Source organism: Haladaptatus litoreus (assembly GCF_900156425.1).
Lineage (GTDB): Archaea > Halobacteriota > Halobacteria > Halobacteriales > Haladaptataceae > Haladaptatus > Haladaptatus litoreus.
The window spans coordinates 337385-393662 of record NZ_FTNO01000005.1 but is presented as its reverse complement, the minus strand read 5'-3'; the positions used below and the strand labels follow the sequence as shown (position 1 = coordinate 393662).

Annotated in this window: 56 protein-coding genes and 2 rRNA genes (2 of these 58 cut by a window edge); 35 read left to right on the top strand and 23 right to left on the bottom strand. The window is 59.4% G+C overall.

Features of this window, described 5'->3' with window-relative positions; translation table 11 throughout:
- The 4 genes from BW974_RS26250 to BW974_RS19920 all read left to right on the top strand — a co-directional run.
- A 23S ribosomal RNA gene (locus tag BW974_RS26250) occupies positions 1–1138 on the top strand (its annotated part extends 454 nt beyond the left edge of the window); the annotation flags it as partial.
- A 131-nt stretch (positions 1139–1269) separates the two neighbouring features.
- Positions 1270–1391: ribosomal RNA gene (rrf, locus tag BW974_RS19930) — 5S ribosomal RNA — on the top strand.
- A gap of 256 nt (positions 1392–1647) precedes the next feature.
- Complete coding sequence (locus BW974_RS19925; RefSeq protein WP_076432217.1) at positions 1648–3012, top strand: outer membrane protein assembly factor BamB family protein; 1365 nt, start codon at positions 1648–1650, stop codon at positions 3010–3012.
- A gap of 302 nt (positions 3013–3314) precedes the next feature.
- Entirely contained in the window at positions 3315–3941 is a 627-nt protein-coding gene (locus BW974_RS19920) for a right-handed parallel beta-helix repeat-containing protein (RefSeq protein WP_076432215.1), read from the top strand.
- Between the two features lie 33 nt (positions 3942–3974).
- Here BW974_RS19920 and BW974_RS19915 read toward each other — a convergent pair whose 3' ends face one another.
- On the bottom strand, positions 3975–5183 hold the full coding sequence (locus tag BW974_RS19915) for a glycoside hydrolase 5 family protein (protein ID WP_084186394.1): 1209 nt from the start codon (positions 5181–5183) through the stop codon (positions 3975–3977).
- A gap of 218 nt (positions 5184–5401) precedes the next feature.
- Here BW974_RS19915 and BW974_RS19910 point away from each other — a divergent pair, with 218 nt between their 5' ends.
- The 5 genes from BW974_RS19910 to BW974_RS19900 all read left to right on the top strand — a co-directional run bounded on the left by BW974_RS19910 (position 5402) and on the right by BW974_RS19900 (position 9887).
- A complete protein-coding gene (locus BW974_RS19910) occupies positions 5402–5962 on the top strand; it encodes a metal-dependent hydrolase (protein ID WP_076432213.1) in 561 nt (186 codons plus the stop codon).
- A 149-nt stretch (positions 5963–6111) separates the two neighbouring features.
- A complete protein-coding gene (locus BW974_RS24940) occupies positions 6112–6339 on the top strand; it encodes a hypothetical protein (RefSeq protein WP_139328947.1) in 228 nt (75 codons plus the stop codon).
- Between the two features lie 42 nt (positions 6340–6381).
- Entirely contained in the window at positions 6382–6546 is a 165-nt protein-coding gene (locus BW974_RS25875) for a hypothetical protein (RefSeq protein WP_175609748.1), read from the top strand.
- Between the two features lie 61 nt (positions 6547–6607).
- Complete coding sequence (locus BW974_RS19905; RefSeq protein ID WP_217694368.1) at positions 6608–8983, top strand: cation:proton antiporter domain-containing protein; 2376 nt, start codon at positions 6608–6610, stop codon at positions 8981–8983.
- Between the two features lie 139 nt (positions 8984–9122).
- A complete protein-coding gene (locus BW974_RS19900; RefSeq protein ID WP_076432209.1) occupies positions 9123–9887 on the top strand; it encodes a cytochrome b family protein in 765 nt (254 codons plus the stop codon).
- A 30-nt stretch (positions 9888–9917) separates the two neighbouring features.
- Here the strand turns inward: BW974_RS19900 and BW974_RS19895 are convergent, their stop codons facing one another.
- From BW974_RS19895 to BW974_RS19875, 5 genes are all read right to left on the bottom strand, one after another.
- On the bottom strand, positions 9918–10691 hold the full coding sequence (locus BW974_RS19895; protein WP_076432207.1) for a maleate cis-trans isomerase family protein: 774 nt from the start codon (positions 10689–10691) through the stop codon (positions 9918–9920).
- A gap of 37 nt (positions 10692–10728) precedes the next feature.
- A complete protein-coding gene (locus tag BW974_RS19890; RefSeq protein WP_076432205.1) occupies positions 10729–12357 on the bottom strand; it encodes a hydantoinase B/oxoprolinase family protein in 1629 nt (542 codons plus the stop codon).
- A complete protein-coding gene (locus BW974_RS19885) occupies positions 12354–14360 on the bottom strand; it encodes a hydantoinase/oxoprolinase family protein (protein WP_076432202.1) in 2007 nt (668 codons plus the stop codon). Before BW974_RS19885 ends, BW974_RS19890 begins: the two co-directional genes overlap by 4 nt.
- Positions 14361–15578, bottom strand: coding sequence for an Nramp family divalent metal transporter (locus BW974_RS19880; RefSeq protein ID WP_076432184.1), 1218 nt, complete (start codon positions 15576–15578; stop codon positions 14361–14363).
- 250 nt (positions 15579–15828) lie between these two features.
- A complete protein-coding gene (locus tag BW974_RS19875) occupies positions 15829–16377 on the bottom strand; it encodes a ribbon-helix-helix protein, CopG family (protein ID WP_076432183.1) in 549 nt (182 codons plus the stop codon).
- Positions 16378–16595: 218 nt separating this feature from the next.
- On the opposite strand from BW974_RS19875, the gene BW974_RS19870 reads away from it, so the two are divergent.
- The 5 genes from BW974_RS19870 (at position 16596) to BW974_RS19850 (ending at position 19795) form a co-directional block, all read left to right on the top strand.
- On the top strand, positions 16596–16859 hold the full coding sequence (locus tag BW974_RS19870; protein ID WP_076432181.1) for a hypothetical protein: 264 nt from the start codon (positions 16596–16598) through the stop codon (positions 16857–16859).
- Positions 16860–16931: 72 nt separating this feature from the next.
- The gene (locus BW974_RS19865; RefSeq protein WP_076432179.1) at positions 16932–17228 is read left to right on the top strand and encodes an AbrB/MazE/SpoVT family DNA-binding domain-containing protein; all 297 of its coding nucleotides are present in this window, start codon (positions 16932–16934) and stop codon (positions 17226–17228) included.
- Positions 17225–17665, top strand: a complete 441-nt coding sequence (locus BW974_RS19860; RefSeq protein WP_076432177.1) for a type II toxin-antitoxin system VapC family toxin — start codon at positions 17225–17227, stop codon at positions 17663–17665. The genes BW974_RS19865 and BW974_RS19860 overlap by 4 nt, the downstream gene beginning before the upstream one ends.
- 89 nt (positions 17666–17754) lie before the next feature.
- Positions 17755–19005 (top strand): DUF2238 domain-containing protein, encoded by a 1251-nt coding sequence (locus BW974_RS27290; RefSeq protein ID WP_076432176.1) that lies wholly within the window; start codon positions 17755–17757, stop codon positions 19003–19005.
- Positions 19006–19180: 175 nt separating this feature from the next.
- Positions 19181–19795, top strand: a complete 615-nt coding sequence (locus BW974_RS19850; RefSeq protein WP_245800206.1) for an HdeD family acid-resistance protein — start codon at positions 19181–19183, stop codon at positions 19793–19795.
- 23 nt (positions 19796–19818) lie between these two features.
- Here the strand turns inward: BW974_RS19850 and BW974_RS19845 are convergent, their stop codons facing one another.
- The 3 genes from BW974_RS19845 to BW974_RS19835 form a co-directional block, all read right to left on the bottom strand.
- Entirely contained in the window at positions 19819–21360 is a 1542-nt protein-coding gene (locus BW974_RS19845; protein WP_076432174.1) for an oligosaccharide flippase family protein, read from the bottom strand.
- A gap of 148 nt (positions 21361–21508) precedes the next feature.
- A complete protein-coding gene (locus BW974_RS19840) occupies positions 21509–22942 on the bottom strand; it encodes a sulfatase-like hydrolase/transferase (protein ID WP_076432173.1) in 1434 nt (477 codons plus the stop codon).
- Between the two features lie 124 nt (positions 22943–23066).
- On the bottom strand, positions 23067–24770 hold the full coding sequence (locus BW974_RS19835; RefSeq protein WP_076432171.1) for a SulP family inorganic anion transporter: 1704 nt from the start codon (positions 24768–24770) through the stop codon (positions 23067–23069).
- A gap of 321 nt (positions 24771–25091) precedes the next feature.
- Here BW974_RS19835 and BW974_RS19830 point away from each other — a divergent pair, with 321 nt between their 5' ends.
- The 3 genes from BW974_RS19830 to BW974_RS19820 all read left to right on the top strand — a co-directional run bounded on the left by BW974_RS19830 (position 25092) and on the right by BW974_RS19820 (position 28713).
- Entirely contained in the window at positions 25092–27044 is a 1953-nt protein-coding gene (locus BW974_RS19830) for a heavy metal translocating P-type ATPase (protein WP_076432169.1), read from the top strand.
- A gap of 74 nt (positions 27045–27118) precedes the next feature.
- On the top strand, positions 27119–28396 hold the full coding sequence (locus BW974_RS19825) for an MFS transporter (RefSeq protein ID WP_076432168.1): 1278 nt from the start codon (positions 27119–27121) through the stop codon (positions 28394–28396).
- A 107-nt stretch (positions 28397–28503) separates the two neighbouring features.
- Positions 28504–28713: a hypothetical protein gene (locus BW974_RS19820; protein ID WP_076432166.1), complete on the top strand. Its 210-nt coding sequence runs from the start codon at positions 28504–28506 to the stop codon at positions 28711–28713.
- A 67-nt stretch (positions 28714–28780) separates the two neighbouring features.
- Here BW974_RS19820 and BW974_RS19815 read toward each other — a convergent pair whose 3' ends face one another.
- Positions 28781–29011 (bottom strand): hypothetical protein, encoded by a 231-nt coding sequence (locus tag BW974_RS19815; RefSeq protein ID WP_076432165.1) that lies wholly within the window; start codon positions 29009–29011, stop codon positions 28781–28783.
- Positions 29012–29261: 250 nt separating this feature from the next.
- On the opposite strand from BW974_RS19815, the gene trpS reads away from it, so the two are divergent.
- The 5 genes from trpS (at position 29262) to BW974_RS19790 (ending at position 33978) form a co-directional block, all read left to right on the top strand.
- Complete coding sequence (gene trpS / locus BW974_RS19810; protein WP_076432163.1) at positions 29262–30368, top strand: tryptophan--tRNA ligase; 1107 nt, start codon at positions 29262–29264, stop codon at positions 30366–30368.
- Positions 30368–30838, top strand: a complete 471-nt coding sequence (locus BW974_RS19805; RefSeq protein WP_076432161.1) for a GNAT family N-acetyltransferase — start codon at positions 30368–30370, stop codon at positions 30836–30838. The genes trpS and BW974_RS19805 overlap by 1 nt, the downstream gene beginning before the upstream one ends.
- 83 nt (positions 30839–30921) lie before the next feature.
- Entirely contained in the window at positions 30922–31719 is a 798-nt protein-coding gene (locus BW974_RS19800) for a creatininase family protein (protein WP_076432160.1), read from the top strand.
- Positions 31720–31911: 192 nt separating this feature from the next.
- Entirely contained in the window at positions 31912–33192 is a 1281-nt protein-coding gene (locus BW974_RS19795) for an NRAMP family divalent metal transporter (RefSeq protein WP_076432158.1), read from the top strand.
- A 12-nt stretch (positions 33193–33204) separates the two neighbouring features.
- A complete protein-coding gene (locus BW974_RS19790; RefSeq protein WP_076432156.1) occupies positions 33205–33978 on the top strand; it encodes a sulfite exporter TauE/SafE family protein in 774 nt (257 codons plus the stop codon).
- 12 nt (positions 33979–33990) lie between these two features.
- Here BW974_RS19790 and BW974_RS19785 read toward each other — a convergent pair whose 3' ends face one another.
- The 3 genes from BW974_RS19785 to BW974_RS25870 all read right to left on the bottom strand — a co-directional run bounded on the left by BW974_RS19785 (position 33991) and on the right by BW974_RS25870 (position 36117).
- Positions 33991–35028, bottom strand: coding sequence for a DHH family phosphoesterase (locus BW974_RS19785; protein ID WP_076432154.1), 1038 nt, complete (start codon positions 35026–35028; stop codon positions 33991–33993).
- 198 nt (positions 35029–35226) lie between these two features.
- Complete coding sequence (locus BW974_RS19780) at positions 35227–35883, bottom strand: O-methyltransferase (RefSeq protein ID WP_076432152.1); 657 nt, start codon at positions 35881–35883, stop codon at positions 35227–35229.
- Positions 35884–35958: 75 nt separating this feature from the next.
- Positions 35959–36117: a hypothetical protein gene (locus BW974_RS25870; protein ID WP_175609739.1), complete on the bottom strand. Its 159-nt coding sequence runs from the start codon at positions 36115–36117 to the stop codon at positions 35959–35961.
- Positions 36118–36403: 286 nt separating this feature from the next.
- On the opposite strand from BW974_RS25870, the gene BW974_RS27055 reads away from it, so the two are divergent.
- Both BW974_RS27055 and BW974_RS19775 read left to right on the top strand, forming a co-directional pair.
- Positions 36404–36526 carry a hypothetical protein gene (locus tag BW974_RS27055; protein ID WP_281247721.1) on the top strand — a complete coding sequence of 41 codons (123 nt, stop codon included), beginning with the start codon at positions 36404–36406 and terminating at the stop codon, positions 36524–36526.
- Positions 36527–36675: 149 nt separating this feature from the next.
- Positions 36676–36966: a hypothetical protein gene (locus BW974_RS19775; protein WP_076432150.1), complete on the top strand. Its 291-nt coding sequence runs from the start codon at positions 36676–36678 to the stop codon at positions 36964–36966.
- A 42-nt stretch (positions 36967–37008) separates the two neighbouring features.
- Here BW974_RS19775 and BW974_RS19770 read toward each other — a convergent pair whose 3' ends face one another.
- Together BW974_RS19770 and BW974_RS19765 are read right to left on the bottom strand one after the other, a co-directional pair.
- Positions 37009–37380 carry a hypothetical protein gene (locus BW974_RS19770; protein WP_139328945.1) on the bottom strand — a complete coding sequence of 124 codons (372 nt, stop codon included), beginning with the start codon at positions 37378–37380 and terminating at the stop codon, positions 37009–37011.
- 218 nt (positions 37381–37598) lie between these two features.
- Positions 37599–37868: a hypothetical protein gene (locus BW974_RS19765; protein WP_076432297.1), complete on the bottom strand. Its 270-nt coding sequence runs from the start codon at positions 37866–37868 to the stop codon at positions 37599–37601.
- Positions 37869–38087: 219 nt separating this feature from the next.
- Here BW974_RS19765 and BW974_RS19760 point away from each other — a divergent pair, with 219 nt between their 5' ends.
- Both BW974_RS19760 and BW974_RS19755 read left to right on the top strand, forming a co-directional pair.
- A complete protein-coding gene (locus BW974_RS19760) occupies positions 38088–38462 on the top strand; it encodes a winged helix-turn-helix transcriptional regulator (RefSeq protein WP_076432146.1) in 375 nt (124 codons plus the stop codon).
- 61 nt (positions 38463–38523) lie between these two features.
- Complete coding sequence (locus BW974_RS19755; protein WP_076432144.1) at positions 38524–39723, top strand: AI-2E family transporter; 1200 nt, start codon at positions 38524–38526, stop codon at positions 39721–39723.
- Between the two features lie 65 nt (positions 39724–39788).
- Here the strand turns inward: BW974_RS19755 and BW974_RS19750 are convergent, their stop codons facing one another.
- Positions 39789–40457, bottom strand: a complete 669-nt coding sequence (locus BW974_RS19750) for a helix-turn-helix domain-containing protein (protein ID WP_076432143.1) — start codon at positions 40455–40457, stop codon at positions 39789–39791.
- 128 nt (positions 40458–40585) lie between these two features.
- On the opposite strand from BW974_RS19750, the gene BW974_RS19745 reads away from it, so the two are divergent.
- A complete protein-coding gene (locus tag BW974_RS19745) occupies positions 40586–41287 on the top strand; it encodes a DUF502 domain-containing protein (RefSeq protein WP_076432141.1) in 702 nt (233 codons plus the stop codon).
- A gap of 22 nt (positions 41288–41309) precedes the next feature.
- On the opposite strand, the gene BW974_RS19740 is transcribed toward BW974_RS19745, so the two are convergent.
- On the bottom strand, positions 41310–42539 hold the full coding sequence (locus BW974_RS19740) for a M20 family metallo-hydrolase (protein ID WP_076432140.1): 1230 nt from the start codon (positions 42537–42539) through the stop codon (positions 41310–41312).
- Positions 42540–42694: 155 nt separating this feature from the next.
- Between BW974_RS19740 and BW974_RS19735 the strand changes: the two genes are divergently transcribed.
- From BW974_RS19735 to hemG, 6 genes are all read left to right on the top strand, one after another.
- Positions 42695–43444, top strand: a complete 750-nt coding sequence (locus tag BW974_RS19735) for an ABC transporter ATP-binding protein (RefSeq protein ID WP_076432138.1) — start codon at positions 42695–42697, stop codon at positions 43442–43444.
- A 57-nt stretch (positions 43445–43501) separates the two neighbouring features.
- Positions 43502–44053, top strand: coding sequence for a DJ-1/PfpI family protein (locus tag BW974_RS19730; protein ID WP_076432136.1), 552 nt, complete (start codon positions 43502–43504; stop codon positions 44051–44053).
- 126 nt (positions 44054–44179) lie between these two features.
- Positions 44180–45517 (top strand): tryptophanase, encoded by a 1338-nt coding sequence (locus tag BW974_RS19725; protein WP_076432134.1) that lies wholly within the window; start codon positions 44180–44182, stop codon positions 45515–45517.
- A gap of 51 nt (positions 45518–45568) precedes the next feature.
- A complete protein-coding gene (locus tag BW974_RS19720) occupies positions 45569–45907 on the top strand; it encodes a hypothetical protein (RefSeq protein ID WP_076432132.1) in 339 nt (112 codons plus the stop codon).
- 130 nt (positions 45908–46037) lie between these two features.
- Entirely contained in the window at positions 46038–47450 is a 1413-nt protein-coding gene (locus tag BW974_RS19715) for a sulfatase family protein (protein WP_076432131.1), read from the top strand.
- Positions 47451–47625: 175 nt separating this feature from the next.
- Positions 47626–48168, top strand: a complete 543-nt coding sequence (gene hemG, locus BW974_RS19710) for a menaquinone-dependent protoporphyrinogen IX dehydrogenase (protein ID WP_076432129.1) — start codon at positions 47626–47628, stop codon at positions 48166–48168.
- Between the two features lie 81 nt (positions 48169–48249).
- Here hemG and BW974_RS19705 read toward each other — a convergent pair whose 3' ends face one another.
- Positions 48250–48729: a twin-arginine translocation signal domain-containing protein gene (locus BW974_RS19705; protein ID WP_076432128.1), complete on the bottom strand. Its 480-nt coding sequence runs from the start codon at positions 48727–48729 to the stop codon at positions 48250–48252.
- 124 nt (positions 48730–48853) lie between these two features.
- Entirely contained in the window at positions 48854–49249 is a 396-nt protein-coding gene (locus tag BW974_RS19700) for a DUF302 domain-containing protein (protein ID WP_076432126.1), read from the bottom strand.
- 248 nt (positions 49250–49497) lie between these two features.
- Between BW974_RS19700 and BW974_RS19695 the strand changes: the two genes are divergently transcribed.
- Positions 49498–51285: a S9 family peptidase gene (locus BW974_RS19695; protein WP_076432125.1), complete on the top strand. Its 1788-nt coding sequence runs from the start codon at positions 49498–49500 to the stop codon at positions 51283–51285.
- On the opposite strand, the gene BW974_RS19690 is transcribed toward BW974_RS19695, so the two are convergent.
- The 3 genes from BW974_RS19690 to BW974_RS19680 all read right to left on the bottom strand — a co-directional run bounded on the left by BW974_RS19690 (position 51282) and on the right by BW974_RS19680 (position 53746).
- On the bottom strand, positions 51282–51965 hold the full coding sequence (locus tag BW974_RS19690; RefSeq protein WP_076432123.1) for a haloacid dehalogenase type II: 684 nt from the start codon (positions 51963–51965) through the stop codon (positions 51282–51284). The two genes, BW974_RS19695 and BW974_RS19690, sit on opposite strands and share 4 nt — an antisense overlap.
- A 111-nt stretch (positions 51966–52076) precedes the next feature.
- A complete protein-coding gene (locus tag BW974_RS19685; RefSeq protein WP_139328944.1) occupies positions 52077–52706 on the bottom strand; it encodes a hypothetical protein in 630 nt (209 codons plus the stop codon).
- Between the two features lie 65 nt (positions 52707–52771).
- Complete coding sequence (locus BW974_RS19680; protein WP_076432119.1) at positions 52772–53746, bottom strand: aldo/keto reductase; 975 nt, start codon at positions 53744–53746, stop codon at positions 52772–52774.
- 224 nt (positions 53747–53970) lie between these two features.
- Between BW974_RS19680 and BW974_RS19675 the strand changes: the two genes are divergently transcribed.
- Positions 53971–56214, top strand: coding sequence for a PAS domain S-box protein (locus BW974_RS19675; protein WP_076432117.1), 2244 nt, complete (start codon positions 53971–53973; stop codon positions 56212–56214).
- Positions 56215–56221: 7 nt separating this feature from the next.
- Here BW974_RS19675 and BW974_RS19670 read toward each other — a convergent pair whose 3' ends face one another.
- Positions 56222–56278, bottom strand: the end of a protein-coding gene (locus BW974_RS19670; RefSeq protein WP_076432115.1) for an enolase. Its footprint extends 984 nt past the window's final position; only the last 57 of its 1041 coding nucleotides appear in the window; the start codon falls outside the window, past its right edge — the gene reads right to left on this strand; the stop codon is at positions 56222–56224.

The following is a 56278-nucleotide window of genomic DNA, read 5'->3' as shown; positions in this document are numbered from 1 at the left end:
GCCTTGTATAAAGGCAGGCCGCAGTGACTCGGACGCTCCAACTGTCTAGTAACAACATAGGTGACCGCAAATCCGTAAGGACTCGTACGGTCACTGAATCCTGCCCAGTGCGGGTATCTGAACACCCAGTACAATGGGACGAAGGACCCGTTAACGGCGGGGGTAACTATGACCCTCTTAAGGTAGCGTAGTACCTTGCCGCTTCAGTAGCGGCTTGCATGAATGGATCAATGAGAGCGTCACTGTCCCAACGTTGGGCCCGGTGAACTGTACGTTCCAGTGCGGAGTCTGGAGACCCCCAAGGGGAAGCGAAGACCCTATAGAGCTTTACTGCAGGCTGTCGCTGAGACACGGTCGCTACTGTGCAGCATAGGTAGGAGCCGCTACACAGGTACCCGCGCTAGCGGGCCACCGAGGCATTAGTGAAATACTACCCGGTAGTGACTGTGACTCTCACTCCTGGCGGAGGACACCGGTAGCCAGGCAGTTTGACTGGGGCGGTACGCGCTCGAAAAGATATCGAGCGCGCCCCAAGATTTCCTCACCCGAGTCGGAGACTCGGAGAAGAGCGCAAGAGCATAAGGAAGTCTGACAGTGTCCTACACAACGAGGGACGCTGACGCGAAAGCGTGGTCTAGCGAACCAATGAGCCTGCTTGATGCGGGCCATTGATGACAGAAAAGCTACCTTAGGGATAACAGAGTCGTCACCGGCAAGAGCACATATCGACCCGGTGGCTTGCTACCTCGATGTCGGTTCCCTCCATCCTGCCCGTGCAGAAGCGGGCAAGGGTGAGGTTGTTCGCCTATTAAAGGAGGTCGTGAGCTGGGTTTAGACCGTCGTGAGACAGGTCGGCTGCTATCTATTGGGGGTGTTACGGTATCTGACGGGAACGTTCGTATAGTACGAGAGGAACTACGAATGGGTGCCACTGGTGTACCAGTCGTTCGAAAGAGCGCGTGCTGGGCAGCCACGCACCACGGGGTAAGAGCTGAACGCATCTAAGCTCGAAACCCACCTGGAAAAGAGATACCACCGAGACCACTCGTAGAAGACGAGTTCGATAGACTCGGGATGTACGCGCCGAGGCAACGAGGCGTTCAGTCCGCGAGCACTAACAGGTCAATGCCACACAATCATACCGCATATTGGAATTCACACGCACACGCGTGTGAGTCCAGGCGCAAACTGGATTGCACATTACATACGGTTGTCCGAACCATCAACGATTGGTATCCGTAGTCACGGTTCGATTCCGTGAGTTGACGTTAAGGCGGCCAGAGCGACAGGGTCACACCCGTACCCATCCCGAACACGGTAGTTAAGCCTGTCTGCGTTTCGGTCAGTACTGGAGTGCGCGAGCCTCTGGGAAATCCGATTCGCCGCCTCCCATTCATACTTGCATTCATAACCCACCACGAGCGACAGCGCTCGCGGTGGGTTTTTGCTATTTATCGAGCGCCATTAGTGGTCACGCTCAGTCATTTTCATAGGTTGTCATACTGCTTCAATGAGTCATTACTATGCCTCTCGTGCATAAGTCCGGATTTTTGGAGGATTTTTGTGCCGAGACGGCAGGGACTGCGTTAGTACAATCGTTATTTCACTCTCCGTGATGTTTTTCACATAACACGTCTATCGTGAACTATGAGCGATGATAAAGTGTCGAGCGGCGGGTGGTCACGCCGTCGCGCAATTGCCGCGGCCGGGGGGATGATAGCGGTTGGAGGATGTCTCACCGAGTCGAAACCGGAGCAGTCTCCACCGGCGCAGGATACGACTCCCGAGCCAGAAGACGAGGAAGATTCTTCCGCGTCGGATTCGTGGCCGTGTTTCGGCTACGATGCGGGGAATCGAGGGTCGGCACCGACTGCGAGTGGGCCAGCCCAAAATCCGCGAATCGAATGGACGTTCGACGCGGGAACGCCGACGATGAACAGCTCGCCGGTCGTGGTTGATAACGTAGTTTACACGACGGGAACGGGTGACCCCGGCGGTATCCGTGCGGTCGATACGGAAAGCGGTGAACAGGTCTGGAAGTTCGACACCGATGGGTACGTCTCGTCGGCACCCGCAGTCGTCGATGGTGTTCTCTACGCTGGAACGTGGGGGAAGCAGTTCTATGCAGTGGACATCGAAAACGGAAACCAGCGGTGGACGGTCGATATCGGGCACCGATTTAATTCGTCTTCGCCGGTCGTCGCGGACGGACGAATCTTCGTCGGGACGATAGGTGACGGCCCGCTCCTCGTCTCTGGCCCGGAGGACGAGGAAAAATTCGAGGCCTGCGCCCTGCTCGCGCTCGATGCGGAAACCGGGGACGAACTGTGGCGCTACGACGATTTCGGCGAGCGCGACCACATCGAGTCCTCGCCTGCCGTTGCAGACGGCCGGGTTCACTTCAGTGGCGAGGAAACAGTCTATGCGCTCGATGTCGAAACGGGCGAAGTCGCTTGGTCGCGGAATATCATTGGAGGTTCGTACGCTTCTCCGGCAGTTGGGGATGGACTGGTGTACTACGCGACTCCCTACCGTGGTGACTCTCCGAGTCGGTTGTGGGCGCTCGACGCCGAAACCGGCGAAACGAGGTGGACGTACGGAATGGAGGATATGAGTCAGAAGATTTCTCCGGCAGTGGCGGACGGAACCGTCTACGTCCCTGCCTCATCGACTCGAATCTGTTCGCTAGCAGGTGGCTCGGACGACGACAACTGCTCCGGCGTGACGCGCGGGCGACTGTACGCGGTGGATGCGAAAACTGGAACGGAACGGTGGAAGGCAGAAATAAAGACGGACACGCGCTCATCACCCGCAGTTGCGGACGGCGTCGTCTACGTCGGATGCCGAAACGGCCTGTCGGCGGTGACAGTCGATGGTGAAAACGCGTGGCGGTTCGATTTCGAGGGCGAACGCGAGGACTCCCCATATGTAGAATCTTCTCCGGCAGTTGCCGCTGGTCGCGTCTTCATCGGTGCGTCAGATGGGCAACTCAGGTCGATTAGCGAGGAATAAACGACCGGTTAGCGACGCGTTACTGTCGGCAATGCTCTGTTATTGCCGCCGAGTGGTGTGTCGCTGGCCACGCTGTGGCTTTGGTTGCGTCGTTCGTGTTTCGAAAATGGCTGATTTCCTTCTACAAATTTGCCACTTGATTCGGCAAAACCGGGTTGGACGGCGTAGCTGTTGGGTCGGGCGTGCGCGCACGCCCGACCTTGCCAAATTCTCTTTTCGATTTTCGAGAGATGCGACGGCTTTCGGTGCCGGTCGTGGCCAACGATATTTAATACATAGAGCGAAGAATACTACCGGTAGGAATGGTCTCTATCGATGCGTCGTCTCCCGGGCGAAAGTTCCTCCTCATCATCGCCCCATTGGTTCTCCTCGTTGCACTGACTGTCGCGGTCGATTTCGTCGAACTGTCGCCGGGTGACGACCGACCCGGCGAGAAGTCGGTCGAACCGACCGCCCTCGACCACTGCCGAACGATTTCGAGTCCCGGTGAGTACGTTCTCACCGACGATTTCGGCGGCGCGACCGGATTGGCGAGCAGTTGCCTCGTTATCAATTCGAGCGACATTCGGATAAACGGCTCCGGACACACGCTGTTGGGAAGAGGCGTCACCGACTCCACGGGAATCGTGGTCGATAACGAATCCGGCGTCTCGAACGTGACGATTCATTCGGTACGAGTCGAGCGCTGGAATCGCGCGATTCACCTCAGAAACGCTTCGGACGTGACGATTCGAAACGCGAGTACGGTTCGGAGTGCGACTGGAATTACGGTGTGGAACGGCACTGACGTCACGGTCAAAAATACGTGGATTTCCCGTAATCTGTTCGGTGTCGTCGTGGACAACCGAAGCGAGCAGGTGAACCTCACAGCCGCTCGGTACGGCGACAACTCTGCGGCGAACAGCACGCGCGGGACGGGCGAAGTGTAGTAGTCAGCAGTCGGCACGTTCGTCGGCGGTGCCTTACTCGGGTTGCTCTTCCCCGGGTGCCTGCTCCGCTTTCTGTTCAATCTCGTTCGCCCAGTCCGGGTACTCCGTTCGCTCTTCGCCCTCGTACTCCGGGTCACCGGACATGGCCTTGATACTGCGTGCGTCGTCTACGTCCCAGACTGCGCCGTCCTCGTGGAATAATCCATTGAGAACGCCGTGTTCGCGGAGATAGAGCGAGAATGCGGGTTTTATCATCAGCGACCAGAAGAAGTTCCCCGTACCGAATTTCTGAATCGTCGGCGCGAGGGAGGCGTAATCCGGAACTGCGGCCTCGCCGGACACCTCCGCGAAGAACGAATCTCCGGGGCGGATTCTTTGCCACTCAGAAAGCCACACCGGAGCGCCGATTTTGTCCTGAATGTGGTTCGCCTGTCGAAGTACGCGCTCGTAGCGGTCGGTCGTCCGGGCGAAGTTGTAGTGGAACTGGAGGATGTCCATCCCCCAGTCAAGATAGTCGGCGTTGTTCGCCAGACTGGTCGAACCCATCGACAGCGGAAGTTCGCCCTGATACAGCGTGAAGGTTTTCGACATCTGGCGGAAAAACCGAATGTCCTTTTGATTCCAGCCGGGTTCGTTGGTCACCTCGATGGCCAACAGGCGCTCGTCGTTGCGGTACCGCTCCATGAATTCGACGATGAAATCGCGCGGGTCGTCCCACAGTGCCCGATTCGCCATCGTTCTCGTGGAGGGCGAAAACGCCTGTACTGCGGTCAGTGGGTCGTCGTTGATGAGATTTTCGTAGGTGGGTTCGCGCCCGACGCTGTCGAACAGGCCGAGGAGGACGCGCATGCCGTAGCTGTCGGCCGTGTCCAAGAAATGTTCGAGCGCTTCCCAATGTTCGTCGGGATGTTCGAGCCAGTATTCGTAGCTCATCCACGTCCGAATGGCGTTTAAGTTGACGCTGTCGGCGTAGCCCAAATCCCGTTCGATGATTTCGGGGTCGTAATCCCGCCACATCTGATACCGGTTGAACGCCCTCGCGGGGATGTAAATCGCGCCGCGAACGTCTACGGGTGCGTCGGTTTCCGGCGGGAGATTGACTTGCCTTTTACGATTTTTCGGGTTTCGGGTTCGATTCGAAGTGGAGGTTCCAAATAGCGTACTACCCGCGACTGCGGGAAGTCCGCCAGCACTCGCGCCGACACCTGCGAGGAACTGACGGCGACCAACTCGTCTGCTCATACCTTGCGTTCGCGCTCAAGGGTGAACAAACTATTCCCCGATGGCGGTTCCGTCTGGTTGAATCACGATGCTAGTGTTGATATATCTCACACACGTTCGACCGCCATCCACGACACTCCAATAAATACTTTTTTGTCACACAATTCGTATTGCACTGCTGAAAGAGATAGTCTAACCAGCCAGAACACGTATTACTGCGTGACGTATTCGGTTCTCGCATGGTTGACGTGAGTGGGCATTTCGGGATGGCACTGCTGTTCGCCGGGCCAGCGTGGTTCGTCTGGGGTCGACGGGGGGCGCTCGGATTCACGGCATTCACACTGATGACGGCGATGCTCCCGGACGTGGATTTGGCGCTTCGGCACGTTCTCCCGGTCACTCACCACGGTATCACGCACACCCTGTTGTTCGTCATAATCGTGAGTCTCCTCGGCGGAGCGGCCAGCGCGCGCTTTCTCACTACGTCATTGAACGCGAATCGGTGGATACGAAGTACCGACATTCCGCGCGAAACGGTGTTCGTTTTCGCAACTGGCGGCCTTCTCACGGGCGGAATCAGCCACATCTTCGCCGACTTGCTTTCGGCACCTGACATCGCCGCCCCGCTGTCGCCCCTCTGGCCGGTGCACAGCGACCCCATCATCATCGACGTTATCTACTACGATTCGCCGCTCTGGAACTTCGGCCTGCTCGCGGTGGCCATCGGAGTGCACCTCGTCCTCGCCAGAAATCGACGATACCCGCTCGACACTCGCTACCGTCTCGGCGAATTTCGATAACGGCGCGAATCCTCACGATCTTAGGACAGACGTAACCCATTTATTTCGTTCATCGACGGTTCGAGTCCGTCGCGGTCGGTATCGCGCTTTGCCCGTCGAATCGTCGATTTTCGACGCTTTAGCCGGTTTCTAACCCGTTCTGACCGTTCGTGAACCGAGAACGGTCGATGGTGCTGATAAGGCCTGCGGGTACATGGTCGAATGCGCGCCACCCCGGCGCGAGCGAAACGACACATGGCACGCGACACACCAACCCGGTCAAACGACACAATCCGATTACCCGACACGGCCAAACGACACGGAGAAACCAAATGACACGCGACGACCACGCGATTCGCCCGAGTCAGGAATCGAAGCCGCCCGACCTGCCGACCTGAACCGCCTCCGAAACCGCATTCTTCCCCCTTCGGCCTTCCATCATGAAAATCACGCCACAGTTGCTCAAGGAACTGCTCACGGTCGTTACCATGCTCACGACGTTCATCAACACGATGACGGAAATGGCACACATTACGAACACACGAATCGTCATCGTCGTGCTGCTGGCCTGCCTTCTGGGACTGACCCTACTGGTGAGAGACTGATTCACCCGCCTCTCGCACAAGAGTATTTCCGTTCGGTTGTCGAACAGGGAGCGGGGGAGAGATGTCAATGTTTCAAATCGATTCGAGTGGCGTCATTCCGCCGCTTGGACATCACGAGTTGTTATTTTTGTTCGGACAGTTGTTCGTCCTCCTGTTGACGGCCCGCGTTCTCGGCGAAGTTGCCAGATACTTCGATTTTCCGTCGGTGCTGGGCGAACTGCTCGCGGGAATCGTCCTCGGGCCGTCGATTCTCGGGGCGCTCTTTCCGGGCCTGTTCGTCGCGCTATTTCCCCCCGACCCGGCGCAGTATCACCTGCTCGAAGCGGTTTCGTGGCTCGGTCTGCTCATGCTGTTGGTCGTCACCGGATTCGAAACCGACCTCGACCTCATCGCCAGTCGCGCCCGCAGAGCAACCTCGATTGCGAGCGCGAGCATCGTCGTCCCGTTCGTCCTCGGATTCGGCATCGCGTGGGTGCTTCCGGCGACGTTCCTCGCGGCGGACGGAAACCGATTCGTGTTCAGCCTCTTTATCGCCACCGCGCTCTCCATCTCCGCGATTCCCGTCATCGCGAAAATCCTCCTCGACCTCGGCATCATCGACCGCGAAATCAGCCAGTTGACCATCGCCTCGGGGATGATAAACGACACCGTCGGGTGGATTCTCCTCGCCGTCGTCGCCGGACTCGCGCGCGGCACCGAGGAGACGGCGATAACGACCGCCGGGACGACGATTCTTTTCCTCGCAATCTTCCTCGTCCTCTCGTTTACCGTCGGTCTTCGCCTCGTTTCCCGCCTGATTCGGTGGGTCGATAGCACGTTCAACAGCGACCTCTCGCTCATCACGACGGTCATGATTCTCGCGCTGGGCGTCGGAACGCTCACGCACGCGCTCCGACTGGAGGCCGTCCTCGGCGCGTTCGTCGTCGGAGTTCTCGTCGGCCGAGTGAACCGGTTCGACCAAGGGGCTCGCCACGTCTTCGAGGTCATCACGCTCGGAATCTTCGCGCCGATATTTTTCGCCACAGCGGGGCTTCGCGTGGATTTGACGGCCCTCGCGACGCCGTCCATCCTGCTCGTCGGTGCCGCCGTGTTGGGTGTCGCCATCGCCGGAAAGTTCATCGGCGCGTTCGTCGGTGCACGGGGTGCTGGACTGTCGAACTGGGAAGGTATCGCCATCGGCGCGGGATTGAACGCCCGCGGCGCGCTGGAAATCATCGTCGCAACTGTCGGTCTCAGCCTCGGCGTGCTGACGGAGACGATGTACACGATAATCGTCGTCATCGCCATCGTCACCTCGCTGTTCGCGCCGCCGATTCTCCGATTTTCTATCGACCGCGTCGAACTTTCGGGCGAAGAAGAGCGACGATTACAGCGTAAAGAGCGCGACGAACGGAGTTTTTTGGGGTCGGTTTCGCGCGTCCTGCTTCCGACCCGCTGTAGCGTTCACGCTCAACTCGCCGCGCAGTTGCTCGGCCACATCGGTCGAAATCGGGACATCGAAGTGACCAACATGTACGTCGTCGGCGCGAGCGAATCGGAAACCGATTCGCTCGCGGGCAGAATACGCCGACGCCTCTCGAAGTACACATCCTCGAAATATACGTCGGACGCGCCCAGCCCTCGGAGCAACGGTGGCCCTTCGGCCACGAACTCACCAGATCCAACCACAAACGCCGTCGCGGAGGACTGTCTCGACAACACCACGCGACAGCTATCGCTTTCCCAAGAGATGGTTCACAATCGAGTTCGACCCCGACGCGGAACCGTCGGCGAAACCGTCACTCGGGAACTCCACCGCGGATACGATTTCCTCGCGCTCGGAATGGGTATCGCGGACGGCGAAAGCGGTCGCAACCCTGGAGACGAAAACGGAACAGGTCGTAAAACCCGAGATGGCAACGGCCGACCGCTGTTCGAACTCGGTATCGAAGACGTGCTTCGGGCGACATCGACGCCCGTCATGGCTGTGAACGCCAACGTCGAGAACGCGGACGGGCCGCTCGATTCGGTTCCGATTCGCCGAATCCTCGTTCCGACGGTCGGAACCGAATACAGCCGTCACGCCGCCGAAATCGCCTTCGAAATCGCGCTCGACTGCAACGCACTGGTAGAAATCGTTCACGTCATCGACCTCAGGCGACTCCACGAACTGTTCGTCGGCGAGGCGGACGTGTCCGAAGCGGTCGAAATCGGGGCGGAAATCGTCGATAGAGAAGCGACGCTCGGCCGGCAACTGGGTGCGAACGTGCTGACTGACGTTCTCGTTGACGACAATCCGGAACGTGCGGTCATCGACCGGGCGACGACGAACGAAATCGACCTCATCGTGCTCGGAAGCGAACTGCGGTCGCTCTCACAGCGCGCGTTTTTCGGCTATCATGTCGAATACGTGCTGAAAAACGCGCCCTGTTCGGTCGCGGTCGTTAGCTCTCGGTAGGACACGAAAAGTCCGGTCGGAACGCTTCAGTCACAGCCACAGCGATTGAGATAATCGTGCGGTACGGAGCATTTCTCGAAAAGATTCATGCCCGAACAGCGACTCAGACCTAGTACGGACTGAGTGGGGGGATGTTAGCATGGGGGATTCAAACGACACGAACGAGGAGCTACGCACAGACGGTTCGCTCATCGTCCCGCCGGACGACGAATCGCCGACGTGGCTCGAACGAAAACAGCGAACGCAGGGACTTGCCCGACTGACCTACGAGTATTTCGAACGCGCGCGCTACGAAGACCAACAGTTGCGAGAAGAATCCAGTTACGTCGAACGCGACGTGCTTGCGTTTCCGACGTGGCCCCACGAGATGATTCGCAACCTCTCCATCGTGAGCTTTTTCGTCGGAATGATTCTGCTCCTCTCGGCGACACTGCCGCCGCATCTCGGCCCACCGGCCGACCCGAGTTCGACGCCAGCGATTATCCTGCCCGACTGGTATCTGTACTGGTCGTTCGGCCTACTGAAACTCGGGCCGCTCAATCCCGAACTCGCCATCCTCGGCGGGGACAAACTGATGGCAGACCGAACCTACGGCGTCATCGCGAACATCATCGTCGTCGGCATTATCGCCATCGTGCCGTTCCTGAACAAGGGAAGCGCCCGGCGCCCGGTCGAAGAACCGTTTTGGGCCGCTGTCGGCGTGTTCGGCGTCATCTTCGCCGCCACGATTAGCGCCTTCGCGGTGCAGAACCTCGTTCCAATCGACGCGAACCTGCTCTTCGACCTCACGTTCCTCCTGCCGTTCGTCGGCGGATTCATGACCTACGCGATTCTCAAGGCGATGCGCGAGGGGTACATGTTCGAACTCAACCGGCGGTACTACCGACTGCGCCCGCCGAAATAAGCGCGGTAAAAACCGAGAAAACCCGCTCGATCAGCCCTTCTCGCCCAAGCGACCCGGCGTGTCTCCGGCAACGCCGGGTCGCCGAAGCGCGTCCCAGAGCGTCGCTTGATTGCTCGTCACGACCGGAATCCCGAGGTCGGATTCGAGCGGTTCTATCGCTGGAAGCGTCCGGTAGTTCGTACAGGAGACGAACACGGCGTCTACGGCGTCGGCGAGCGATTCGAAATCGTTCGCCGACCTAGATGGGGAACTCGACGCCGAATCGGCGTCGAGTTCCCCAACGACTTCCCGAACCTGCCGATAGGCGTCCTCGGGTCTGAGCGACCCGATTCCGGTGTTCGCCTCGATGCCGCGTCCGTCGAGTTCGACCACGTCGAATCCGGCGTCGGTCAGATAGGATTCTTCGCGGTCGTTCAACTCGTCGGTGTACGGCGTCACGACCGCGATTCGTTTCGCATCAAGCGCCCGCAGTGCGCGTTTGACCGAGAGCGCGGTCGCCACCGCGGGTGTTCCCGCCGTCTCCGACAGAGACCGTTCGAGGTCGCTGTCGAACCCCTTCCCGTGCAGGAGGCTTCCGGTCGTGCAGGCGTAGGCGACCACATCAACGTTCGCGTGAGCGAGTCGCTCCGCGCAGGAAACGGCGTCGTCCGCCATCGAATCCAGTTCTTCCACGGTCACCGATTCGAGGGGCATCCGCGCCGCGTGCAGACTCACGCCGTCGGGGAGCGCCCGCCGGAACTCGCCCTCGACGGTCGTATTCGAGGACGGGACGATGACGCCGAGGCGGGCGCGCCAGCCGAACATCAGCGTACCTCCATCATTTGCTTCTCTCCATCCGTCGTCATTCGTCCCACTCCATCTTCCCGTCCTCGCGGTCGCGGTCGATTTCCGCCGAGTTGCGCTCCTCGGCGAATCCGTGGCCACCGCCGCCCGGCGTGGAGACGGTAATCGTCGTTCCGGCGGGTACGTCTCGCGTCGTCTTCGCCGGAACGAGTTCGCCCGAGATTTGGTTTTCGCCCGGTTCGCCGTCCTCGCCGCCCGCGATTCCTCGCGGGGCGACTCGGCGGCGTTCGGTCAACAGGGACACCGTCGCGTCGGATTCCACCGTCACGGAACGAACGACGCCGAGGCCGCCCCGGTGTTCGCCGCGCCCGCCGCTGTTTTCGCGGAGTCCGTACTCTTCTACGAACAGGGGATATTCGGCTTCCATCGCCTCGACCGGCGTGTTCAGTGTGTTGGTCATCCCGACCTGCACGCCGTCCATGCCGTCCTTGGTCGGCCTGCCGCCGAATCCCCCCGCGATGGTTTCGTAGTAGGTGAAGCCGTCTTCGCCACCGTCTCGACTGCCGATAGTGAGGTTGTTCATCGTTCCCTGTCCCTGCGCGGGCACTCGGTCGGGGGCCGCCTCCGCAAATGCGGTGAACACCACGTCGGTTACTCGCTGACTGGTTTCGACGTTGCCGCCGACGACTGCCGACGGTGGTCGCGGATTCAACAGCGACCCCTCGGGAACTGCCACGGAAATCGGGTCGTAACAGCCCTGATTCGGTGGAATTTCCGGGTCAGTCACGCACCGAATGACGAAGTACACCGCGCTCTTCGCCACTGCCAGCGGCGCGTTCACGTTTCCGGCGACCTGTTCAGCGGTTCCGGCGAAATCGACCTCGATTCGGTCGCCGTCGATCGTCACAGCAACTTCGATTGGAATTTCGTCGTCGGTCACTCCGTCGCCTTCCATCACGTCCCGCGCGCTGAACTCGCCGTCCGGCAGGTCGGCGAGTTCAGCGCTGATTCGGTCGTTCGAGTAATTCATCACGGCGGAAAAGGCCGCGACGACGCGACCTTTTCCGTGTTCTTCCACGAGGTCGCCGAGTCGTTCTTCCGCCCGTTCGTTGGCGGCGATTTGCGCGCGAATGTCCGCCTTGCGCTCGCCCGGATTCCGGACGTTTGCGAGCAAGAGGCTCATCACGTCGTCGTTCACGTCGCCGCCTTTGACGAGTCGAACCGGCGGGAGTCGGATACCTTCCTGATAGATTTCGCGCGCTCCGGCGGGCATGCTTCCGGGGGTCATTCCACCCACGTCGGCGTGATGGGCGCGGGAAACCGCGTAGCCGAGGATTTCCCCGTCGATGGAAATCGGCGACACCATGGTTACGTCGGGGAGGTGGGTGCCACCCTCGAACGGGTCGTTCAGCACGAACACGTCGCCGGGTTTCGGGTCGTACTTCAACACCGTCGTCACCGCCGCAGGCATCGCGCCGAGGTGAACCGGGATGTGTTCGGCCTGCGCGACCAGACGGCCCGATTCGTCGAAGAGGGCCGTCGAGCAGTCCCGTCGCTCCTTGATGTTCGGCGAGTACGACGAGGTGATGAGCACCTGTCCCATCTCCTCGGCGACACCTTCGAACTGGTTGCGCATGATTTCGAGCGTCACCGGGTCGATGTCCGCTGCCGATTTCCGTTCGCTCATTCGTCCTCACCTCCCGACAGCACGAACGTCCCATCCGCTTGCACTGTTCCCGACCACGCCGGGGGAACGACGACGGTGCTTTCGTTCTGTTCGAGGATTGCGGGGCCTTCGACCGTCTTCCCTTCGCCGAGTCCAATTCGGTCGAAAACCGCCGTCTCGTGGAACTCGTCGCCGAAAAAGACCTCGCGGGTTCCCTTTCTGGCTTCGCCCGCAGTTCGGTAGGAAACGGAGAGCGATTCGCGTTCTACGACTGCCGTCGCCCGCAGGTTCACCAGTTCTATCGGGTCGTCCATCGTGTAGCCGTAGGCGTTTTGGTGTGCCTCGCGGAATCTTCCCGCGACCGCTTCCGCATCGAACGATTCCCCGACTGGAACCGTCAGTTCGAAGCTCTGACCGACGTAGCGCAGGTCTGCCGCCCGCTGAACCACGGCATCTTTTGGAGTCTCTACATCTTTCAGCACGTCCGCCGTGAGTTCGTCGTAGGTCGATTCGACCGACTCCAGCGACAGTCCCGAAAGCTGACTTCGCAGGGTTCTGACCGAATCGTGTTTCTCGTCGGCGGCGAGGAGGCCGTAGGCCGACAAGACGCCGCAGGCGTGGGGGACGACGACCGAATCCATATCCAATCCGTCCGCGAGCGCGGCGGCGTGCATCGGCCCCGCCCCGCCGAATGCGACGAGTCCGAATCCGCGCGGGTCGTGACCCCGTTCGACCGTGACGGCCCGAATCGCTCGCGTCATGTTCGCGTTTGCGACCCGGAAGACGCCGCGCGCGGCGTCGAGTGCGCCGTCGAGTCCAGCCTCGTCAGCAAGTCGGGAAAGGACATCGTGGGCCGCCTCCTCGTCCAGTTCGAGTTCGCCGCCGAGCGCCGAACTCCCGCCGATGTAGCCGAGGACGACGTTCGCGTCCGTGACCGTCGGTTTCTCCCCGCCGCGACCGTAGCAGGCCGGGCCGGGGTTCGCGCCGGAGGATTGTGGGCCGACACGGAGCGCGCCGCCCGCGTCAACCCACGCAATCGACCCGCCGCCAGCGCCGACCGTGTTCACGTCAACCATCGGAGTTTTGATTGGCCGCCCGTTGATTTCGGCGTTCGTCGTCCGCTCGACTTCGCCGTCGCGGACGAGGCTTACGTCGCTCGACGTGCCGCCCATGTCGAAGGTGACCAATCCGTCGAGAGTGCGCTGATTTGCCGTCTCCGCCGCGCCGACGACGCCCCCGGCGGGACCGGACATCGTCGTCGTCACGGCGTGTTCACGGACGGTTTTCGCCGGAGCGATGCCGCCGTTTGCCTGCATGATTCGCGGCACCGGAACGCCGAGGGTTTCGGCGCGCTCCTCCAACCGCCCGATGTAGGCGTCGATGGCCGGGGTGACGTAGGCATCGACGACCGTCGTCGAGGTTCGCTCGTATTCACGGAACTCCGCGAGCACTTCGTGCGACGCGGAGACCGGAATGTCGAGTTCTTCGCGGAGGATTTCTGTGATTGTCTGCTCGTTTTCCGGATGTTGGTAGGCGTGCAGACAGGCGACTGCGACGCTTTCGGCGTCGCAGTCGCGGATGTTTTCGGCGACCTGCCGAACCTCGTCTTCGTCGGGTGCGACTCGGACGCCGTCGATTGCGGTTCGCTCCGAAACCTCGAACCTGCGCCGCCGTGGAACGAGCGGCGCGGGTTTGTCCACGTTCACGTCGTACAGGTCTGGTCGGGCCTGTCGCCCGATTTCCAGCACGTCGCGGAAGCCTTCGGTGGTCACGAGCGCGGTTTTCGCGCCGTTTTCTTCGAGCAGAGCGTTGACCGAGACGGTCATCGCGTGAGTGAACGCGTCTACGTCGCTCGGGTCGATTCCGGCCTCCTCGCAGGCTTTTTCGATGCCCGAAATGACGCCGACGCTCTGGTCGTCCGTACTTGGAACTTTCGCCGTCACGAGTTCGTCGTCCGGCGGGAGGAGAACCACGTCGGTGAACGTTCCGCCAACATCCACGCCGACGCGGGTGTTCCCGGCCATTCAGAACACCCCCAAACTCTGCCCGACGCCGTACAGCGAGCGCAGTCCGAGCCAAACGACGACGAGCGTGACGACCACGCCGATGACGTTCTGTGCGGTGCTGTTCACGTACTCCCCGAGGATGTCGCGGTCGTTCATCACGTAGATGAGGAAGACGGCGACGATGGGAAGAAGGATTCCGTTTGCGACTTGCGCGAAGACGATTGCCTCCACAGGTTGGAGGCCGAGTCCGGAGAAGACGATGCCGATGAGCAGAATCGACCCCCAAACTGCGCGGAACTTCGTCGCTTTCAGGTCGGTGTCCCATCCCAGCGCCCCGGCAGTCGCGTAGGCTCCGGCCAACGGCGCGGTCGTCGCGCTCGTGAATCCGGCGGCGAACAGGCCAATACTGAACAGCACGGTCGCCTGCGTTCCCGCGAGCGGTTCTATCTGCTCCGCCATCGTACTCACGTCGCTGATTTCTGTACCGACGGGGAACACCGCCGCCGCGGTGACGAGGATGGCGATGGTGATGCCACCGCCGACGAGAATCGAGAGTATCGTGTCGGCGCGCGACTCGCCCAACTCGTCCGGCCCGGCCCAGCGTTCTTGGACGCTCCCAGCGTGCAAGAACAAGTTGTAGCCGACGACGGTGGTTCCGATGAGACCAGTGATGAGGAAGATAGAACCTTCGGGAACGCTCGGGACGAATCCCATCGCCAGCGCATTGAGGTCGGGACCGATGAGTATCGCGTTGATGACGAACGCCACTGCCATGAGCGCCACGAGGCCGACGAGGGCCTTTTCGATGAGTTTGTACCGGCCAGTCCACAGCAGTGCGCCAGCACAGAGACCCATCAGCGGCCCCCAAATATTTGCGCTGATACCCGTGATTCCGGCGAGTCCGGCGGCCCCGCCGAGGATGTTCCCGGTTTCGTAGGCCGCGGTTCCGATGCCGATTGCACTCACCACGAGCGCGATGCTGACCGTCGAGAGGACAGGGTTGTCGAACTGCTCTTTGAGCGCCTCGCCGAGTCCGTTGCGCGAGACGACGCCGAGACGGGCGCTCATCTCCTGCAACACGATGGTTGCGACGATGGAGAACACAATTGTCCAGACGAGGGCGTAGCCGAACTCCGCTCCCGTCACGCTCGCGGTCGTCACCGTTCCGGGACCGATGAACGCCGCCGCGACCATCGCACCCGGGCCGATCGATTGTATCTTATCTATAATGTTCATGGTTGTTGACGTGCTATGGTGTCACAACCCAATATTCGAACTTAAAACCCCTCTAAGAACGCCGTGTACTGCTGTCTGCGCGGTTATGTGGCTGTTGTGAAATAGTGTGAAATCGTATGAGCCACTCATATATTTTTCAAAATTTTCTCCCTTCCCTTCCCTTCCCTTCCCTTCCCTTCCCTTCCCTTCCCTTCCCTTCCCTTCCCTTCCCTTCCCCGTGTCACCCGATTTTCGCGCTCTCGTCTTTCTCTCAGCCGTTCCGAACTTCCGTAATGAGCACCTTCGAAACTCCTTCTTCGATTTCGAGTTCGAACGGCAGTCGGGCCGTACTCAACTCGACGAACCGCATCATGAACCACTTCGCCGACTCAGTGGGGAACACGACGTGGTAGGTGTCTCCCTTCGTCGCCCGAACCGTCAAAAACCCGCACAGCGACAGCCAATCGAGCAGTTCGCCGAGGCTGTCGAACCGGTTTTCGTACTCGCGGGCGTGGTACTCGGACACTTTGTCGGCCTGTTCCAAGAACGCCTGATTCGGTTCGCCCGCCTCGTCCTCCACGTAATCCAGAAAACAGTGGAGAAAATCCACGTCCAGCAGGACGTGTTCGCCGCTCGATAGCATCTGGTGGTAGGCTTCCAGATTCTCCCCGGCGTCCGCCGTCGCCGCGTCGTAGTTCGCCGCGTAGAAGGTGAGCGCCTGCCTGACGAGTTCGCTCTGGGCCTTGCCGGTCTGATTGACGAGGTTGTCGAGCGCCGTCTGTGCGTCGTCGTCGAGCGACACCGTGATGCGGTTCGTCATCCTGTCTCTATCTCTGGCGAGGAGGGTTATCGTTCTGTCCCCGTTTTTTCGACCTCGATTTGGCTCGTCCGAACTATTTTCACGGTCACCATTCGATTTTCCTGTGAAACTGACCTTTCGGATGGGATTTCTGGAATGTGGGCGATGTCGATGTGCAGTTCTCGATTTGCTATCTGTTAGAGAATATTTATAGGTTTAGAATCATAAACACGCGAAAGATGCCACCCTCCGCTCCGTTCTTCGACCGTGGAACCGGTACGATAGACACGACGCAACTTCTTGTCGAAGCAGCACCGCTCGCCAAACTGATTGGACTGTTTGCGGCGATTGCACTCGTTCCGTTCGCGATAGCGTTTCTGCTGGGCGGTTACTCGATAGTCGGCGTGCTGTTTACATTGGTCGGTCAATTCATCCTCGCAGTCGGTTCCGGTATCGTTCTGCTGTACGTCGTCTCCCGTGGGATGCAACTCTCCCGCGAGTGATGGCCTCGGAGTGGAAATACCGCATAAATGTATTACAAAGATTCAAGTATTACTGAATACTACTCATTACATATGACCGACGCTGAAGAGGGAACCACTGTTACCGTCACGAGCAAGGGACAGGCAACGATTCCAAAAGAGTTCCGCGATAAGCTCCACATCGACACGCCGGGGCGTGTTCGATTCGTCGAGAACGAAACGGGAGAAATCGTGATTCGACCGGTCAAGCGCCCGTCCGAGATTCGAGGCGCACTCGCAGCCAAGGCTGAAGACGGAGAACAGTCGGCCACGGAACTGCTCCGCGAGGAACGAGAGCGAGACAAAAAGAAAGCCGAAGAGAAGGAACGCCGGTCGGAGCGCGATGAATGACGGTCGTCTTCGATGCCGAGCCGCTTCTCGCCTTCTCGTTCGATGAACCCGGTGCCGCCGAAGTTGAGCATTGGCTCAACCGCGTGTACGACAGCGAAATCGACGGCTACGTGACGACGGTCAATCTCGCGGAATTTCGGTACATTTCCGCTCGTCAAACGTCTGCAACGGCAGCGGACGCCCATATCAACGACCTTCGAGAGATGGGAGTTACTGAGTGCGGAATTGACGACCTATGGAAATCAGCATCAGATTTGAAAGCCTCGTACAGTCCATCGCTCGGAGACGCATACGCCGTCGCCGCCGCTAAAGCTATAGATACTGACGACGAACAAAATGTAACCCTTCTCGTCGGAGCGGACGATGACTATGATGTATTCGAAGAAACAGCGGGGTTCTCACACCTTATCGAACGCTTCCGAAACAATCCCGCCTGATGCGTGTCTAAATGGGACAATTCCATCGCTAATATTCTGGTCCCTATCTCACACTCCACACTTTAGCTATTCCCCGACGTAGCTCTCCTATGCTCGGGTCGGAAACGACCGACGGAAACGCAACCCAACGAAACCGAAACGCACTGCTCGCGTGGGTTCTCGTCGCGAGCATGGCCGTCGCCGTCCTCGCCAGCGCGCTCCGCGGCGATTACCTGTGGGCGGGGTTCGGCGTCGCGTCGATTCTCCTCGCGCTGATACCAGTTTTCGCCTTCCGGCGACCGACTGCGATGATTCCGTGGGAGTCGCTCCTCGCGGTGGCACTCGGCCTCATCAGCGTTCCACTCGGGTCGCTCCTTCCGCGCTCGATTGCGACATTCGTCGCCGTCGCGGGATTGGCGCTCGTGGTGGCCGTCGAATTGGATACGTTCACCGCGGTCGAACTCTCGCCGTTTTTTGCAGTGCTGTTCGTCGTCGTCGCGACCATGGCGAGCGCGGGGCTGTGGGCGGTCGTGCAGTGGACTGCCGACGGCATGCTCGGCACACAAAACCTTCGCAGTCTCAGCAGTGTGATGTGGTCGCTTCTCGCGGCGACTGGCGCAGGCATCGTCGCCGGGGTTGTTTTCGCCGTCTACTTCCGGCGCGTCGATACCGCCAGATTCGGGTTTCGGCCCGCCGACGGGCGAGCACGAACGGAAGGTACGACCGCCGTCGGAGCGACCGAAGGCTGGAACCTGTCCGAAACGCGCCAGCGACAGGTCGTTCGTGCGTTTCAGCTCGTCCTCGTCGGTGTCTTGCTTTTCGGCCTGTTCGAGGTGAACGTCGGCATCATCGTCAACACGGCAGTCGCGCTGGTGTTGACCGAGGTTCCGGCCCTGCTCGAACGAAACTACGGATTGCCGATGGATACGCGACTAACACTCTGGATAGTCGTTCCCGTATTTTTGCACGCAATCGGGACGGTCGGCCTGTACCAGTCGATTGGCCTGTGGGACCAACTGACCCACGCGCTTTCGTCCTCGGTCGTCGCGGCGGCGGGCTACACGGTCGTTCGCGCGCTTGACGTTCACGCGGATTCCATCTATCTGCCGAAGGAGTTCATGTTCGTCTTCATCCTCCTCTTTACGCTCGCCTTCGGCGTGCTGTGGGAACTGCTTGAGTTCGGACTCGACGGGATTGCATCCACGACCGGAACCGAGAGCGTCCTCGCGCAGTATTCGCTCGGCAACACGATGCTCGATTTGGTGTTCGACACGGTTGGCGGCGTCGTGGTCGCACTCTGGGGTGCGCGGTATCTGTCTCACGTTTCCGACGCCCTCGCGTCGGAGACGTTCGAATCATAAACGTTGGATGGGTCATGAATACCGAATCATGAGCGTCGATTGAACCACGAGTCTCGACTCGTGACATATTCGCATTTTCGTCCCCAAATACCCGCATCCTATCACTGCCGTTATCATCCCGCCACTGCCGTTATCGTCCTGCCACTGCCGTTATGTTCGTCTGCGTTGCACGGGCATGGGGGAAATCGAAATGAGTACCGTCAGGACACGGGATGGCGAGGAGCTAGCGAGCACAGTACAGGACACGTGGCGACTGCTGATGGGCGTCGGCGTCGTGCTAACCGTCGTCGGATTGGCGGCCATTTTCACTCCGCTGTTTACGAGTATCGCGCTGTCGTTCCTGCTCGGCGCGTATCTCGTCGTCGGTGGTATCGCACATCTCGCTCACGCCGTTTCGGGGCGAGGGTGGGCCGGATTTCTCGGACAGACGATTTTAGCGCTCGTTTTCGTCGTGGCCGGGATTGCATTCCTGTTGAATCCACTCGTCGGACTGTCGGCATTGACCCTGCTGTTGATCATCTTTTTCCTCGCCGAAGGACTGGTGGAAATCGGCATGGGGCTTCGTCTGCGTCCGGCCCGAGGGTGGCTGTTGGTCGTTATCAGCGGAATTATCTCGCTGGCCGTCGCCCTGTTCGTCTGGCTTGAGTATCCGAGTTCCGCACTGTGGGCGGTTGGACTTCTATTCGGAATCGGCCTCTTTACTAGCGGTCTGTCGATAGTTGCGACTGCGATGGGTGGGCGAGCGGTTGCGAAAGGGGTAGTCGATGAAAAAGTCGGAGAAGTGGGATAGCCGTCCGTGGGTCGTCGGCTCCTTTAGGTCGGGAGGTTCTCCGCGAAGAAGTCTCGGTCTTCCTGCTCGATCCCGAGGAGGTACAGCACGCCAGCGAACGCGACGAGTCCGAGGACGCCGCCGACGGCACCCTGAATGAGCGCGACGACTGCGTTGGAACCCAATCCCGTCACGTAGCCTTCGAGCACCGTTTTCGTCCCGACCATTACGGCCGCGGAGACGGCCCCAGCTAACACTGGTTTGATGTACCGTCTGGAGTAGGGAAACAGCCGTTCCATATACCAGACTTCGATGATTCGGAGGGTGTTGATGGTGATGATGACGCTTGCGGTTGCGATTGCGGCGCCGATGAGTCCGAACTGCTGGATGAGAAGATAGTTCAAAACGACGTTACAGACCCCGAGCATCCACTGATTGACGAGCGTGAGATAGTGATGGTCGGTCATCATCAGCACGTATCCCGACGGGCCGACGCTCACGTTTGCGAGTTGGGCGACGACCAGCAACAGCAGGACGGACGTTCCTTCCTGTGCGAACGAGTCGCTGAACACGACCAGCAGTTCGTGGGCGTAGATGGTCGCACCGATTGCCGGAAACAATCCCAGCGTGAACGTCCACCGAGTGATTCGCTTGTACAGCGATTCCAAATCGTCCATCTTCCCGTTGTTGTACAATTTCGACGCGATGGGCGGGAACAGTTGACTGAACGCGCTGAGGGGGAGGAGGAGTATCCCCGCGAGGACGGTGGCGATTTTGTAGATACCTGCCGCGTCTTGGGTCGTGATGTACGCTCCCGCCAGAAATCCGACCATCAGGAGGTCAACTTTGCTTGCGAGAACCTGTCCGGTTTGATTGGCGGTGAGCGGCAGTGAGAAGTCATAAAACTCTATCATCTCCTTACGCGAGGCACCGAACTTCGGTTTGAGGTTCGATTTCTCCACCACCAGATAGATGGCGAGACAGAACACGATGGCCGAGGCGACGACCGTCGCGGCCACCGTCCCGATGAGGGCGAATCCGAGGAGAATCGCGATAGCAACGCCGACGACGCGGAGCAGTGGCGTCAGAATGTTTCGAATGAGGACTTGGTACTCCGGCATTTCGAGGCTTTTGAAGAGGCTCCCGAAACAGCTAATGAGCGTATCGAGGGGGAGCAAAAACGCGAAAACGCGCAGCACATCGACGAAGTACTCCTGATACTCCGGGTCAACGAACTGCGTAATCCACGGGGCGGCAAGGTAGATTGCCACACCGACGGTAACCCCGCCGACCAACGAGGTTAGATAGGAGAGTCCGAGCATCCGGCGGCGTTTCAATGGGTCATCGTCGTACTTCGGAACGAACTTCATGATGGATTGGTTCGTCCCGAGGTTGGTGAACACCTGCGCGAAAGTGAGAACGACCAATCCGAGGGTGTACACCGTAAACAGCGTCCCGCCCAGCCCCCGAACGAGTATCCAGTTCAGCAGAAATCGAAGCCCATTGTCGAGACCCTTCCCGGCCATAAAAAAAGACGCACCGCGAGAAACGGATTTGAGCGATGAGTCCGACGATTGGTCAGCCATTATCTTAGATTAGGGCTATACGATTAGAGCCGATTATCTCTTGCGCTTTCGCCCCTCGTATGTGAGCGTATGTGTCGCACACGCGAAATAACTGTCGAGCAGTCGAACTGAATACGGAGTCGGCGTGAAACTGGCGTACCGATGGTTCTTACAGGTATCCCAACTCTTCGAGACGGGACTCGGTCGCCGAATCTATCTCTTCCGTGACATTTTTACCTGCCGACGCAGCCGCCTTCGCTTCCGCGATTGGCGTGTCGAAGAAGTCCGCTTCGACTTCGGGTGTTCCCTCACCCGTCTCGACTTTCTTTTGCCACGAGAGTCGGTCTGGGTCTAACTCGTATTCGGTCTTCGTCCCGAGCGAATCCCACACCGTCTTCCTCGTTCCGTCGTACACACAGCGAATCATTCTGTCCCAGTATTCGCGGTTTTCCGGTGGTTCCGGCCCGGCGCTCATTCCGACTAGTTCGGCGGGGAATCTGTCGCGGAACACGTCGGGCGTCTCTCCGTTCGCCAGTCCAACGACGAGGTCGCCAAAGTCGAGTTGGGACACGTATCCGTCTTCTTCCTTGTCGTAGCCCTCCGGCGGATTGATGAGCAACAGCGGGACGTGAAGCAGGCCTTCCGAGAGACTACTTTTGTGATTTGCGAGGAAATCGTCGGCTTCCGTCCCGTGATTTTCCCCGTGGTCTGCGGTGACGACGATGGTCGTCTCCCTTCCTCCCGAATCCAGAACGTCGTGGACGAACTCCGCGAGAATACGGTCTAAGTACTCGATAGTCGCGCCGTACACCTGCTCGCGGAGGTGCCAGTATTCGTCGTGCTGTTCCGACTCGCTCATCAACTCCCACACGTCGTACTGGCTGGACGTCCACGAATCCGGCACGTCGTTTAGCGACGAATCGAACCACTTGCACGGATGAAGCGGCGTGTGCGCGTCCATGAGATTGCAGAATCCGAAATAAGGTTCCTCGATGCTGTCGATATGCTGTTTTGCGGTTCGAACCACCGCAGAGCCGCCGTCGTCCACCTGTTTCGAAATCGGCCCCGTTTTGGTCATCTCGTGGAGGTAGCCAAACGCGGTATTTTTCAGGCTCAGAATCGGATGCTCGTGTTTTACCGCCTGCTGGAGGTATTCTGCGTACTTTTTCACGCCAGTCGTGTCGGTTTCCGTTCCCACTTCGTTGAGGCTGGTCGCTTCCGGATAGCGGTGTTTCGGCTCGATTTCCGATAACTCGTCTAACCACGAATCGAAGCCGTAGGTCGAACTGACGAAGGCGTTCGCGCTCACACCGAAGGTGGCGTGGTCGAGGTCGGCGAGAAACGTCTCCTCGCGCGGAACGCTGTCGAACCGTCGGTTGTGCGTGTGAACGCCGTGTTCCGACGGCAGTGTTCCGGTGAACATGCTCGCGTGACTCGGAACCGTCCACGAACTCACCGCGCGACACTGCGTGAACGATACATCCGCGAGACGTTGGAGACGCTTTGCGTACTGCGAAAAGAAGTCAGCGCGCACCGTGTCGAGACAGACGACGACGACGTTTCGCGGCGTCGAAGTCTCTGCTTCTCTTTCAGCGGGGGACATTAGTACTGCAAATACGTAACTACGGTAAAACGATGGTGGCCACCTATTCAAAAAATGGTGTATCGAATGAAGAGAGATGTTTCGGTCATCCATCGACCCCGCGGTTTTATCGCCACTCGGAGGTTCAAGCGATTCGCTCGTATGCGGATTCGAGCGCTCTCTGCGTCGATGCACCGAGAACAGCTTCCTGTGTGAAGATGTTCTCCGCCCCAATTTTGTCCGTCAAATCCACGCGCTCCAGTTCGTCCATCAGTTCGTCGCTCACGCCGGATAACAGTAACTTGTTCCCGTTCGCCCGAAGACGTTGAATGTACTCTTCGAGCCAATTGACCAACGTGTTGGGTAGGTTTTCGCGCCCCCGAAGTCGCAGGACGAGGATGGTGTTCGTCGCGTTTTCGTCCGCCGGGACTGCGTCGGCGAGCGCGTAGACGCTTGCAAAGTACAGACTTCCCCTCGGATACAGAATCATCACGTCATCGGATGGGAGTTCGTCGGGAACTGACCGGGCTTCGAAATGGCAGTAGCCACGTGGAACGAGTCGTTCGAGTTCGATGTCGGTGGCCGACGTGACGACGTACAGCAGTAGGGAGAGTCCGACGCCGACGAAAACGGCGAGTTCCAGCGACATCACGACAGCGACCAGAAACGTGGCTATCATCGCGGCGCTTGCGTGTTTCGAGACGCGCCACGACTGGACGACATCGTTCCACTCGTTGCTGATGATTTCTACACCGATGACGACCAGCAATCCCGCGAGGCCTGCCATCGGGATGTACTCCACGACGTTCCCGAGAAAAATTACGATTGCCGTGAGTACGACGCCCGAGAACACCGCCGCCCAGCGAGTTTCGGCACCACCCTCTACATTGACGCCGGTTCGCGAAAACGACCCTCCACCCGGCATCGCGTGGAAGAGACTCCCGACGATGTTGGCGACCCCGTGAGCGGTGAAATTCCGTGACTGGTCAGCGCGTGATTCGCCAGGGTTCGGATATGCCGCCGTGATTCCAGAACTCTCCACGAGTGCGACGATTGCAATTGCGACGGCGCTCGTTACGAGTCTAGAATCAATCGTCGGAACCGCCGGTTTCGGCACCGGAAGGGTCGTCGGAATCCGCGCAATATCGCCGACGATTTGTACCGACGACAGGCCGAGTCCGAAGACGAGTCCGCTCGTGATTGCAATCGCTACCAGTGCGGCATATCGTCGTGTTACGAACCGCCGAAGAATGATAATGAGGAGAAGCGTTCCGACTCCGACCGACATCGTGGCCATGTCCCATCTCCCGGCATGCTGAATGACGTTCCCCGCCTGCACGAGCGTGCTTCCGTTCAACGTTCCCTCATAACCGACGAGCAGGTCCAGTTGGTCGATTGCGAGGAGCGTTGCGACGGCGACGATGAAACCAGTCATCACCTCGTCGTTCACGTACTTGAGGAGGTTACCCAACCGAAATAAGCCCAACAGCACCTGGATGACGCCGACCAACAGCGTGAGCGCGAACAATGTATGCAGTTGGATACCGCCGTCAAACACGCCGAAGGAGTCGGCGATGATGAGCGCAATCGCGTTGGTCGCGGTGATTATCATGAACCGCGAACTGGCGAACACGGCCCCGACTGCGGTCGTAACCATCCCTGCGTACAGTCCGTAAATCGGATTAATACCCGCGATGATGGCGTATCCCATTGCCTCCGGTATCGTGACCAGTGCAACTGCGATTCCTGCGGGAACGTCGGAGCGAAGGCTCTCCCAGCTCGGAACCGAAAAACGAGTTCCGAGCCACCCGTTTTCGAACCGCTCCGTCGAAATATATCGTGTTCTCATGCCGTGCGCATCATTATTTGGAGCAGTTCTATTTCGTCCCCACCGACAGATTTCGGCCCGATATCCCCATACGTCCTTCTTCGCTCTCGATTCGCTTATGTCTCGCTCTCCGGCCGTTTCCGCCCGTCTCCGGATGCAGAGCAGAGTCAAGTCTCTATCGCGCGTAACTCTGTCGGTGGGGAAAATGGTGGATACTCACGAGGAGCGACACGACCATCGGCAACAGACAGCAACGCCGAAACATGACGACCGAACGCCACAGGGGAAGAACGAACGCAGTGAGACACACCGCCCCACGTTGACCACCACGGACATGAGACGATGTTCCGGCGGCGCTTTTGGGTCTGCCTTTTTCTCTCGATTCCCGTTCTGTATTTCAGCCCCTTCGTTCAGGATACGTTCGGTTACTCCGCGATTTCGTTTCCGGGCAGTGCGTGGATAACGCCAATTTTCGCCGTCATCGTCTTCGGTTACGGTGGTCTGCCATTTCTCAGCATGGCTTCTGTGGAGGCGAAAAACCGCGAACCGGCGATGATGATGCTCATCTCGCTCGCTATCACCGTCGCGTTCGTCTACAGTATCGCGGCGTTTTTCTTTCTGCCCGGCACGATGAGCTTTTTCTGGGAATTGGTGACGCTCATCGACGTCATGCTCCTTGGCCACTGGTTGGAGATGCGAAGCGTCCGGCAAGCCTCCGGTGCGCTCTCCGAACTGGCGAAACTGATGCCCGACACCGCGGAGCGAATCAAAGAAGACGGCACAATCGAAGAGATTCCGACCCGAAATCTCCGAGACGGTGACCAAATTCTCGTTCGACCCGGCGCGAGTATTCCGGCAGATGGCGTGGTCGAAGAGGGGGATTCGACCGCCGACGAGTCGATGATTACCGGCGAATCCCGGCCAATCGACAAGGAACCCGGCGACGAAGTCATCGCCGGAACCGTCAACTCCGGCGACGGGAGCCTTCGCGTTCGCGTTACCGCAATTGGTGAGAAGACGACGTTGGCCGGAATCATGCGTCTCGTGGAGGAAGCCCAAGGAAGCCGATCCAGAACGCAGGTGTTGGCCGACAGGGCCGCCGGATGGCTGTTCTACATCGCGCTTTCGGTCGCCGGAATTACCGCAGTTGCGTGGATTCTCGCGACCGGATTCGACATCGCGGTCGTAGAACGCGTCGTCACCGTTCTCGTCATCGCCTGCCCGCACGCGCTCGGGTTGGCGGTTCCGCTGGTCGTCTCCATCAACACTTCGTTGGCGACCCGAAACGGCGTCCTCGTCCGCGACCGCATCGCCATGGAGGACGCCCGGCACCTCGATACGATAATTTTCGACAAAACCGGAACCATCACGAGAGGCGAGCAGGGCGTCGTCGGCGTCGAAACCGTGACGGACTGGGACGACGAACGCGCACTCGCGCTCACCGCCAGTGTCGAGGGCGATTCGGAACACGTCATCGCGCAGGCGATTCGCCGTAAGGCCGAGGAAACCGGTGCAGAAATTCCGGACGCTACCGAGTTCGAAGCCATCAAAGGCAGGGGCGTTCGGGCGACGGTCGAAGACCACGAACTGCTCGTCGGGGGGCCGAACCTACTCGAACTGGTCGATACAGACCTCCCGGCGACCCTCTTTGAGTTCGCCGAAAACGCCGGAGAAAACGGTCAGACGGTCGTATACCTCGTTTTCGACGGCGAGGTCGTTTCGGCGCTCGCCCTCGCGGATGTCATCCGCGAGGCGAGCAAACGGGCCATCGACGCCCTTCATCGGATGGACATCGAGGTCGCCATGCTGACGGGCGACAGCGAAGCGGTCGCCCGATTCGTCGCGGACGAACTCGCCATCGACACCTTCTTTGCCGAGGTGCTGCCCGACGAGAAAGACGAGAAGGTCGTCGAACTCCAACGGCAGGGAAAACTGGTCGCCATGGTCGGCGACGGCGTCAACGACGCGCCTGCCCTGACGCGTGCCGACGTGGGAATCGCAATCGGAAGCGGCACCGACGTCGCAATCGAATCCGCCGACATCGTTCTCGTAGAGAACGACCCGCTCGACGTGGTGAAACTCGTGGAACTGAGTCGTGCGAGCTATCGAAAAATGCAGGAGAATTTGGTCTGGGCGACCGGATACAACGTGTTCGCGCTTCCGCTGGCCGCCGGAATCCTCGCCCCGGTTGGCATCCTGCTCTCACCGGCAATCGGCGCGGTGTTCATGTCCGCGAGCACGGTCATCGTGGCAATCAACGCCCAGCGACTTCGGAACGCCGACCTGTCCGCGTAGACGAACGATTTGCGGAAACATTGGGTATGCACCCACTCGTTTAACACCCCGCCACACATCGTGCGAGTCATCCGATGTCGTCCAGTCGCCGGTCGGTCACGAGTCACCTGCAAACCGCGGTTCGCGGATTACGCGGCGACGGCCGAGGCTGGATTCTCACCGCGGTCGCCCTCGGCTGGGCGTTCACGCTCGGTCTTCGATTTCTCGTTCCCGCGCTGTTACCGCAGATAAAATCGGCGTTCGAAGTCACCAACGCGACTGCCGGACTCGCCATCACCGCCCTCTGGGTCGGCTATGCCCTGATGCAGTTTCCTGCCGGGGTGCTCATCAACCGCGTCGGCGAGCGAACGCTTCTTTCGACGAGCCTCTGCCTTTCGGGAATCAGTTTGTGCCTCATCGGATTCTCCCCTGTTTTCCTCGTTTTCTTCGCCGGAAGCGCCGCATTCGGCCTCGGTTCCGGCCTGTACGGCCCGAGTCGCGGCACCGTCCTCTCGCGCACCTACACTCGAAACGCTGGCGCGGCGTTCGGCGTCACGCTCGCCGTCGGAAGCATCGGTTCGGCAATCCTGCCGAACCTCGCAACCACCGTGGTCGGTGTGGTCGGCTGGCGATACATTCTCGCTGGACTCTCGATTCCTTTTTTCGTCGTCGCGGCGCTGGCGTGGCGGGTCGTCCCCGAGCGTGAGCAGAGGACGACCCAGAAAAGTCGGGAATCGGAGTCGGAGTCAGAGTCGGAATCGGAATCGGAATCGACACCGCTTCTGAACCGCCGCGCGCTCCGGGACATCGGCCGAACGCTCTCCGACCGCTCGATTTTCCTCGCGGTCGTCGCCATGGCGCTCCTGTTGTTCGTGTTTCAGGGCCTCACCGCGTTTCTGCCGACGTATCTCCAGACGAAGGGAATGAGCCAGCAGACCGCCGCCCTGCTGTTCGGCGTGATGTTCATCGCGGGTGCGATTTCGCAGGTCGCCGCCGGGAGCGCCGCAGACCGCGTCGGGGTCAAGCCAGTTCTTCTGGTCATCACCGCAATCGGCGTCGTCACTCCGGCGGTTCTCACAGTCACGTCGGGAACCGCCGTTCTCGCCGTCGTCGTCGCCATCCTCGGCTCCCGGATGGCGATTGCACCCGTCACGAACGCCTACGTCGTCGGGGCGCTTCCGGAGCATATCGAAGGCGCTGCGTGGGGTTTCCTTCGAACCGGATTTTTCTTGGTCGGTTCGACCGGTTCCACCTTCGTCGGCTATTTTGCGGACGCAGACAGGTTCGACTTCGCGTTTCTCGTGCTCGCGGGTCTGTCGGCCGTCGCGCTTGGATTGTACGCGATGCTTCCCGATGAGGAATCGTCGCAGTAGCACGGCGTATCGCGGCCTCGTCGAAATCCCAATCCGGCACGCCAATCGACCTCCCCAAATGTCATCGAAAAGAATACTTTTTATGTTCCACTTTTGTTCAGTTCTATATGGACGAATCCGCCCTCCAGAATCGACTTCACCGAATCAAGCGACGCCAGTATCTCATTCTGGCTTTGCTTCTGATTCCGAACTTCATCCTCCTCGGCGACGTCATCGGACTCTGGTTTGCTAGCGTTCTCGCCGCCTCCCTCGCCCTCATCGGCTTCGCACTGCTCACCATCAATCGGAGACGAAACCGGACCATGGCAGAACAGTAAACTGCACTCGGATTTTGACTGTACTCGGACTCTGATTCTCACAGCGGATTGCGGAGTGTCTGCGGTTTCAGCTCTCCATCTCTGTTTCGACGGAGAGCCACCACAGATGCCCCCGATTGCGGGCCTCTGTATGTTCGAGGACGCCCTCTTCGACCAGTTCGGTGAGCCGATTTTTCATCCGCTCTATCGTGGTGTCGAACTCGTCCGCGAGATACCGCGTGTTTACGACCGGCGCTGGCGCGTCTCGAATCGCGGCGACGATTTCCTTCGTCTCGATGGTCGGTTCCCCGGTGACCATGATTTGACTTCCGTTGCCGAGTCGTATGGTCGGTTCGGCCGCTTAAGCGGCCGAACCGAATCTGCCAGCGTGCTGTCGTCCGGACGAAACGTTTTTGCCCGCTACCGCTGGAGTAGAAACCGGCATGTACCCATCTGCCACTGCCGGTGGTCGATTTTGGCCGACCGCGGCACAGTAACACGACTTCTGTTGTACCGATAGAGCGACCGCGAACGACTGCGAAGGAGCACTATGGAGGTGAGCGATAGCGATGCCCGAAATCGACCCGTGGGGCGACGTCGAAATCACCGACTACGAGGCGACGATGAAACAGTTCGGCATCGAACCGATTGCCGACCTCGCAGATCGACTGCCGGACAACCGCCTCGTTCGGCGGAACATCGTCTTCGGACACCGCGACTTAGACACCGTACTGGATGCTCGCGACGAGGGCGACCCCTTCGCCATGATGACCGGCATCATGCCCTCCGGGGTGTTCCACTTCGGCCACCTCGGCGTGGTCGATCAGGTGCTCATGTTTCAGGACATGGGCGCAGAACTCACGCTCTGTGCGGCGGACATCGAGTCCTACGCGACCAGAGAGATGTCGCTCGAAGACGCCCGCGAACTCGTGGTCGAGGAGTACCTGCTGAACTACGTCGCGCTGGGGTTAGACCTCGATTCGACGGATTTCTACTTCCAGTCGCAGGCGGGCAACGACCATCAGGTTCGAAGCAAACTGTTCGCTAAGCACGTCACGCAAAACGAGTTCGAGGCGACCTACGGCAACGCAGACCCCGGAAAGATGGTGTCGGCGCTGACCCAGTACGCGGACATCCTTCGCCCGCAATCGCCGGAACACGGCGGGCCGAAACCGACGGTCGTTCCGGTCGGTATCGACCAAGACCCGCACGTTAGACTGACGCGGGACGTGGCGTCGCGCTACCGCGATGCGTCGTACCTAAAGCCCGCGAGCACGTATCATAGATTCATGCGCGGATTGCAGGGCGGGAAGATGAGTTCGTCCGACCCGAAAAGCTACATCGCCCTCACCGATTCGATTGCGGACGCGAAGCGCAAAATCGACGAGGCGAAAACCGGCGGCCGGGTCAGTATCGAGGAACACCGCGAGAAGGGCGCGAACGTCGAGGAGGACATGGTGTTCGAACTGCTCGCGTACCACCTCGTGGAGGACGACGACGAACTGCGCCGGATTCGCACGGAGTACGAATCCGGCGCGATGCTTTCGGGCGAACTGAAAGCGATTGCCAAAGACCGACTGGAACTCTTCCTGCGCGACCACCAGCAAAAGCGCGAGGAAGCGCGCCCGAAAGTCGAACAGTACGTCGCGGAGCACGCCGACGAGGAACTCGCCTGATGCGAATCCGGCGACTCCGTGCGACCGAACTCGTCCGATTCGTTGACGACCTCTGGTTGCCGTTCGCCCGCGAGATGGCGACGATGGACGAGTTCGACACCCTCGCTGAGCACGGGGTTCGTGCGAACGTTTTTTCGTACATCAAAGACCGCTACTCGGACGACGACATCGCCACGTTCGTCGCCGACGACGGCGACGAACTGGTCGGCTACGTGACCGTCGAAAAGCGGGCGTCTCCCCCGGTGTTCGTCCGCGGCCCGCGGGGGTACATCGACAGCCTGTACGTCGTCCGGAGTCGCAGAAAGCACGGAATCGCCACCCGACTCATGCTCCGCGCGGAGTCGTGGGCGCGACGACAGGGCTGTGAGCACCTCTCGCTCGACGTTCACGCTGACAACGAAATTGCCCAATCACTGTACCGGCGAGACGAGTTCGAAATCAAACGACATCGGATGACGAAGCGGTTGTAGTTCTCTCGAACTGCTACTGCTTCTAACAAGACCCGTTTTCCGCCGAGCGGAATTTTATACCCTCTCCCAACGCTTGTTTCAGCATGTACCTCGCCGACAAGACGTGGCCGGAACTGGGTGACTACGTCGCCGAAGAATCCGTCGCCGTCGTGCCGCTGGGTTCGACCGAACAGCATGGCCCGCACCTGCCGCTTGCGACCGACCACCTCATCGCGGAGGCGTTAGCCCGCGAGGCCGCAGACCGAGCGGGCTACCTCTGCACGCCGACGATAAACATCGGCGTCAGCCCGCACCACAAGCAGTTCCACGGAACGATGTGGGTCGATGCGCGCGTGTTCCGCGACTACGTCGAAAGCTTCACGCGCAATTTGACGTACCACGGCATCGACCGCGTCGTGTACGTCAACGCCCACGGCGGGAACATGCAACACCTGCGCGAGGTTGGTCGGCGACTTCGTCAGGACGAAGTCGCCTTCGCAGTCGAGTGGATGTGGGACGAGTCGATTCCCGACCTCGTCTCCGACCTGTTCGAGCACAACGGCCCCCACGGCGGGCCGAAGGAGACGGCGATGATTATGCACATCGCGGGCGAGTTGGTCAGAACTGACCAACTTGAAAATGCTCGGGACGGCGGCCTCTCTAACCTTGGGGAGGGGAACTTCATGATTCACGGCGCGCGCAACTACTACGACGCCATCGACAACACCGAAAACGGCGTCCTCGGCGACCAAACCGACGCAACGCCCGAAAAGGGCGAACAAATCTTTGAGGCCGCGACGGAGCAACTCGTGAAACTGCTCGACTGGGTGGACGACGCGCGATTTTCGGATTTGATGGCGAAACCGCACGTTGACCCGCAACCCGGCAGTCGGCGGGGGTAGCGGCGTTGGATATTTACTAGTTGATATTTTCTCAAACTCGGTGGAGTGTTACTCATTCTCGAACTTTCTATCGCCATTTTATTTGCCAACTGAAATAGCCACAACTATTTTAAAATTACTGTCGGTCATAAAAAGGGCTTGCGTAGACAGCCATACCGCAATAACCCATAACGCTCCTTGCAACAAACAGTAATGGAAACAAAATCGGCGCACAGTTCCTACGGAAGGCGCCTCCGTGATACGGCGAGCGGATTCTTCCAGAAGTACGGGCTGGGATTCGTGATGGTTGCGAGTTACTTTGGTTCGGGGTCAGTGTTTATCGCCAGTTCCGCCGGGGTTCGGTACGGCTACAGCCTTCTCTGGGCCGTCGTCGGCGCGGTGCTGTTCGGGTTCATGGCGCAGGATATGAGTGCCCGACTCGGAATTTTCGGTGAACCCCTGATGACGTTCGCCCGCCGAAAAATCGGGGGAACCGGTGCGACGGCGCTGGCCGCGCTCCTCTCCATCGGCTGTGTGGCGTGGACGCTCGAACTCACCGCCGCGGTCGGAAAGGGTGTCTCGATTCTACTCAACGGAGCTATCGGCTGGCAACCGCTCGCGCTGGTTACAGGCCTTCTCGCCATCCTCATCGGCGTGCTGAACTACGACGGGGTCGAGCGAATCATGACGGCCATGATGCTCATCCTGCTCGTCATCTACATGAGCGTGGCTGGCGTGAGCAACCCGTCGATGGCCGACGTTGCGGGCGGGTTCGTTCCCTCGGTCCCCGCTGGCGGCGCGCTGACGCTCGCCGCCGCCATCATCGGGACGACCGCGCTGTGGCCGAACTTCTTCCTCGAATCCAATCTCGTGAAACAGAAGGGATGGGTCGATGAAAAAGGCGTCTCGGAGATGCGGCGCGACCTCGGTATCGGTTACCTCGTCGGCGGTCTGACGACCGTGGCAATCGTCGTCGTCGCGGCGGCGGTGCTGCGCCCCGCCGGATACACCGAACTGGAGACGTTCATCACGCCGGGACGCGCGCTCGCCGACGTGTTCGGCGAGTGGGCGATGGTCGTCTTTCTCCTCGGAACGCTTGCAGCGGCCTTCAACAGCATCGTCCCGATAATGTGGACGCCCGCGTATCTGTTCCAGAACGCACGCGGCCGAGTCGCCGACAGCGCGAGCAAGGAGTTTAAAATCATCTACGCGGTCGGCGTCGGCATCGGCAGTCTTTCCCCACTCGTTCACCAGTTCTTGGGGCTGAGCGTCATCGACATGATTCTCCTGTTCCCGGCGTACAACGCCATCGTGGGCCTGCCGATTACCGCACTTTTGCTGTTCTGGGCGGTCAATGACAAGAAAACGATGGGCGACCACCGAAACGGAATCGCCCTCACGACGCTCAACTTCCTGCTCGTCGCCCTCTCGGCGTACCTTGCCGTGACTTCGCTTCCAGGGTTCATCGACGCACTGACATCGGGCGGACTCTGAAACCCGAGACGAATGCTCCCCGAACCGACGATGCTGGCGGTTTTGGTCGTCATCGCCTTCCTCTCCGGCATCGGAATCACCGCCGTCGGGCCGGGCGGCATCTTCATCACCGTCGCCCTGTTCGCGCTCACCGATGTTTCGTCCTCGGTCGTCGCCGGAACTGCGATGACGACCTTCGTCTTTACCGGTATCCTTGGAAGCATCACCTATCTCCAATCAGGCGAACTGCGCACCCAATCAGGCAGACGTCTCGCCGCCCTCGTGACGGTTCCGAGCGTCGCCGGTGCCGTCGTCGGCGCGCTCGTCAACACGATTCTCTCCGACGCCCTGTTCGGATTCATGCTGACCGGGTTCACCATGCTCGCTGGCGCGAGCATCGTTTATCGGGAGCAACGGGGCCTCGGTTCGAAGTGGTCGTTTCGAATTGATTCGACGGTCGGCGTCGCCGTCTTCGGCACACTCGGCTTCGCTGTCGGCGTTTTGGGCGGTCTACTCGGCGTCGGCGGCCCGGTCATCGCCGTTCCCCTCCTCGTCGTGTTGGGCGTCTCGATGCTCGACGCGTTGGCCGCTGCGCAGGTGCAGTCGGTGTTTCTCTCCGCGTTTGCGGCATCGACGTATTTGATGCAGGGTGCGGTGTCGATTCCGCTCGCTGTCGCTATCGGGATTCCCGAACTCGTCGGCGTCGTCGTCGGTTGGCGGGTCGCACACCGCCTCGACCCGTCGCGGCTAAAACTCGCGCTCGGCGGAGTGCTCGTCGCGGCCGGGTTTGCTCTCCTGTTTCCGTAACTCGGGAGGAGTTCATCCCATCGTGCAGTCGAAAAATCGCTCTGTCAGCGCCTCGGCGAGCAAAGAGACGAGTTCGTCGTCGTCGTCCAACTCCCCGAAAACACCTAATGGAACGATGCCGCCCGCCATGTCGCGGTGACCTCCCGCGCTTCCGAATCCGTCGAACGCCGTGGTCAGCACGTCGCCGATGTGAATCCGCGGGTCGCGGGTGCGGGCGCTGAGATGAACAGTATCCTCGATGATGCCGAACACGAACGTCGTAGTGATTCCTTCCAGATTGAGCAGGTAATCCGCGGCCTGCGGAAGCGTATCCCGTTCGTCGGTTCTTCCCGTGTGCGTGACGAGATACGAGCCTCGAACCGTGCGGTTTTGAATCGTCTTCCCGAGCGAATCCAGCGTTTCGTGGGTGAACAGAGAATCGGTGAGTTCGCGGAGGAGGTTGATGTCCGCGTGCGGATGTAACAATCGGGCGCTCGTGTACTCTGCCGGGGTGGCGCTTCGCATGAACGCGAGGGTTTCCCGGCGGATGCCGAACAGGAGCGCCGTCGCGAGTCGCGTGTCGAGTTCGATGTCGAGGCAGGTGAGATAGTCGGTGAGGATTGATGCCGTCGCCCCGACATCGACCCGATGGTCGATGTACTGCGCATCGATTCCTGAGACGGGGTGATGGTCGATGACGATGTCGGGGGTCGTTCCTTCAGGAACGGAGTTGTTGACGCCGGGTTTGGCGTGGTCGACGAACGCGACGAGCGAAGCGGTACGGAGACATCCCTCGGTGAACCGATGGAGGTCTACGTCGAGAACGTTGACCATCGCGCGGTTCTGCTGATGCGTAATCTCACCGCCATAGTAGAGAGTAACCGCTTCGACGCCGACCGAATCCGCGATGGCCGAGAGCGCGAGCGCGCTACTGATGCTGTCGGGGTCGGGATTGTCGTGACAGACGATGGCGAGCGAGTCGGTGCCGTCCAAAAGCTGAAGCAGGGAATCGAGATGGTTCTCGGTCTGTCCTACTCCTGAATCGGGGGTGACCTCCGTTCCACTGCTCATGGCTTCTCTCTCGACGGTACTGATGTGAGTAATACATTCCTCACTGAAAAACAGTTTCGGCCATTTCAATAATTCTACAGAAAAATAGTAATAAATTTAGTACAGGAAAAAAGAATAAAAATAGTCAGTCAACTCGATTGAGAACTTAATCGAAATTAGCCTCGAATTTTACGAAATTCTTTCCGCTATCGAAACCCGTCATCGACGGTAGCTCACCGCGATGCCCTCGCCGAGTGGCACGACTGACGTCTCGAACGTCTCGTCTTCGCGCATCGTCAGTAGGTACTCCGCGATGCCGCGACTGTCCTCGTCTAATTCGGGGTCGTCCCCCTCCAGTGCGGCGAGAATCGCGTCGAAATCCTGTATCCCGCTGACCATCGCGTTGTCTGCGACGACGACGCCGCCGGGTGCGACTTTGTCGCGGACTGCTTCTAGCGCCTCGGGATAGCCGTCTTTGTTGTGGTCGATGAGAACGACATCGAACGGCCCGTCGTGGCGCTCGATTGCGTCCATCGCATCACCGTTTTCGAAAACCGCGCGGTCTGCGAATCCCGCCGATTCGAGGAACTCGCGGGCCTCGCGCAGTTCGTCTGCGTCGTATTCGGTGAGGACGATTTCACCGTCCTCGGGAAGCGCGTCGGCGAACCAGTACGCCGAGTAGCCGAATCCCGACCCGAACTCGAAGATTCGCTCCGCGTCCACGGCGTGTGCGAGCAATCGAAGGAACTGCCCGACTTCGCGCCCGACGGTCGGAAACCCCTCTCCGCGTTCTTCCATCGCTTTCAGCGTCTCGTCCGCTTCGGGGAGCGCTGCGCGCACGAACCGTTCCGTCTCCTCCGGTAGGATGTCCGTCATACAGGACGAAACGATGGCGGCGCGGTTAACGTTCGGTGTGTGGTTCGTGAACTCGGCCCACTATCTTTTTCTCATCTACTCTCCGCGTCTGCGCGCTCGTCTGCCGAGGACGAACAGCGCAATCGTGAGCAGTATCCAGAGGGCAACCATTCGGATGCCTGCTTCTTTCGTTTCGGTCGCTCGTTCGGCTTCAGATTCGCCCGCCTCTCGCATCTTTGATTTCCCCATTCGCATAGACACCCGAAACGGGCAGAACGAGAATAAAGATGATGGGCGAGTTCGTCGTCAGTTTCGCGCGCGAAACTGCCGATTACACATATTCCAAACTTAGGCCATGGGTTTCAAAAATTTCACATATATTGTCGAGTAGGTACCGACTACTTCACAACAGGCTAGTCATACCAAAGTGGATTTCGAGTGTCTCTTTCGGTGAAGAAATGCCCATGTTCGCCTCGAATCACACACAACACGGAACCGAGAACCGTCTTATAACCGTCTGTGACCACTGCGAGGCTGTCCAATGACGCAAGAGCCGACCTGTGAGATGGTCGTCTCCGAAACCGGCTGGATAGAGATTCGAAACCCGGACGAAACAGACGAGGAGTGGTTGATGTCGGATACGGCGGTCGAAGTTCGCCAGTAGCACATCCCTCCGCCAGAAACCGGCTCCGTCAGACACACGCCTGACTGACTTTCTTGTAGGTAGTCGTCGTTGGGTCGTGATATGGTACTCGTAACTGTCGCATTCTGCGGAACCGACACAGCGGATGCGACAGTCGCCGGTGAGCCTGTATGACCGAACGAAGCGTTCAAATAGAGGTGCTAATCGCGGATTCGCCGGAGGACGCCCCGGCCGTCGAAGCCAACTCCCGGGTCGATGTTTCGGTAAATGGGCAGATGTATCCCACCGCGAAACTCACCGACGGTCGATACGTGGCGTGGTGGTTCGAGCCGACGGCACCCTCCCCCGATTCCAGCGTGACGACCGAGTGGGTCGCCGCACCGACGCGCTATTTGGCCGCCGCGACGCTGGGCGAACTCTGGGAGAATCCGGCGTCGTTCGATACGCTCACCGAAGCGTAGTCGTAGAAACGGACGCGAAACGTGATTTTTGCGGTACAGTCGCTACAACCGGTCTATTTTCGTCCCCGAATTGCGTGACTGCTGGCGGGTGTCCGTCCGCAGCGGTCGCGTCCATCCGTTTCGTAGCTGTCGTTGGCGGTGGTCTTTGGGATGTATTTTCACGCTCGAAAGGAGCAGTCGCCCGACGAACGCCGTCAGGCAGAGGTTGAACAGCACCACGAGGGCGATATTCGTCGTAACGAACGCCACGAACAGTCCCGTCAGCAGCGCTCGAATACCCAGTCCTACCGCGCTGACCGAACAAACGGCGCGGAGCAGGGCACTCGTCCAACCGTAATCGCGCCGCATATCGCCTTTTTGATAATGTATTGGAGAATGCGAGACGACCCACGCGAGCAGTTGCCCGACGCTCACGTCGGGTCGTCCGGCACTGCGAACTGTCAGCAGAGTCGACCCGTAACAGTGTGCTAACGACTCCCGATTTTGCCGCCTCCGCGTCATCGTCGGTTACTGACGTTCGCATCCCTCTTCAAACCGCGTCAGACGGCGGACTGACGCCGTTTTTTAGCGCCTTCGGGATAAGGGATTCCGTTCCGCGGTGTCTCCGAGGAATAGAGAACCGTGCCGAGCACCTACAGTCGTTTGACTTTTATATACTGATTCACGGCCTGAAATTCCCCGTCGAACAGCGTTGCGAACGATTCGTTCGGGTCTGCACGAAGTTGTGCAAAACAGTCCTGACACAGCGTTGATGCGGCGGGTGAGGGCTTTTGCACCGGGTGGGAGGCTCCGTCCATTGCAGTTCGAACGACCCGAAATATCGCGTCGCTTCGACAGCGTTTGCAGGATTTCCGGCCGCGAGACGGGTGCTCGCTTTCGCTTTCGATAGTGTTTTGATTCATCGACGGTCGAGTTCGAATCACGTCCGTCCGTGGTAAGAGTATATGTGAATTGCGTGGCTGTAGTTCCCGCCTACCTGAGTTGTACCTGACGAATCAACGATCCACTGCGCCGGGGAGATCTCCGCGCATCTCATTCGACTCGAACATATCCGATTACTCGTCAAAACTGAGTTACCTGAGGTACCGCTATGCTCGCTGAGCGACTATAGACAGAGTAGGATGACAGAGACGCTCAATCAACTCCACGTGTGGTATCAGGGTGATGAGTGGTGCCCGATTACTTCCACGACGACACTCATCGGGAAGAAGTGGCACCCGGTAATCATTCACCGGTTGCTCGAATACGGCCCAAGCGGCTTCAACGAGTTGAAACGGGCCGTCGATGGCATTTCGAGTAAAGTTCTTTCCGATAGTCTCGAAGACCTCGAATCGAAACAGCTCGTGTCGCGGGAAATTGTCAACGAAAAACCGGTTCGCGTCGAATATTCGCTCACGAAGCACGGCGAATCGCTTCGCCCGGTCATCGTCTCCATGCGCGACTGGGGAACGGAGTATCTCGCTCCCGCAGAAACCCCGGAATCGTCCGTCGTGTGACCCACATTCTTCTCCGAATACATTATCTTCGTTCCACTCGTCCCCTCTGAGGGGGAGCGCGGTGAAACTCTGGGATGAACGGGAGTCTGACGGTGTAGGAATCAGCTGGTGGCTATTCGGAATCGCCCTGGCTATCGTTCTCGTCGTCTCGCTCGATACGTATCTCGGCTGGATAGTGTTCGGGCTGTTTCTGTACTACGTCGCCCGGCCGATAGCCAGACGGTTGCGGAATCGAGGACTGTCGCCCGGGCTTGCGTCGCTGCTCACGCTTGCGCTCATCATCCTCCCGTTCGTGGGCCTGCTCGGGGCTATCGTCGTCGTCACGTTCGGACAACTGTCTGCAATTCGACCCGCCGACATCGAGCAACTCGCGCAAACGCTGTTTCCCGGATTCGAGACGGGAACGATTCCGACCGACCCAGCGCAGTTGTACGACGCTGCCACGCAGTTGCTCCGCGAACCGTCCATCAGAAACGTACTCGGCCAGTTCGGGGGCTTCGTCGGGACGTTCGCCACACAGTCGTACAACCTGTTTCTCGCGCTCGTCTTCGTCTTCTTTCTGGTGCGCGACGAAGACCGGATTTCGGGTTGGTTCGAAACGACCGTGGCCGGAAGCGGGACGACGAGTCACGAGTACCTTCGCGCCATCGACCGCGGCCTGAACTCGGTCTTTTTCGGCTACACACTGACCATCTTCGTCATCATCATCACGTCCGCACTGATTTACAACGGTCTGAATCTCATCGCACCGCCCGGAATGGCGATTCCACAGACGATGCTCGTCGCGGTTGCGACCGGACTCGCAACCTTGATTCCACTGGTCGGACGTTCCATCGTCTACCTCGTGGTCGTCCTCTACCTCGCGATTATTGCAGTCGAAACCGACCCGACACGGCTCTGGTTTCCCATCTTCTTTTACCTCTTCATGGCGCTCGTCTTCGACAACGTCATTCGCACCTACGTCCGCCCGTATCTCTCGGGGCGCATGTTCCACACTGGACTCATCATGTTCGCCTACCTCCTCGGCCCGCCGATTTTCGGCTGGTACGGCATCTTTCTCGGCCCGCTCATCATGGTCATCGCCGTCCAGTTCCTCTGGGTGGTGTTTCCGGACATGCTCCCCGGCGCGTCGGGCGCGCCCGACGCGCCGTCCGAAACGGGGGAGAGCGATACGGGAGAAGAGAGTGGTGCGAGAAAGTCGAAATTTGAGGAACGTGACCGTGGTGAGTTCGGTTCCGAGGATTCCTCGACCCGGTCGTGACATCGTGAGAAACCGTGGAAGCGTCTGCAACTACCGCAGTTAGAACATCGTGACAGAATCTGCAACTACCGCAGTTCGTTTTCTCCGACGACGAGCGCGTTCGAAATGAGGTTTTTGTAGGCTCGTCGCAGGCGCTCCGAGAGCGCCTGATGCGAGATGCCGAGGTCGTCCGACAGTTCCTCGCCGGAGATTCCGCGGGGAATGTCGTAGTACCCTGATTCGAGCGCGGCCACGAGCGTTTCGTACTGCTCTTCGGTGAGTCCGTACTGGCCCCGCCGCGGGGATTCGTCCAACTGGTATATCTGCTCGATTTCGATTGGGATATCGTTCGTCTCGCAGAACTCGTAGGTTGCGGAGAGGGCGTCCCGGTTGGGAAATAGAATTCTGAGTTGCCACTCCTCGCCCTTTCCGTTCGCGTCGATGATGGTGCCATTTTCCTCGACGAGGAGGTGGATGGCGAACGTGGTTTGGCTGACCCACGACATTCGGTACAGCCACTCGTCGTCCAAATCGACGAGTAGTTCCACGTCCTCGGTCGTCGGGTCCTCTTCAAGCGCATTTCGGAGGGGTTCGAACTGCTCGGATTCCGCCGTCGCCCAGATGTACGGCATCACTCGCCCGGCCTCCGAGGCGACGACGCGTTCGACTTCGAATGAGACGCCGGGAACTCGTTCGAGCGTCGCCTGCAGTGCGAATCCATCGGCAGGGAGTCGCACGATGGCGATTGTACTCATACACCGTCTTAGGGCCTTCTCACGGATGACTCTGCTGGCAAATGGGATTGACATTTCGGATAGGCTGCACCTTCTGCCGGCACACGCAGGCGGTACGCTCTTTATGGAGCGTCCGAGTTCCCTGAACGATGGACGACTCCGAGAGTCTCTCTCCACTCGGTATGCTTCGGGAGGCGGCGCTGACTGGTATCACCGTCGTCGTCCCACTGCTCATTACGGTGTACGTACTCGTCGTGTTGCTCGATTTCGTCGCGAAAGTGTTGCGGCCGCTCCTCAAATTCGTCTCTATCGACTCGATATACGTCTTGGGCGGCGTCACCATGGCGACCGTTTCCGCGTTGATTCTCGTCATCGGATTCATCGCTCACTCTCCGATGGGCGAACGAGCAATCGACAACTTCGACCAAGCTATCAGCCAAGTTCCCGGACTCGGCACGATTTACCGCAGTTTCCGGCGGATGGGCGACGCCATGGTCGAGAGCGACGCCGACCATTTCCGCGACGTGAAACTGCTCGAATTTCCGACCGACGGCACCTACACCTTCGCGTTCGTGACGGCGGACACGCCCGAAGGTATCGAAAGCGCGCTCGACGAAGGCCCGATGACGACCGTTTTCCTCCCGATGGCTCCGAACCCCGTCATGGGCGGATTCGTCGTCAACGTCCCCGAGGACGATCTCGTGGACGTCGACCTCACGTTGGAAGAGGCGTTCCGCGGCATCGTGACGAGCGGCGTCGGATTAGACGAGATGAACGCCAGTGCAAATGGTTTGACCGAAGAGGAACTTCGGCAGTTGACGGGCTACGACGCAGTCAAACGGAAGCATTGAAACGAAGACGAAAGTACGAAACTCACCGCGCCAGCGACGTGAGTGCGCCAGCGAGCACTCGCGTCGCGGCGGCACAGTCTCCCCACTCTGTCCACTCTGCCGGATTATGTGAAATGCCGTCCCGCGACCGTGCGAACAGCATCGCTGCGTCTGTCACGTCTCCGACGTGCATCGTGTCGTGGGCCGCCCCGGAGTGCATATCGAGCAGTTCGATGTTCGCTTCGTCCCCCGCTTCGTGGAGCGCCCGCCGACAGCGGGCGCTCATCTCGGTCGGTTCGAGGTCGAACTCGCGGGAGAAAGTCGTCTCTACGCCGCGCTCCGATTCGAGGCGGGAAAGCGAGTCTCGCGCCAGCGAGACGAGTTCGTTCATCGCATCATAACTCACGTCTCGAATATCGACGCCCATCTCGACTGCGCCCGGAACGACGTTCGTCGCGTTGGGACGAACGTCGAGTTTACCGACCGTGCCAACCGTGGTTTCGCCGACTTCGTTCGCCCCGTCCTCGACATCCCGAACGAATTCGCTCGCGGCGACCAGCGCGTCCGTTCGCTCCGGCATCGGGGTCGCTCCCGCGTGATTTGCTTCACCCAGTACTTCGACGGCGCAGTGCGTAATTCCGGTAATCGTCGTTACGACCCCGACCGGGCAGTCGGCGCGTTCGAGTCGCCTGCTCTGTTCGACGTGGAGTTCGAGCCACGAATCCCACTCGCTCGCGTCGATTCTGCCCTCGCCATCGAAATCCATCGTATCGAGTGCATCCGCCAGCGTCGTCCGTCCGTCCCGCAGTTCGAGTGCCTCCTCCACCGACCGCTCTCCGACCGCGACGGACGACCCGAGGAGTCCGTCGGCGAACCGCTGGCCCTCCTCCTCTGTGAACGAAACGACATCTATCGGGCGACTGGGTTCGATTTCGGCGTCCTGCATCGCCCGAACCGCCTCAAGTGCGGCGTAGACGCCGAGTGGCCCGTCGAAGATTCCCCCCTCGGGAACCGAATCGAGGTGGCTCCCCGCCGCGACTGGTTTGGATTCCGGGTCTGCGCTTTCGGGCGTCCAGCGTCCCGCGATGTTACCGACCGAATCCACGCGAACGTCGAGTCCGGCATCTTCCAGTCGTTCCACGAAATACTCGCGCGCCTTTCGGTTCGCGTCGGTTCCGGTGAGAACGGTTCGTCCGTGGCCTTCCACGTCGAGCGCACCGAACTCGGCGTTCGCTTCGATATCCTCCCGTAGTCGGTCGCCGTCGATTTTCATAGGTGGATGGTCGTGAGGTGTGGGCAAGAAGTTCCGGGTGCTGGTTCCGGATTGCCGATTGCCGCGAGGTGTCGCCCTCCGCCTCGCTTATTTTCCGCCATCCGACATTCGTGCTATGGGGCAGGGTTTAGACAGTCGAAGTGGTAACTGTGGGTATGGCCGCCAGCCACTCGGTGACGGAGTCCGACGAGGGGCCGAGGGACGCCGTGACATTGACCGACGTTCGAAAGACGTACCACCTCGGAGAACCGGTACACGCGCTGGATGGCGTGACACTGTCGATTCCGCGAGGGTCGTACACCGCAGTCATGGGGCCGAGTGGGTCGGGGAAAAGCACCCTGCTCAACCTCATTGGCTGTCTCGACACGCCCACCGAGGGGACGGTTCACGTCAACGGGCAGAAAGTGACTGGACTCTCCGATAGCGAGCGAACCGAGGTTCGCGGCGAGGAAATCGGATTCATCTTTCAGACGTTCAACCTCATGCCGCGACTGACCGCTCGGGAGAACATCGCGCTCCCGCTCATCTTTCGAGGAATTTCACGCTCCGAGAGAACGGAACGGGCAGACGACCTTCTTTACAAAGTCGGACTTCGAGGCCGGGGGGACCACCGCCCCAACGAACTGTCGGGTGGCCAACGCCAGCGCGTCGCGATTGCGCGCGCGCTGGCGAACGACCCCGCCATCCTTCTGGCGGACGAACCGACCGGCAACCTCGACAGCGAAACCGGCCAACAGATTATGGGCCTGTTCGAGGAACTCAACGACGACGGCCACACTGTGCTAATGGTGACCCACGAGCGCGACATCGCCGAGCACGCCGAGCGAATCGTTCATATCCTCGATGGCACCGTCGAGCGCCTGGAAGAAATCGAGGCTCCGAGGCGGGTCGAAGAGGCGCGATAAGCGGTTTTGTGGATTCCGACGCCAACAGTCAAGCAGTCCCCCTCCGAACCCTTCTACATGCACATCGCGTTCGTCGCATACGACGGCATGACCGCGCTGGATTTCGTCGGCATCTACGACCCACTGACCAGACTCGATACAATGGGCTTCCGAGACGACGTTTCGTGGGACGTGTGCGCCCGAACCGAACGCGTTACCGCGAACGCAGGACTCGAAATCGTTCCCGACGTGGTGGACGAATCGCTTTCGGGCTACGACATGTTGGTCGTTCCGGGCGGATTTATCGCCCGCGAACTCGCCGAGGACGATGAGTTCACTTCGTGGCTGGCAACCGCGGATGCGGAGTGGGTCACGTCCGTCTGTACTGGGTCGCTTCTGCTCGGTTCGGCGGGATTCTTGGAGGGCAAACAAGCGACGACGCACCCCGACGCCTACGAACGATTGGCGGATTTTTGCGAAGTTGTCGAAGAGCGAATCGTCGTGGATGGGACAGTGGCGACGGCGGGTGGCGTCAGTTCGGGTATCGACCTCGGCCTGTGGCTCTGCGCCGAACTGGAGGACGAGGAAACCCGCGACGCTATCAAAGTACAGATGGACTACCCATATTAGCGAGAAATTAGCAATGGACTTCCCCTACTAACGATGGTCAATTTCGCCCCCTGACGCCCGGAATCGCTCGTTTTCCCCCGACGTTATCTCAGCAAGGTTAAGAACGACGCCGCCGCGTTGTCGGATATGCGAGCCTATCGGGCGAAAGTCGTCGAACCGATTCACCTTCCCGACCGAGACGAACGCGAGGCCAACCTCGAATCCGCGGGCTACAACGTGTTCAACCTCGACGCGGAGGACGTTTTCATCGACCTGTTGACCGACAGCGGAACCGGAACCATGAGCGACGAACAGTGGGCCGCGATGATGCGCGGCGACGAGGCCTACGCTGGCAGTGACAGTTTCAAACGCCTTCAAGAGAGCGTGGACGACGTGATGGGCTTCGAGAAAATCGTCCCCGCTCACCAAGGCAGAGGTGCCGAAAACGTCCTCTACGGTGTCCTCATCTCCGAGGGCGACTACGTCCCGAACAACACGCACTTCGACACGACGCGGGCGCACATCGTGAACAACGGCGGGAAACCCGTCGACTGCCCAATCGACGTGGATGCCGAGGACGAAGAGTCGTTCAAAGGGAACCTCGACCCCGACAAAGTCCGGGAACTGGCGGACAACGTTGGCGCGGAGAACATCCCCGCACTCGTGGTCACCATCACGAACAACTCGATGGCAGGCCAACCCGTGAGCGTCGAGAACATCCGCGAGGCGCGCGACGTGGCAGACGAAATCGACGCCACGTTCGTCATCGACGCCTGCCGATTCGCCGAAAACGCGTATTTCGTCCAACAGCGCGAGGACGAATTTTCGGACGCCAGTGTCGCCGACATCGCCCGCGAAGAACTCTCCTACGCCGACGCAATCGTCATGAGCGGCAAGAAGGATGCACTGTCGAACATCGGCGGATTCGTCGGCGTGCGCGACGAATCCTTGTTCGAAGCCACGAAACAGCGCGGTATCCTCTACGAAGGATTCACGACCTACGGCGGACTGGCGGGGCGCGACTTGGAAGCGATGGCGGTCGGCCTCCGTGAGGCCGTCACCGAGAGCTACATCGAAGACCGCGTCGAACAGGTCGCGGAACTCGGCGACTTGCTTCAGGAAGCAGGTGTTCCGATTTTCGCCCCGACGGGGGGCCACGCCGTGTACGTGGACGCCGAGGAGTTCCTGCCGGAAATCCCCCGTGAGGAGTTCCCGGGACAGGTTCTCACCTGCGAACTCTACCGCGAGGGTGGCGTTCGCGGCGTCGAACTCGGCGAGTTCGCCTTCCCCGGTGAAGACCGTCCGCAACTCGTTCGTCTGTGTCTCCCCCGCCGGTCGTACTTCCGCGACCATCTCGTGCACATCGCGGAGTCGTTCGAGAAAGTCGCCGAGCGACGCGACGAACTCACGGGTCTGGAAGTCGTCGCCGAACCCGAGATGGAGGAACTGCGCCACTTCAGCGCTGAACTCGAACCTGTAGAATAAACGCTGAAAACACGGAAACGACTATATCGCCCGAACGTGTTTTTTCACCGAATGATGGACGATGTTGACAATCTCGGATTTATCTCAATGAGCGTTCTCGGTGCTCTCATGGTTTCGGAACTCGTCCCTCCTGAAATCGTCCTCGGGTTACTCATCCTTCTCGGCCTCGCCAGCGGATTCGTTCGCTATCGACGAGGGAAAAAATGGCTGGCGTTCGGGTGGGTGCTGTTTTCGCTTTCGGTTTCTTCGCTTCCCTTTATCGAGAGCGGCCCTGTCGTTCTTGTCGTGTTTTTCGGCGGCGTGGTCGTCTCGATGGTAATACTCCTGTTCGGTCAGTTGGGCCTCATCGAACGACTTTCGCTCCCGCCGCTTCGCAGCAAAAGTAGTTGAAAAACACCCTTGCTGTCCTGTGGAATATGGAGTGCTATTGAATCTCGTCCGATGGTATCGACTGTTCGCGCAAAAGGTATTTTACCTCCGTGACGAATTTTCGGGTAGCGGAGTCACCGTGCCCGACAGAATGAGCGCAAATGACACCTCTGTTACCGTGCTGTTCACCGTCGATTCGCTCCGAGCGGACGCTTTCACGTCCGACGGCGTCGTCGCTGCTCTCGGTGAACGTGGAACCACCTTCGAAAACGCATTCGCTCACGGGAACTGGACGCCCTTCTCGTTCCCGTCGATTCTCGGCGCGAAACAGGTGTTTACGGATTCGCGGGGCATCGGCGTCGCCGATGCCCCGACGCTGGCCGAAACCCTCTCGGAAGCGGGCGTTTCGACCGCGGGATTCAACGGCGCGAACGGATTTTTAACCGAACACTGGGGGTACGACCGTGGATTCGACGAGTTCGAGACGTTCACCTCCGGGACGGGCGACAGTCTCTACAGCAAATATCTCACCGCCCATCCGACCGTGCAGGCGTGGCTTCAAGTCGTCACGTCGCCGGTTCGGCGACTACTCGGACAGAAAGGCGGCGCGAAAAATATCTCGCGGATGCTCGACGTAGAACGTAGCGCAATCGACTTCGTGGAACGGGCAGAACCGCCGTTTTTCCTCTGGGTTCATTACATGGACGTTCACACGCCCTACGTTCCCGCGCCGAAGTTCGTCCGCGACGAAACCGGCGCGAACGTCGGGTCGCTGAAGATGCTTCGCGCCCACCTCCGGGCCGGATTGGGGCGCGAAGTCGGCCACGACGCGCTTGCCGACCTCGAATCGCTGTACCGGGCCGCGGTTCGGCAGGTGGACGAAAGCGTCGGCCGAGTGCTGTCGGCACTCGACCGACGCGGCTTTCGTGACGACGCCTGCGTCGTTCTCGCGGGCGACCACGGTGAGGAGTTCATGGAACACGGCCATTTGGCGCATTATCCGAAACTGTACGAGGAACTGACCCACGTCCCGTTCATCGTTCAGCACCCCGACGACAAAAAACAGAGCGCAGATAGGAAATCGGTCCAGCAAGCGGTCGGTTTGGCGTCGATTCCCGCGACCATCTGTGACGCGATGGGCGTCGAACACGACTTTTCGGCCCCGAGTTTGCTTGACGCCGTTGTCGAATCCGGTTCCGAAACCGACCCCGGTGCTCCGGGTGATACGACGCCGATAACCTCCGTCGCCGTTCGCGGCGAACACGTCACTCGGCAACCGATTCCGCGCCATCTGGACGACGGCGAACTCCTTGTGAGTGCCCGAACCGCCGAGTGGTCGTACATCTACCACACCGACTCCGAGAATCGGGAACTGTACGATAGACGCCGCGACCCGACCGAACAGGACAATCTGTGGGACGAGTACGAGGGTTCCGAACTCGCAAGCCGCCTTCACGACGCGGTCGAGACGCGAATCGAGCGAATCGAAACCGACGGGGACGACGAATCGGGCGACGTTCCATCCGAGGTATCGAACCAGTTGAAGGCGCTCGGCTATCAGTGATTTTTTCGACTTCGAAGTGTCTCACAGTCCACGGAGGTTCGACCACCGGACGTTTTAGTCGATAGCTGTCGATGCTGATTTGGAGTGGTACGATGGTAGCATACGATTCCCGGTCACATCGAAATCGGTGGGTATGGCGTGGTTCCAATTGTGCACTTCTTGAGAGGCACGGCTGATGGCGCGCGTGCTCGTCCTCTACGGTTCAACGGAGGGCCAGACCGCGACAATCGCGGAGCGAACCGCCGAGGTGTTGGCCTCCGCGGGTCACGACTCGACGCTGATTCACGGCAATCGCGTTCCGGAGGAATTTCGACTGTCGGAGTACGACGCAGTCGTCGTCGGCGCGTCGGTTCATAAAGGACATCATCAGAAATACGTTGAACAGTTCGTCCGGGAGCACGCAAAAGAGTTGAACCGATTGCCGTCGGCGTTCTTCTCGGTGAGCCTGACCGCTGTAGAGGATACCGACGAGGCGCGGATGACCGCGGAGAACTTGGTTACGGAATTTCTCGCTGCTACCGGCTGGAACCCTGACCGAACGGCGGTCGTTGCCGGTGCGCTGAAATACAGTCGATACGGACTTCTTACGCGGCTGCTGATGAAGTACGTCGCACGGAAGAAGGGCGGCGGGACGGACACCTCGCGCGATTACGAGTACACCGATTGGGACGAAGTTGAGAGGTTCGCGACCGCGTTCGCTCGCTCTCTCGACTCGTGATAACGGGTAAAGCGATTGCTGGCTAACGCGATGGTAGGTAAAATTGAGCGTGGGCGAGGGAGTCCCCCATTCCCCACAGTTTTACTCTGGACTCCGAACCGTGGTGCTCAGCAGATTGAGTTGGCTACTGAAGACGGTTGCGTCTCCAGAGAACCGCCGTCGGTCACCCTGACTGAAGCTCGCATCGCGCGAGAACATTATCGTCGTGATTGCCCCATTCCGGCCTCCGAGGTCGTAGCGGATGACCCACCCGCTGTAGTCGTCGGGTTGGCTGATTTCGTCCACGTCGCCCCCACCGGGACGTTCGAGCAGTCGCACCGTGGTTGACTGTTCGAGCGCGTTCGTGACGCGGAACGGCACGTTCGGGTGGTAGGCATACGTGTACACGAGGACGCTTGTGGAGTCCTGCGCGACAGCAGTCCCAGCACTGCCCAGACCGAGTGCGAGCGCACCCGTCGCAAGCGCGCCCTTTTTCATGAACGTTCGGCGTGACTCGTTTGCAAAGACGCCCCCAGCGCCCTCTCCCGAGTCGTCTGTGTCTATTCTTTCACTCTCTGCCATATTCGACCGCAGTTTGGATGTTGGTCATTCAAACATATAAGCTCGTATTATTGTTTTGTTTGTGGACAAATTCCCTACTCCTCTTCCCTCGTGTCCCCTTCGGTGAAGAGCGCGAAGCGAATCGCTAGCTCGCAGAAAGCGAATCCAGAACGCGGTCGAAACGTGCCCGAACGTCTTCTGCGATGTCGTCCAACTCGGGGTTGTCCACGACCGAGAGCATCGTTTCTGGGTCAACCATGCTGACCACGACGCCGTCGTCGGTTTCGTAGACGACGACGTTACAGGGCAGGAGCACTCCGAGGTCGGTTTCGGCATCCAATCCTTCCTTCGCCAGCGGCGGGTTGCATGCGCCCAGAATCCGATATTCGGGATACTCTTCGATGTCGAGTTTTTTCGCGAACGCTTCGCTCACGTCGATGTCGCTCAGAATGCCGAACCCCTCGTCGCTCAGGGCGTCCGTGGTTTCTTCGACGACTTCTTCGAACTCGCCGCTGACGTGCTGCTTGTCGTAGTAGGTCATCGCGGCTGACTACACGGCGTGAGTAGTTAGTAGTTGAGGTCGTTTCGTGCAAACATCTATCGTGGTTCGGAGTTCGTCCCACCCCCTGTAATGGTGTTCCTGTGAAGGTGCCCGTATTCGTATTGCTCAGCTCGTACAATACCCTCTCAAAAAATTTGCCTACTGCTAACCACTGCTCTCGACGTGAGTACCGGGGAAACACGCACCACAGCCGAATCCTTTTGCCGTCCCCGTTCTTCGACCACAGCATGTCCGAACCACGGTATTCAGTCGCACGGTATCTGAGCATCGACAGCACCGAGTCGCCGACGATTTCGGTCGATGGCGACCTCGTCTTTTGCTCCGACACGACCGGGACGCCGCAGGTCTGGTCGCTCGACGCGCCGGACACCTACCCGTCTCGACGCACCGCACACGACGAACGGATTTCGTTCGTTTCGGCCTCGCCGACTCGCCCGGAAATCATCTTCGGCATGGACGAGGGAAGCAACGAACACGACCAGTTGTTCCGGTACGACCTGCGAGATGGTACCGAAACGCCGCTCACGGACGACCCCAGTTCGATTCACCTCTGGGGCAGGTGGAGTCCCGACGGTGAGCGATTCGCGTTCACGGCGAATCGCCGCCAGTCGGACACCTTCGACGTGTACGTGCAGGGCCGAGACGATTCGGAGGCGACGCTCGTCCACGAGGGCGAGGGCGGTTTCCTTTCCATCGAAACGTGGGGCGAACCCGGCATCGTCCTCTCGAAGGCCTACGCCAGTTTCGACTACGACCTGTTCCTGCTCGACCCGGAAACGGGCGACCATCGAAGACTGAGCGATGACACCGAAACTCGCTACGGAAACGTCCGATTCGGTCCGGAGGACGAACTGTACTGCGTGACGAACTACGACTCGGACACGGCCGATATCGCCCGAATCGACCTCGGCGACGGAACGCACAGAACGATTCAGGCGGGCGGCGACTGGAACGTCGAAGGGTTCGCGCTCCATGGCGAAACCGGGAACGTCGTGTGGAGTCGCAACGTCGATGGTTACTCCGAGGTTCACGCTGGTCGTCTCGCGGACGGGGAAATCGAAGCACTTGCAGAGCCAAAGCTTCCGGAGGGCGTCGCATACGACCTGACCTTCGCCCCGGATGGCGAGCAGTGTGCCCTCTCGCTCAGCCGAAGCGACGACCCGAGAAGCGTCTACGTTCTCGACTTGGAGACGGGCGAATCGGAGCGATGGACGAATCCCGGAACGCTCGGCATCCCCGAAGAGAGTCTCCTCGAACCGGAGACGATTCGATACGAGACGTTTGACGGGCGGGAGATTCCGGCCTACTGGACGCTTCCCGAAAACGCATCTCCCGGCGAAACACCAGTGATTGTCGATATTCACGGCGGGCCGGAACATCAGCGCAGGCCGTGGTTCTACCCGACCAAGCAGTATTTCCTCCAACAGGGGTACGCGATTTTCGAGCCGAACGTCCGCGGGTCGTCGGGCTACGGCACGGAATACACCCATCTGGACGACGTGGAAAAGCGGATGGATTCCGTCGCCGACATCGAATCCGCGGTCGAATGGCTTCACAACCACGAGGCGGTGGACTCCGACCGAATCGTCGCGTATGGTCGTTCGTATGGTGGGTTCATGGTACTCGCCGCGATTACGGAGTATCCCGACCTCTGGTCTGCCGCGGTCGATTTCGTCGGCATCGCCGACTTCGAAACGTTCCTCGAAAACACTGGAGAGTGGCGGCGTTCGCACCGCGCACAGGAGTACGGTTCGTTAGACGAGCCAGAACTGCTCGAACGAATAAGCCCGATTCACAAGGCCGACCGGATTTCTTGCCCGCTGTTCATCCAGCACGGCGCGAACGACCCCCGTGTTCCGGTCGGAGAAGCCGAACAGATTGCGGAGAAAGTTCGAGAGCGCGGCGTTCCGGTCGAGACGTGTATCTTCGAGGACGAGGGCCACCACACGACCTCGCGGGCGAATCTAATCGAGGAGTTCGAACGAATTTCGGACTTTTTGGATGAACACGTTTAGACTCCCAACTCGTTGGCCAAATCGTAGAACGATTCGATAACCAAATCCGGTTCGTCGCCGAACGGTTCCCACGGCGTTCCTTTTCTGTCTACCCACACCCCTTGCATTCCGGCGTGTTTCGCGCCCTGCACGTCGAACCACCCGGCGGTGACGTGTGCGATTTCCTCGATTGGTGTTCCGGTTCGTCCCGCGGCGTGGCGGTAGAGTTCGGCGTCGGGTTTGAACCTCTCAATCTCGTCGGCGCTGATGGTGTCCGTGAGGAGGTTGTCGATGCCGGCGTGTTCGACCATCGAATCCAGCATTTCGGGATTGCCGTTCGAAAGGACGTAGCAGTCGTAGCCGCCGTCGCGGAGGCGTTCGATGCCGTCGCGCACGTCGTCGAATACGTCGAGTTCGTGGTAGACGGCGAGGATTTCGTCGCGCTCGCTCTCCGAAATATCGGCGTCGTGGGCCGACAGCGCGTACTGGAGGGCGTCCCGGTTCATCTCGTAAAACGGCTGGTAGGAGTCGGTGTGGTTGGCGACGAAGGTGTATTCGAGCGAGCGGGCGCGCCAGAGTTTCGAGATTGGTTCCGGCGTTTCGACACGCTCTGCGAGGGCGTTTTCGGCGGCGTCAACGTCAACCAGCGTGCTGTAGGAGTCGAACGTGAGGGTCGTCACGCGCTCGGAATCGAAGGGCATGCTGTGTCGAGTTAGTTCGGCACGGAGTTAGTCGTAGGGACGACTGCAAGAGATTCCGCTACTTTCCGCGTTTTTTGTCGTTCTCATCAACATCGTGAGAGTGAGAGCGCGCTACTGTGATGCACCTTGCAGTTCTATCGTATGCTGTTTCGCCCCTCTCGGTTCGTCCACGTCCGGGAGCGGACTGCCACAGGAACTCCGGGTTTCGGACGGCGTAAAGTACACCTCGAAGCGCGAATCGCATCCCATCGTTCCCCACGATTCGACGACGGTAGCCTCGTCCGCCGATTTCGGGCTTTCTCGTAGCGTGTAGAGCAGTTCGCCCTGTTCCGGCATCCCCTCCAACAGAAACGAGTGTGCGGAATCGGGTGGAATGCTGTACTCTCGGTCGAAAATCACGTTACTTGCCGGCTTGATTGCTCTCGCCTCGGCCTGCATGAGAACCGGGAACGGGAAGTCCTCGTCTCCGTCCTCGTTTCCGAGTTCTATCGTCTCCGTTTTTCCATCCCGACTCGTTATTCGATACGCCGAAATCGGCCGATTCGACACCGAAAGCGAGAACTGGTGTGGCTGTTCCGTCGGATTTTCCACGAGCAGTTGGCTTCCGGTCGCGGACTGTGAACCGCCGCCGGTCGAACTCGTCGTTCGCTGTGCAACTCCCGAAGCGATTGCTCCCGTGAGAAGAACCGTCCCTCCTGCGAGCAATTGCCGTCGTGATAGATAGTTTGTTGGATGCCCCATGATACCCCACAGAACGCTGTCGCTCTTCAGGGATTTCAAAGCTATGGCACAGTTGAAATAGTCAGCTACTGATGCCCCGACACGGGAACCGGTTCGTATGGTTCTTCGAGATAGGCCATATCGCCCGACGAGAGGCTGATGTCCAGTGCTTCCACAGCGGCCTCCAGATGTTCGATGCTGGTCGTACCGACGATTGGCGCGTCAACTTCCTCCTTGTGGAACAGCCACGCGAGCGAAATCTGTGCCATCGTCACGCCCTTTTGCGCGGCGAGTTCCTGTACGCGCTCGTTGATTTCCGCGCCCCCGTTATCGGCGTAGGGATGTTCGTGGGCGTAATCGTCGGTCTTGCCCCGCGTCGTGTCTTCGAACTCCTCGTGCGGCCGGGTGAGATAGCCGCGAGCGAGCGGACTCCACGGAACGACGCCGATTCCTTCTTTATCGCAGAGCGGGAGCATCTCGCGTTCTTCCTCGCGGTAGACGAGGTTGTAGTGATTCTGCATCGTAACGAATCGGTCGAGTCCGAGGCGTTCGCTCGTGTGAAGCGACTCGGCGAACTGGTGTGCCCACATCGAACTCGCGCCGAAATATCGAACGTTCTCGCGCCGAACCGCGTCGTCCAACGCTCGCAGGGTTACGTCGATTGGAGTCTCTTTGTCCCACCGATGGGTCTGATACAGGTCCACGGTGTCCATGCCGAGTCGGGAGAGCGAGTTATCGAGTTCCTGCTCGATAGCTTTCCGCGAGAGGCCGCCCGAGTTCGGGTCGGTTTCGTCCATCTGAAAGTAGCCCTTCGTGGCGACGACCATCTCGTCGCGCCGTCCCTCCAACGCTTTCCCGAGGATTCGTTCGCTCTCGCCCCGCGAATACATGTTCGCGGTATCGAAGAAGTTGATGCCGAGGTCGATTGCTCGGTCGAGTATGGGCATGCTTTCGTCCTCGTCCAGCACCCACTCGCGCCAGTCGCTCGACCCAAAACTCATACAACCGAGACAGATTCGACTGACCTCCATTCCCGTGTCTCCGAGCGTCGTGTACTCCATACCTCGGTTCTCGCGTGCTGATGGCAAAAAGGTACGGCAGGGAGAACTTACCGTCTTCACTCGGTGCGTGTCGCAACTCGACGTGACTGCTCTATACTGCAGTATAAACAATATATGTGATTTGACCCTCTGCTTAATTATCAGTCCGATAGTGGCAATAAACGAACAAAACAAATAGTATTAGTTTTTAGGGATAAACTCCTACAGTAGGAAGAGTCGATAGTATGACGACGAATTTCCGGGTGCTATACATTGACCCACTTGCCGACACGGGCGTCATTCCGAGCGATTTGGAGCGAGATGCACCGGAGCTAGTGGTTCGTACCGCGGACGACGAACGCGCTGTTCTCGACGCGATTTCCGACGAGAACGTCGACTGCGTTGTCAGTGGCTATACACTTCCGGAGGGGGATGGAATCTCGCTATCGAAACGAGTCCGTGACCAGTTCCCGGACGTTCCGTTCGTTCTCTGTACCACGTCCGGGAGCGAGCGAATTGCGAGCGACGCTTTCGAAACGGGAATCGACGGCTACGTCCCGACCGAAACGGACGAATCGCGCGTTACCACACTTTCCAAGACGATTACGCGCGTCACCACCGATGCTCGGCGTCCCCCCGAGCGATTCGACCGGTATCAGTCTATCGTGCAGGCGATGGGGGACGGTGTCTACACGCTGGACACGGAGGGCTATGTCACCGCCGTCAACGACACTCTGTTGGAGATGTCACTGTACGACCGCGACGAACTCGTCGGCGAACATATCTCGCTTCTCTTGGATGGCGTGGACGTATCGCGCGGCGACCGACTCATCAAAAGTCTGCTTCAGGGTGACGCGGATGTCGGCGAACTCAGAGCGGAACTCAAAACCGCAGACGGTGGCGGTATTCCGTGTGAGGCCAGAATCGGCCTGCTGACCCACCGAGACGAATTTCGCGGCACCGTCGGCGTTCTCCGGAGCATCGCAGACCACGAGCGAATCAAAGCGGCGCTGCGCGAACAGAAAGAAAAAATCGAAGACCTCCACGAAATCGCCTCCGAGATGGAGGCGTGTCAAACCGCGGATGAAATCTGTGAGTTGACCGTCGATGCCGCCGAAAGTATCCTCGAATTCGATATCTGCGGCGTTGACCTCGCCGAAGACGGCTACTTCATTCCGAAAGCAATCTCGACGGGGATGACCGACGACGGCTACACCAAACTCCGAACCGACCAAGGCGTTGCAGGGCGTTCTTACCAGAACCACGAAACGTGCGTGCTGGATGACGTGCGCGAGGAGGCAGATGCAGCCCCGGCGCAGGCCGAATACCGGTCGCTGTTGAGCGCGCCGATTGGCGAGGAAGGGATATTCCAAGCCGGGTCACGAGAGGTCGGCGCGTTCGACCACGACGACGCGGAACTGGCCGAGCTGCTTCTTTCACACACCACGGAGGCGCTCCGTCGAATCCACTCGCAAACCGCACTCCGCGAGAGCGAAGAAAAGTACCGGACGCTGGTCGAACAGAGCCACGACGCGATTTACATCTACCGCGACGACAGCTTCGTGTTCGTCAACCGGCGCGTGTGTGAACTCACCGGCTACGACCGCGACGAACTCGCCGAAATGAATCTCTGGGAGTTGATACATCCAGACGAGCGCGAACGGGTCAAACACATCGCACGGGAACGTAGTCGCGGCAATCATCCGCCACATTACGACGCCCGCGTCGTGACGAAAGATGGCGACCTTCGATATGCGGAGTTCAACGTGCGCGAAATCACGTACGAGGGAGAAGCGGCGCAACTCGGGTCGGCCCGCGACGTGACGGAGCGAAAACAGGAACTCAAACGTCAGAACGAGCGACTGGAGGAGTTCGCGAGCGTCGTCTCACACGACCTCAGAAATCCGCTGAACGTCGCACAGGGGCATCTCGAACTCGCACGAGAGCGCGGCGACGAAATCCATTTCGAGAAGGCTGGAGGCGCCCTCGACCGAATGGGAACTCTCATCGCCGACCTGTTAACGCTGGCCCGGCAGGGATTGGTCGTCAGCGACACCGAACCGGTCAAGTTGGAAACAATCGTTCGGCAAGCGTGGGCGAACGTCGAGACGGAAGAAAGTACGCTCGTCGTTGAGACGCAGACGGAAATCGACGCGGACAGGGGACGACTGCAAGAACTGTTCGAGAATCTGTTTCGCAACGCCGTCGAACACGCGGGGAGCGAAACGACGGTTCGCGTCGGCGAGATAGCTGACGAGTCGGTGGACGCCGAAACGGACGATTTTACCGGCTTCTACGTCGAAGACGACGGCGACGGCATCCCACCCGCCGAGCGCGAAGCGGTGTTCGACCACGGTCACACGACCGCTGATGGTGGGTCGGGGTTGGGGTTGTCAATCGTGAAAGGTATTTCCGAAGCGCACGACTGGACGATTTCGGCGGACGAAGGGAGCGACGGCGGTGCACGATTTCGGATTCAACTCGATTGAGTTCGTTTCACTCTCGCCGAAATCCTTCGACTGTCGGCGCATCTAGCGGACTCGACGGGAGGCC

What these genes read in the sequence shown, in the direction of transcription:
- BW974_RS19925 (WP_076432217.1), top strand. Translation starts at nt 1,648, where the DNA reads ATGAGCGATGATAAAGTGTCGAGCGGCGGGTGGTCACGCCGTCGCGCA.
- BW974_RS19920 (WP_076432215.1), top strand. Translation starts at nt 3,315, where the DNA reads ATGGTCTCTATCGATGCGTCGTCTCCCGGGCGAAAGTTCCTCCTCATC.
- BW974_RS19915 (WP_084186394.1), bottom strand. Translation starts at nt 5,183, where the DNA reads ATGAGCAGACGAGTTGGTCGCCGTCAGTTCCTCGCAGGTGTCGGCGCG.
- BW974_RS19910 (WP_076432213.1), top strand. Translation starts at nt 5,402, where the DNA reads ATGGTTGACGTGAGTGGGCATTTCGGGATGGCACTGCTGTTCGCCGGG.
- BW974_RS25875 (WP_175609748.1), top strand. Translation starts at nt 6,382, where the DNA reads ATGAAAATCACGCCACAGTTGCTCAAGGAACTGCTCACGGTCGTTACC.
- BW974_RS19905 (WP_217694368.1), top strand. Translation starts at nt 6,608, where the DNA reads ATGTCAATGTTTCAAATCGATTCGAGTGGCGTCATTCCGCCGCTTGGA.
- BW974_RS19900 (WP_076432209.1), top strand. Translation starts at nt 9,123, where the DNA reads ATGGGGGATTCAAACGACACGAACGAGGAGCTACGCACAGACGGTTCG.
- BW974_RS19895 (WP_076432207.1), bottom strand. Translation starts at nt 10,691, where the DNA reads ATGTTCGGCTGGCGCGCCCGCCTCGGCGTCATCGTCCCGTCCTCGAAT.
- BW974_RS19890 (WP_076432205.1), bottom strand. Translation starts at nt 12,357, where the DNA reads ATGAGCGAACGGAAATCGGCAGCGGACATCGACCCGGTGACGCTCGAA.
- BW974_RS19885 (WP_076432202.1), bottom strand. Translation starts at nt 14,360, where the DNA reads ATGGCCGGGAACACCCGCGTCGGCGTGGATGTTGGCGGAACGTTCACC.
- BW974_RS19880 (WP_076432184.1), bottom strand. Translation starts at nt 15,578, where the DNA reads ATGAACATTATAGATAAGATACAATCGATCGGCCCGGGTGCGATGGTC.
- BW974_RS19875 (WP_076432183.1), bottom strand. Translation starts at nt 16,377, where the DNA reads ATGACGAACCGCATCACGGTGTCGCTCGACGACGACGCACAGACGGCG.
- BW974_RS19870 (WP_076432181.1), top strand. Translation starts at nt 16,596, where the DNA reads ATGCCACCCTCCGCTCCGTTCTTCGACCGTGGAACCGGTACGATAGAC.
- BW974_RS19865 (WP_076432179.1), top strand. Translation starts at nt 16,932, where the DNA reads ATGACCGACGCTGAAGAGGGAACCACTGTTACCGTCACGAGCAAGGGA.
- BW974_RS19860 (WP_076432177.1), top strand. Translation starts at nt 17,225, where the DNA reads ATGACGGTCGTCTTCGATGCCGAGCCGCTTCTCGCCTTCTCGTTCGAT.
- BW974_RS27290 (WP_076432176.1), top strand. Translation starts at nt 17,755, where the DNA reads ATGCTCGGGTCGGAAACGACCGACGGAAACGCAACCCAACGAAACCGA.
- BW974_RS19850 (WP_245800206.1), top strand. Translation starts at nt 19,181, where the DNA reads ATGGGGGAAATCGAAATGAGTACCGTCAGGACACGGGATGGCGAGGAG.
- BW974_RS19845 (WP_076432174.1), bottom strand. Translation starts at nt 21,360, where the DNA reads ATGGCTGACCAATCGTCGGACTCATCGCTCAAATCCGTTTCTCGCGGT.
- BW974_RS19840 (WP_076432173.1), bottom strand. Translation starts at nt 22,942, where the DNA reads ATGTCCCCCGCTGAAAGAGAAGCAGAGACTTCGACGCCGCGAAACGTC.
- BW974_RS19835 (WP_076432171.1), bottom strand. Translation starts at nt 24,770, where the DNA reads ATGAGAACACGATATATTTCGACGGAGCGGTTCGAAAACGGGTGGCTC.
- BW974_RS19830 (WP_076432169.1), top strand. Translation starts at nt 25,092, where the DNA reads ATGTTCCGGCGGCGCTTTTGGGTCTGCCTTTTTCTCTCGATTCCCGTT.
- BW974_RS19825 (WP_076432168.1), top strand. Translation starts at nt 27,119, where the DNA reads ATGTCGTCCAGTCGCCGGTCGGTCACGAGTCACCTGCAAACCGCGGTT.
- BW974_RS19820 (WP_076432166.1), top strand. Translation starts at nt 28,504, where the DNA reads ATGGACGAATCCGCCCTCCAGAATCGACTTCACCGAATCAAGCGACGC.
- BW974_RS19815 (WP_076432165.1), bottom strand. Translation starts at nt 29,011, where the DNA reads ATGGTCACCGGGGAACCGACCATCGAGACGAAGGAAATCGTCGCCGCG.
- trpS (WP_076432163.1), top strand. Translation starts at nt 29,262, where the DNA reads ATGCCCGAAATCGACCCGTGGGGCGACGTCGAAATCACCGACTACGAG.
- BW974_RS19805 (WP_076432161.1), top strand. Translation starts at nt 30,368, where the DNA reads ATGCGAATCCGGCGACTCCGTGCGACCGAACTCGTCCGATTCGTTGAC.
- BW974_RS19800 (WP_076432160.1), top strand. Translation starts at nt 30,922, where the DNA reads ATGTACCTCGCCGACAAGACGTGGCCGGAACTGGGTGACTACGTCGCC.
- BW974_RS19795 (WP_076432158.1), top strand. Translation starts at nt 31,912, where the DNA reads ATGGAAACAAAATCGGCGCACAGTTCCTACGGAAGGCGCCTCCGTGAT.
- BW974_RS19790 (WP_076432156.1), top strand. Translation starts at nt 33,205, where the DNA reads ATGCTCCCCGAACCGACGATGCTGGCGGTTTTGGTCGTCATCGCCTTC.
- BW974_RS19785 (WP_076432154.1), bottom strand. Translation starts at nt 35,028, where the DNA reads ATGAGCAGTGGAACGGAGGTCACCCCCGATTCAGGAGTAGGACAGACC.
- BW974_RS19780 (WP_076432152.1), bottom strand. Translation starts at nt 35,883, where the DNA reads ATGACGGACATCCTACCGGAGGAGACGGAACGGTTCGTGCGCGCAGCG.
- BW974_RS25870 (WP_175609739.1), bottom strand. Translation starts at nt 36,117, where the DNA reads ATGCGAATGGGGAAATCAAAGATGCGAGAGGCGGGCGAATCTGAAGCC.
- BW974_RS27055 (WP_281247721.1), top strand. Translation starts at nt 36,404, where the DNA reads ATGACGCAAGAGCCGACCTGTGAGATGGTCGTCTCCGAAACCGGCTGG.
- BW974_RS19775 (WP_076432150.1), top strand. Translation starts at nt 36,676, where the DNA reads ATGACCGAACGAAGCGTTCAAATAGAGGTGCTAATCGCGGATTCGCCG.
- BW974_RS19765 (WP_076432297.1), bottom strand. Translation starts at nt 37,868, where the DNA reads ATGAATCAAAACACTATCGAAAGCGAAAGCGAGCACCCGTCTCGCGGC.
- BW974_RS19760 (WP_076432146.1), top strand. Translation starts at nt 38,088, where the DNA reads ATGACAGAGACGCTCAATCAACTCCACGTGTGGTATCAGGGTGATGAG.
- BW974_RS19750 (WP_076432143.1), bottom strand. Translation starts at nt 40,457, where the DNA reads ATGAGTACAATCGCCATCGTGCGACTCCCTGCCGATGGATTCGCACTG.
- BW974_RS19745 (WP_076432141.1), top strand. Translation starts at nt 40,586, where the DNA reads ATGGACGACTCCGAGAGTCTCTCTCCACTCGGTATGCTTCGGGAGGCG.
- BW974_RS19740 (WP_076432140.1), bottom strand. Translation starts at nt 42,539, where the DNA reads ATGAAAATCGACGGCGACCGACTACGGGAGGATATCGAAGCGAACGCC.
- BW974_RS19735 (WP_076432138.1), top strand. Translation starts at nt 42,695, where the DNA reads ATGGCCGCCAGCCACTCGGTGACGGAGTCCGACGAGGGGCCGAGGGAC.
- BW974_RS19730 (WP_076432136.1), top strand. Translation starts at nt 43,502, where the DNA reads ATGCACATCGCGTTCGTCGCATACGACGGCATGACCGCGCTGGATTTC.
- BW974_RS19725 (WP_076432134.1), top strand. Translation starts at nt 44,180, where the DNA reads ATGCGAGCCTATCGGGCGAAAGTCGTCGAACCGATTCACCTTCCCGAC.
- BW974_RS19720 (WP_076432132.1), top strand. Translation starts at nt 45,569, where the DNA reads ATGATGGACGATGTTGACAATCTCGGATTTATCTCAATGAGCGTTCTC.
- BW974_RS19715 (WP_076432131.1), top strand. Translation starts at nt 46,038, where the DNA reads ATGAGCGCAAATGACACCTCTGTTACCGTGCTGTTCACCGTCGATTCG.
- hemG (WP_076432129.1), top strand. Translation starts at nt 47,626, where the DNA reads ATGGCGCGCGTGCTCGTCCTCTACGGTTCAACGGAGGGCCAGACCGCG.
- BW974_RS19705 (WP_076432128.1), bottom strand. Translation starts at nt 48,729, where the DNA reads ATGGCAGAGAGTGAAAGAATAGACACAGACGACTCGGGAGAGGGCGCT.
- BW974_RS19700 (WP_076432126.1), bottom strand. Translation starts at nt 49,249, where the DNA reads ATGACCTACTACGACAAGCAGCACGTCAGCGGCGAGTTCGAAGAAGTC.
- BW974_RS19695 (WP_076432125.1), top strand. Translation starts at nt 49,498, where the DNA reads ATGTCCGAACCACGGTATTCAGTCGCACGGTATCTGAGCATCGACAGC.
- BW974_RS19690 (WP_076432123.1), bottom strand. Translation starts at nt 51,965, where the DNA reads ATGCCCTTCGATTCCGAGCGCGTGACGACCCTCACGTTCGACTCCTAC.
- BW974_RS19685 (WP_139328944.1), bottom strand. Translation starts at nt 52,706, where the DNA reads ATGGGGCATCCAACAAACTATCTATCACGACGGCAATTGCTCGCAGGA.
- BW974_RS19680 (WP_076432119.1), bottom strand. Translation starts at nt 53,746, where the DNA reads ATGGAGTACACGACGCTCGGAGACACGGGAATGGAGGTCAGTCGAATC.
- BW974_RS19675 (WP_076432117.1), top strand. Translation starts at nt 53,971, where the DNA reads ATGACGACGAATTTCCGGGTGCTATACATTGACCCACTTGCCGACACG.